Here is a 57671-nt window from a genome sequence, read left to right as displayed (position 1 = left end):
CGCATTTTCAGATCGTGCATCGTTTGCAGACTATTGATTTGAAAACTTCAAAAGGAAGCACAACAATTGCTTTGCCTAAGAATTACAATACTCAGGATTTTGAAGTGGTTGGCTTTGTTCAGGATAGTCGAACTGGAGCTATTTTGGGAGTAAATCGAGTGTAGTTTTTGTTTCCCGCAGATTTGGCAGATTAAGGAGATTTTTTTGTTTCACGCAGATTTGAATAGATTCACGCAGATGTTTGTTTAAATCACTAAACACCAATACACTACGTTCTGATTGTCATTTCGACGAAGGAGAAATCTCTACAAGTAGCTCCGTACAGGATGTCGCCAATCTTTGTAGAGTTTCTAGCGAAGATTTCTCCTTCGTCGAAATGACAAACTATACTTATACGTTTCTGTTATTAAAAATAAAATAAATCTGCTCGATCTGCACAATCTGCGGGAGAAAAATCATTTTTTTGTTTCTGGGAATGACAAAAAACACAAACTAATCTATGTGAATTAATACAAGTGAAACGCCTTTATGCGCAAAGAAAAACTATGTTTCTATGTGTTAAAATTATTTTCAAAATAAACCTATCTTTGGCAGAGCAAGATCAAAAAACAACCTTAAATTATGGAAAAAGTTAAACGCTTTCAGGTTTCTCAAAAAGTCATTTGGGGAAGTTCTATCGCGCTGGCGGTTATGGCTTCGATACCCAAGCTATTTGATGCCGATTCTACGCTTCATGATCTTGTTATAAATTCTTCGATCACCCTGCTGTTTTCTCTTTTTATATGGTATTACAATATTTATAGTTTGCCCAAATTTTCGTCGCAACGTGCTAATAGAAGTCTGTTTAACTGGAAACTTTTGCTGAGTGTTGTAATGGGGATTCTGTTGATGGTAATTCTCGTAATTGCACATCAGGAACTTTTTCAGGTGTCAAAGATGGACGCACCGATTATGTTCGAACTTCGTGGAGTTTTGATCAACCTTATTGTTTATATGTTTTTGCATTTGCTTTTTCAAAATTACCAAACGCAGCAAATGGGAGTCGAATTAGAACGTACAAAAGCAGTAAATCTAGGCGCTCAATACGAATTGCTGAAACAACAGGTTAATCCGCATTTTTTGTTTAATAGTTTGAATACGCTGAAGTCGATGGTCGATATTCAAGATCCGCAGAGTTCAGATTTTATTTTGAAATTATCTGATTTTTATCGCTTTACTTTAGAAAGCCGAAAAATGGATTTGATTCCGCTTAGCGAAGAACTTCAGATTTTAGATTCGTATGTCTATCTGCTAAAAGCGCGTTTTGAAGACGGATTTGCGGTAGAAAAAGAAATCGATCCCAAACAATACGACTCGGCTATTCCGCCTTTTTCGCTGCAGTTATTAATTGAAAATTGTATCAAACACAATATCGTTTCTTTAGATAAACCTTTGATAATAAAGCTGTACACCGAAAATGAATTTCTGGTTGTTGAAAATAAAATTCAGCTGAAAAGAGGCGCTATTTCTACAGGTGTCGGTTTAGATAATATCAACCAGCGTTTTATGCACCTGATTCATAAGGAAATTGAAATTGACAAAGACGAAACCACTTTTAAAGTAAAAATACCACTCCTTTATGAATATCATAATAATTGAAGATGAAGTAAAAACGGCCAAAGCGCTTGGCCAGCTAATTCTGAGCATCAGACCTGATGTTCAGATTTTGTCGTATATACAAAGCATTGATGGAGCGGTTGATTATCTTTTAGAAAACGATCAGCCCGATCTTATTTTTATGGATATTCAGCTCGCAGACGGCCAGTGTTTTGAGATTTTCAAAAATGTTGAGGTTCTGTCACCTGTGATTTTCTGTACTGCTTTTGACGATTATGCGATCGAAGCTTTCAAGTCAAACGGAATTGATTATGTTCTAAAACCTTTTTCAAGAGATAGTATTTCTCAAGCTTTGAAAAAAGCAGGAGAACTGAAAAACTTCTTTCAGCGAAATAAAAAAGCGATGCCCGATTTTGAATATTTGCTTACGCGAAATGGAGAAAACAAAGGGAAAAGCAGTTTTTTGGTTTTCAAAAACAACAAATATCAGACGGTCTTAACGGAGAATATAGCGTTTTTCTTTATCAAAAATGAAACGCCTACGATTATGACTTTAGATAAAAATGAATATCCATTAACACAATCATTAGACGAAATTCATAAGCTTTTATCGCCAATTCAGTTCTTTAGAATAAACCGACAGTATTTGGTTAATTTTTCAGCTATAAGAGAAGCAGAACATTATTTCTCGCGTAAAATAATCGTGAAATTAAGTGTTCCGACAGAAGAAAAAATATTGGTAGGAAAAGAAAAAGCAACAGTATTTTTAAGCTGGTTAGAAAACAGATAATCCAATTAATTTATCGTTTTCTATAAATTAATTGGATACTTTTTTAGAGCCATAAATCGACTCCAGGAAACATAAAACAACTCAAAAAGAAAAGAGCTGATAATATAAAGCAGATAATTAAAATGATTTTTTTCATTAGAAAGAATTAAACTGAAATAAAAAAGAGAGTTTTTTTAGTCTCTATAGTAAGCTTCGGAGAAGCGAAATATTTATAGCAAAGAATAAACGTTTACAATATAAAGCTCCGGAGGAGTGACATATTTTTTATCACAATCTTTAATATATGCCGCTCCGCTGGAGCTTTTATTCACTTGTGGCATTTCCAATTCTATAAATATTTTGCTCCTCTGGAGCCGCTTTTGTAAAATGATTTACCTTCCTTAAAAGTTTTCAGAAGAAGGCGTGTAAGTCGCAGTATATAATTTTCTATACATTGCATACGTTACGCTTACCATTACAAAAGCAATTATCGCATCGGTTGCTGCACCAAAACCTAAAACGGCAATTTTTGAAAAGAAAGCAAAGATGATATCGAAAAAGATTCCTGCGAAAACCCATTCTTTCAATCTCAATAATTTGTTCGGAATTAAAAGTGTGATTACTCCAGCTACTTTAAAAACGCCGAGAATGTAAATAAAATGCGCTGGATAACCCAATTGCTGTGTTATTCCCCAAACTATTGGATTGTTTGTTAATTCGAAGAAACCGCTTGCGCCAAACCATAAAGAAGTTAATACTGCGCCTGTCCAATAGATAATTTTTGTTGTTTTTGAGTTCATGATTTTGATATTTAAAGTTATTTAACGGTACAAATGTGCGTTGAAAGCCTTAAAAACGAAATCGAAATCTTGGTGAAACGGACAAACTTCGGGGCGAACTGGACAGGAGCTGAGGTGTTTTTTTACCGCAAATGTTTTTTTACCGCAAAGTGCGCTAAGGTTTTTTCTATATATCTTTGCGCATATTTTAAGTTCGCAAAGCTTTGTGGTTATTTTTTTAACGCAGAGAACGCGGAGGGTTTCGCAAAGTGCGCTGAGTTTTTTTTATATACTATAAGTGTATTTAAGGTAGCAAAGCTTTGTGTTTATTTTTTGACCAGAGTGCGCTGAGTTTTTAATCGCGCAAAGTCGCGAAGGCGCAAAGATTTTTTAGGAAGCTTAAATATATTTCACGCAGATTTAAAAAGATCTAAGCAGATGCGCGCAGATTAATTTATAAAAAGCCTTTTAGATCTGACTTAATCTGCAAAATCTGCGTGAAACAAACTTCGTGCCTTCGCGCCTTTGTGAGCATTTCAGCCAGCTTTATTCACAAAGCTTTGCGAACTTAAAATATGCGCAAAGATATATAGAAAAAACCTTAGTGCTCTTTACGTTAAAACACACAACGTAAGCTACAGCCCAGCAATTAAGGCCTGCATTAGTTCATCAGCTTTATGATGTTGTAAAGTGCTTGTATTTTGTCCCGACCAGAAACTAATCATGTCGGTTCTGCCTTGTGCAAGAGCGGCGACTTTTAAAGGTGCTATTAATTTGGTTTGAAGCGGAAAAGGTAATACTTCCGTTTCAAAAGGAACAGCGTCAGATATTTTGTTGGAGATCATTCGGCCCATTCTTCCTGTAAGCGATTTTGAAACCGTTGTTGGAACATTCGGATTGTCAAAAAGCATTTTTTTATGAACAGGAGCGGCACCAGATTCGTCGGTAACCATAAAAGCCGTTCCCAATTGTACAGCGTCGGCACCGAGAGCCATGGCTGCTGCGATTCCTTTTGAGTCAATAATTCCGCCCGCAGCGATGATCGGCGTTTTGGTCTTTGCTTTTAATTGCTGTACCAATGTAAATAATCCTGTGAAAGAATCTTGTGCAGGTTTTAGAAACGACGGTCTGTGTCCGCCTGCTTCAAATCCTGCGGCGATAATAGCGTCAACTTCAGCATCTTCTAGAGCGAGTGCTTCTTCGAGAGTTGTGGCAGCGCCAATGGTTTTGATGCCTAGTTTTCGGCTTTCTTGCAGAATTTCTTTAGACGGAATTCCGAAAATGAAACTAAAAACGGCGGGTTTAAGTTCGAATATAACTTCAACCTGCTTTTCAAATTTCGAAGGAATATCAGAAGATAAATCTGGAAGCGGAATCCCTAATTCGTCAAAATACGGTTTAAAAAGCTGTTTGATTTTTTCTAGTTTTTCAGCAGGATAATTTACAAGACTTTTATCGACATCATTCACCCATAAATTGATATTGTAAGGTTTAGAAGTTGCCAATTTAATTTCTTTTCCTGCTTCTCGAATTTCGTCTGGAGTTAGCGTATAAGCACCGTAACTGCCTAATCCGCCTGCGTTGCTTACGGCAGCCAAAAGAGCGGGAGTCGAAAAACCGCCGCCCATCGGACCTTGTAATATTGGATACTCAATACCTAGTAATTGTGTTATTTTGGTTGAATTCCACATTGTGTTTTATTTTACGTTTGTTAGTAATTTATTCACAATAACCCATTTGCCATCAACTACTACAAGACTTAATTGATCGTAATAGTTGTATTCAAATATCGGAACTTGAACTTTCGCGACAGCGGTATTATTGATAATTTCTAAAGATAGGATTTTCATCTTAAAATCTTCGCCCAATTCCTTTGGACTTTTACGATTTTTTACGCCTTCTAAATATTGTTCTACCGTTTTAAAATACGGCTGACCGTTAATATCTCCCGAAACAATTGCTTGCGGATGAAAAGCGCTTTGTAGCGTAGTAACGTCACCATTGTAAATTCCGTTAAAATAATTCATTAAAACAGCCGTAATCAAAGCTGCATTTGTGCCAAAACTTTCCATAATTTTTTGATTTAAAATTGATGTTTAATTGATTGTCAGGCTGAGCGGAGTCGAAGCCATTTATGAAACCTAAACTTTCAAGTCCACTCAAACTAACAATGCTTTAAAAGGAATTAAATGCTGTGTCCAGCGACGTGACCGCCATCTAAATTAATGATTTCTCCATTCACAAAATTGCTTTCGGCCAGATAAAGCGCCAATTGAGCCACATCGTTGGTTTCTCCAATGCGTTTCAATAAATGCAGTCCTGCTAAACTATCGGCATTGTCAACTCCCGTTTTTGCTTGCAGCGGACTTCTAATGATTCCAGGAGCAATCGCATTTACGCGAATATTATTTTTTCCGAATTCTGCTGCGAGCTGTCTTGTAAAGGCATGAATACCGCCTTTACTTGAAATAGGTGCAGTAGCTGGAAATCCGTCGATGGCGTGATCGACCAAAACAGTTCCGATATTAATGATTGATCCTTCGCCTTGCTTAAGCATTTGTTTTACTGCTGCTTGACTGGTAAAAAAAGTTCCCTTTAAATTAATGTTTAAAAAACGATCCAAGTCTTTTTCTTCAACATCTAAGAAAGATTGCGGCTGAAAAATTCCGGCATTGTTGATTAAAACATCAACGCTTCCAAAACGGTCTAAAGCAGTTTGAACCAGTTTTTTTCCAGTTTCTATTAAACTTACGTCGCCATGAACCATTGCGAGTTGATTAGAATGACCTAATTCGTTAAATGTATTTTCAAGATTCTGAAGGTTTGCCGAGTTGATTACGACATTAAATCCTTTTTCTAAAAATAACTGTGCTATCGATTTACCGATGCCAGTAGAAGCACCGGTTACTAGTATTGTTTTCATTTTTTTCTGATTTAAAAATTTATTTCTTTTGAGCAGTAATGCCTTTTTCGCGAAGTGCCGAAACCTGTTCACCTGCAAATCCCCAATCGTCCAATTCGATTTCCTGAATTACGATATGTGTAAGGCTGGGATCTTTGTCTAAGACATCTGTAATAAGTTGTGTGATGCCTGAAATTAACTGCTGTTTTTGTTCTCTCGTAACGCCTTCACGTGTTACTTCAATTTTTACGTATGGCATGATTTCTAATTAATTATGAATTATTAATTATGAGTTATGAATTATTTTAGACTTGCTGTTATATCTACGTCCAATTCAAATTCATTGTAGATTAAAGTGTCTCCCAAATTGGTGAAGAAATTTCCGGAACGGAATTTCATATCATATTTAGTGCGGTCAATAATGATTTTGCCAGAAGCTTTCAGATCATTTTCGTTCCTTTTTACTTCCAAATTAAAACCAATCGGATGAGTAATCGCTTTAATCGTTAGTTTTCCTTCAACAAAATAATCAGAAGAAGATTGTTTAGAAACTGCGGTAATGTCTAAAAATGCTGTTTTGAATTTGTCTGTAGAAAAGAAATCATCAGAAGCTAAATGCCCTGCAAATTGTTGGTTTGTCGCAGGATCTGTAACGTCAAGAATTACGATAGAAGTAGTGTCGATAACGACATTTCCGCCAGAAAGTTCTCCATTAGAAAAAGTAAAATTACCTTCTTCAATATTGATTGTTCCATTGTGTTGTCCAGTAACTTTTTTACCAATCCAGTTTACTTGACTTTGCGTGTTCGAAATTTTAAAATTTTGAGTTTCCATTATTTGTGTTTTTAAATTGTTATTAATTTATAGTACAAAGTAATGGCGGTATTCAAAATTGATTACGTGATGTAGATCACATTCGTCAATGCGGTTTAGAGGCGTTGTACAATCGACTTAAAGTTTCTCTGGAAACACCGAGATAAGCGGCGATTAAATGTTTTGGAACCATATTGTATAAAGCAGGATAAAGCGCCAGAAGCTCTTCGTATCTTGTTTTGGTATCATTATTCATAAAAGAAAGCAGTCTTTTTTGAGAAGCCACATAACCGCGATTGGTTCTCCATCTAAAAAAATGTTCTACTTCATGAATTTCGCTGCAGATTTTTTCTCGATCATTATTAGAAAGAGAAAGAATTTCAACATCCGAAACACAATCCACATTTATGGTTGCTTTGGTTTTGTTGTAAAGCGCCGCATAATCAGATGCCCACCAAGTTGGCATGGCAAACTGCAGAATGTACATTTTCACTTCATCATTCACATAAAAAGATTTTAAACAGCCCGAAACCACAAAGTATTCCTTGTCAACATCTTGCCCTTCACTTATAATAGTTTGCCCTTTTTGGAAAGTTTCGGTTTTAAAATGCGAAAAGAAATAGTCAAATTGTTCGTCTGTTAATGTGACAATTTTGGCAACATGTTCTTTTAAAAGTGTTTTGGCATCCATTAGTGAAGTTTTGCAAAGAGTAAAAGTACTAAATATTAAAACGGTCGATGCCGATTATTTTTGTTGTTTTTTAAAGTAAGAAACAAAAAAGGAAAGCCAGTTTTTTCAGGAATGAAATTTTACGGTTGAGTCGTGAAAAATGATTATTCGGTTATATAAAAAAAGATTGAAGCCTTTATTTGAGGAATTTTGCCAGAAAGCTTAATTACTATTTTATGAATTCACCCCTTACTATAATCGCCGCGACTAATTTTTCTGCCATTGCCACTAATGCTGTTGCTTATGCTGCTGGACTTGCAAAAGCTACAGGTGCAAAATTGGTTTTATTTAATTCATTTTCGTTGAGTGTACACAGCGCCAACTCTCATATTACTGCAGATGCGATGCAGAAACAAATTGATAGGGCAATTTCCAGACTGGAAGATTTAGCCAAAGAAACAGCCAATTCATTTCAAATTGAAACTTCAGCAATCTGTACGTATTCTTTTTTGGAAGACGAACTTCCGAGAATTATTAAGGAAACAAATGCAGATGTTGTGGTTATGGGAATGGCTGAACGTTCTTTCGAACAGGAATTATTAGGAAATTCGACTACATCGGCCATTAAGAATCTTCAGATTCCAGTTTTAGCGGTTCCAGAAAATGCTCGTTTTATAAATATAAAAAAGGTGCTGTATGCTTGCGATAGCTTAAGTTTTTCGGCTATTAAGAAATTCAGTTGGATTAAAAATGCATTAGGAGATTTTGGTGCAGAAATTGAATTTTTTAGCGTAGACGAAAAATTAGATGATTTGAAAGAAGAACAGCACAGAGTTTTAATGAATTCGAATATCGAAAAAGAATTTGAAGACGTAAAATATCTATATAAAACCGTAAGATCGAATGCCGTAATTAACGAAATTAAGAAAGAAATTAAGAATTACGAGGCTGATTTGCTGATTATGGTGCCTCAAAAGTATGGTTTTTGGGATTCTTTAGTCCACAGAAGCAAAACTAGGATTCTGGCAGCCGGACTTGATATTCCGTTATTGTCGTTTCCAAATTATTAAAGATTAATTTGATTTAAAAATAATGATATAAAAATTACAAGGTTTTTTTGAAGAAATTTTATCAAAATAAATTTTAACAGATTTTTTTTGATTTTAGGGATTCTATAATTTTTGGAGCTTGTTGGCCAATATCGAAATTATATTTTAACATTTGAGGCAGTTTTGTTAATTATTCTTAATTACCTGCTCGATTAAGATTTTTTTAAATTAATTTTGTGGCACTCTAAAAACGTAATGCAAATAGGTTTTTTATCAGTATGGCAACAGCTATAAATGGGAACTATCTACAAACTGAAACAGCATTGTATGATTTTAAAAATAAGATAAATTAAAGATTGTATACCAAGCAATGCCGAGAAAACACTTGGTGTAGATTTTTAATTTATTTTAATTGGATTTTGTATAGTGTTTTTAGTTTGTTCCGTTTTTCTAAAAACAATATTTCTCAGAAAAGTTATTGCCAATAGATTTAATCGGCTTTTTGGGATAATGATTATTTGGAATGTCAAAAAGAAGAAAAAAGTAGTAAGCATTGGTTTTAAGGGTACAAAGCTTAAAAAAACAAAAACAAATGGGCGCAGTAATTACAGCTATAGGTGGTTTCGTACCATCATCAATCTTGACCAACAAAAAGATTTCAGAAACGGTTGATACATCGGAGGAATGGATCATTAAGAGAACTGGAATTAGAGAACGTAGAATTGCAGACGACGATACGGCAACATCTGATCTTGCCGCAGCTGCGATTGAAAATCTTATCGAAAATTATAATGTAGATCGTGGCGAAATCGAAGCTTTGCTTGTAGCAACAGCAACTCCAGATCACATTTTAGCGCCAACAGCAAGTATTGTCTGCGATAAAAGCGGACTTACAAATGCTTTTGGAATTGACATGAATGCAGCTTGCAGCGGATTTTTGTACGCCTTGGAAATGGGGGCAAACATGATCGAAAGCGGACGCTATAAAAAATTAATCATCGTTGGAGCCGATAAAATGAGCTCTATCGTAGATTATGAAGACCGAAATACTTGTATTCTTTTCGGAGATGGAGCAGGAGCGGTTTTGTTAGAAAAAACAGAATCGGATTACGGTTTAATGAAAACGATTCTGAAAACAGACGGAAGCGGTGTTTCTTCTCTAGCTGTGCCAGCAGGAGGTTCTAGAAATCCTACGTCTATGCAGAGTCTTTTGCACAGAACACATTATTTAAAACAAGACGGAGCGTTTGTATTTAAAAGAGCCGTTGCTGCAATGAGCCAGGTTTCGCAAGATGCTTTGGTGAAGAACGATATAGAAGCAAGCGAAATTGACTGGGTTGTGCCACATCAGGCTAACTTAAGAATTATTAACGCTGTAGGCGAAAGTTTAAATATTGATTCTGAAAAAGTTAAAGTAAATATTGACCGTTACGGAAATACAACTTCTGCAACTGTTCCGTTATGTTTATGGGACTTTGCAGCCGATTTCAAAGAAGGTCAGAATGTATTGATTACAACTTTTGGTGCAGGATTTTCTTGGGGTGCAACATGCTTGAAATGGGGCGTGATGCGTGAGAAAAAAACAGTTGAAAAAAATGTGGTAAAAGCTGAAGCAGAAAATGTTTTGGTAGCACATTAATTTTCAAAAAATAAAAAAGTGAATGGGGTTATTCAACCAAAATAAAAAATCGGGCAAGAATTTTTTCTATAAATATTACAGGGTTATAGTAATTCCGGCCGTTTTTTTGGTTTATCTCTCTTCGTATTATTGGCTTAATCCGTATCGAAGTTTTGATGAAAAAGGGTTGCTAGATATCGATCAGACCTTCGATATTTTCATAATTTTAGTGTATTGCGCCATTCTAACAGAGCTTACACTTTTTATAGGCAGAAAACTTAATTATTATATTAGTTGGGAACAAAATCCGGCATTTAGAGCGATAGCACAGTTTATCTGTTTAATTGCCGGAAACAGTCTCTTAAACCTTATTTTTTCTAGTATCTGGGATTATCTGTATCCTTGTACAGCACTAGAAGAAAACGATTTGGTTACCATTTGGCAGTCAAAAATTATGGCTGCAATTATTTCGCTTTTAATGAGCGCCATTCATACTGGAATATTTTTATTAAACAGATGGCGAATTAATGCAGAAGAAACAGCAGAATTAAAAATAAAAGCTTCGGAACTTCAGGAAGCAGTTACACGATCAAAATTAGAATCGCTAAAAATGCAGTTAGATCCGCATTTTGTATTCAATAATTTCAGTACGCTAACAGAATTGATTTATGAAGACCAGAAAGAAGCAGCTTCGTTTCTAGAAAATATAACGAGAGTATATCGTTATATGATTTCAAATTCTAATAAAGATACGATTACGGTAAAAGAAGAAATCGAATTCCTAAACGCGTATTTTTATTTATTGAAGAAAAGATTGGGCGATAAAATCGATTTGAAAATTGAGATCGATTCTCCTTCTTTAGCGCTTCATTTACCGCCATTAACGTTGCAGTTATTGGTCGAAAATGCAGTAAAGCACAATATGGCAACTTTAGCCAATCCGCTTACGATTTCTGTTTTTTCAGATTCTGGAGATATTATTGTTCGAAATAACTTGCAGCGAACAGCTGGAAAAAGTCTGGTTTCTACCGGAATTGGAAATAAAAACATTGAATTCCGTTATAAAATTTTATCAGAAAGAATGCCGATTTTTAACGAATCAAACGGCTATTATGAAGTGCGTCTGCCATTAATTTAAAAGTTATGAAAATTTTAATTGTAGAAGATGAAAGCATTAATGCCAGCCGATTAAAAAGGTTGTTAGAAGAGCTAGAACCCGATTGTGAAATCGTAGGGATTATTGATACGGTTGTAGATACAGTCGCTTGGCTGAATTCAAATCCGTGTCCTGATTTAATTACAATGGATATCCGTTTAGCCGACGGACTGAGTTTTGCTATTTTTGATGAAATAAACATTACTTGTCCTGTAATTTTTACTACTGCTTACGACGAATATGCTATTCGCGCCTTTAAGGTAAACAGCATCGATTATTTGATGAAACCCATCGAAAAAACCGAATTGGAATTTGCCTTATCAAAATTCAAATCTCTAAATAAAAACGAAACCAACGTTACAGATATCGCTGGCATTCTAAAAGAATTGATCCAAAAACCAGTATTTAGAATGCGCTTTTTAGTAACGTATCGCGACGGCTATAAAAGTGTAGACGTTTCAGATATAGACTTCATCTATTCTGAATTTAAAACCAGTAATTTATTTCTAAAATCGGGTGTAATTATCTCGATTCCACAAACCATGGAAGAACTGGAACAAGAACTGGATCCAAATATCTTTTTCCGTGCCAACCGCCAGTTTTTCATTCGTGCAGAAAGCATCAAATCTATTGCGAACTACTTCAACGCAAAACTAAAAATCCAATTAAAACTAGATCCCGAACGCGAGGTAATCATCAGCAGAGAAAAAACGCCTTTTTTCAAGCAATGGATGGATCGCTAGGGAAGGTGCTGAGTTTTTTTCGCCACGAATTCACGAATTTTTTTTAAAGTTGCTAAGCTGTGTGTTTTTTCTGCCACGAATTTCACGAATTGCACTAATTTTTATACTGCAGATATATTTCTCGAATTTTTATTTTTTGAAATTATTTGCCACTCCCGATAGCTATCGGGATAAAGGATTAAAAAGGATTTTATTATAATCTCATTTTTGGTCATCCTGAGTGATAAAAATTCGAGAAATTATTCGTCAGCAATTTAACGCAAAGCATTAATTAGCGAAAATTCGTGAATTCGTGGCAAAAAAAACACACACCTTAGCAACTCCAAAAAAAATCTTCGTGCCTTTGCGTCTTTGTGGCAAAAGCAAAAAAACTCAGAAGCTTAGCGACTCACCATCTTAGAAACTTTAAAGAAATCTTCCAGTCTTAGCGCCTTCGTGGCATAACAAACCCCGTCCGTTTCGGTGCCAAAAAATGTCGTTTGGGTAAATTTCTCCAATAAAAAAGTCCTTTTCTGCTGTTATTTTGCGCCCAAATTTGAGGTAATTCATTTAAAAATGAAAAGTAAAATGACAAAACAATTTTTTAGAAATAATAAAGCAATTGGCAGAATTGCAATTTTATTGATCACAATTTCTCTTTCTTCATGCGGAAAAAGTGGAGAAGGACAAATGGCTCCTCCAAAGCCAGAAGTGGACTTCTTACAGACGAGTTCTGTAACGGGAGAAGTAGAAAAAAAATATCCAGGAACAGTAGAAGGTACCGTAAATGTTGATATAAAAGCACAAGTATCTGGCTATCTAGAGGCTATTTATGTAAAAGAAGGAGATTATGTCACCAAAGGACAATCCCTTTTTAAAATTAAAGGCGATGTTTACGCCGAACAAGTAAACAACAGCCGTGCAGCTTACAAAAGCGCTTTGGCGAATCAGGCAAATGCGAAACTGGAAGTAGAAAAAATCAAGCCTTTGGTGGAAGGAAAAGTTTTCTCAGACATGCAGCTAAAAACCGCACAAGCCAATTACGAAGCAGCAACTGCACAAGTAGCACAGGCTAAGGCCGCTTTGGGATCATCTCAGATTAATGCCGATTTCTCTTTAATTAAAGCTCCTGTAAGCGGCTATATTAGCCGTATTCCAAACCGCGTTGGGAATTTAGTGACCCCAGCAGATACAGTTCCGTTAACGGTTTTATCTGAAATCAATAATGTGTTTGTTTATTTTTCTCTAACAGAAGCAGACTATCTAGCTTTTTCTAAAGATGCAAAAAACAATCAGACTGTAAGCTTAATTATGGCCGATGACAGCGAGTACGAACACAAAGGAAAACTGGAAGTTGCCAGTGGAAACATTGATCGCGCTACAGGGACAATTGCTTTAAAAGCCATTTTCCCAAATCCGAAAAAGCAATTGCGTGCGGGAGGTTCTGCGCGAATTGTATTGAATAAAAGTTTATCGTCTGTTATTACCGTTCCGATGGCGAGCGTAAAAGACATTCAAGACAAATTCTTTGTTTTTATTCTAAAAGACGGCAACAAAGTAGCTATGGTTCCAATCGAAATCGCAGGTAGCGCTGGAGTAGATTATTTTGTAAAATCTGGACTAAAAGCTGGAGATAAAGTAGCGCTAAATTCTATCGATGTGCTATTTGACGGAATGGAAGTCGTTCCAAAAACCGCTGCTAAAAATACAAGCAGTAAATAATTTTTCATTTAATAAAATAACATTTCCATGTTAAAGAAAATAATAGACAGGCCAGTATTGGCCACAGTTATCTCTATTGTACTAGTGATACTGGGGATTATAGGTCTTACCCGATTATCTGTAACACGATTCCCAGATATTTCGCCGCCAACAGTTATGGTAAGCGGATCGTATCCTGGAGGAAACAGTGAAACCGTAATTCGTTCGGTAGTAACGCCTTTAGAAGAGCAGATTAACGGAGTAGAGAACATGCAGTACATCAAATCGACTGCGAGTAATGATGGAACATTTTCAATCAACGTCATTTTTAAACAAGGGGTAGATCCCGATCAGGCTGCCGTAAACGTTCAAAATAGAGTGCAGCAAGCAACTCCAAAACTGCCTCAAGAAGTGATCCGAATGGGATTAACGACTTCTAAGCAGCAAAACAGTATGATTGTTATTTTCAACTTGTATACAGATGATAATAGCAAATACGATGAGTTGTTCTTGCAGAATTACGCGAATATCAACTTAGTGCCTCAAATGAAACGTGTTCCTGGTGTTGGACAGGTTCAGATTTTCGGGCAGAAAGATTATTCGATGCGTATTTGGTTAGATCCGCGCAAAATGGCCAATGCAGGCCTAGTACCTTCAGATGTAACTCAGGCCATTGCGGAGCAGAGTTTAGAATCGGCTCCAGGGAAACTGGGAGAAGAATCTACTGCCGCTTTAGAATATGTAATTCGATACAAAGGAAAAAAGAACAAACCAGAGCAATATGAAAATATTGTAGTTAAAAACGTTGGAAGCAATGTTTTAAGATTGAAAGACGTTGCACGAGTAGAATTTGGTTCTATTTCGTACAGTGGAGATAACAAATCGAATAGTAAAAATGCCGTTACAATGGCGATTTTACAAACTTCGGGTTCTAACGCCAACGACATCGAAATCGGAATCAATAAAGAAGTAGAACGATTGTCTAAATCTTTTCCTCCAGGTATTAAATACGTAAACGTAATGAGTACCAAAGAAAGATTGGACGAAGCGACAGGACAGGTAAAATCGACTTTGTTTGAGGCTTTTATTCTGGTATTTATTGTAGTATTTATTTTCCTTCAGGACATTCGCTCGACGATTATTCCGGCTATTGCAGTGCCTGTAGCGATTGTGGGAACGTTTTTCTTCCTTTTGGTTTTCGGATTTACGATTAATATCCTAACGCTTTTTGCTTTGGTATTAGCGATTGGAATTGTGGTCGATGATGCGATTGTCGTTGTCGAAGCTGTTCACAGTAAAATGGAAGAAGATTCAGAAATTTCAGCAAAAGACGCTACACACGGCGCGATGGCAGAAATCACAGGAGCGGTAATTTCGATTACTTTGGTCATGTCGGCGGTATTTATTCCAATCGGATTCATGACAGGATCTTCTGGAATTTTCTATAAACAATTTGCTTATACATTGGCAATTGCGATTATCATTTCGGCTGTAAACGCCTTGACGCTTACGCCAGCTTTATGTGCGCTTTTGCTAAAAAATCACGGAGAAAAACATGGCGATCATGAACACAAAACGAGTTTTAAAGACCGCTTTTTCGTAGGTTTTAATTCAAGTTTCGACAACTTAACAGGAAGATATATCAAAGGCGTTCGTTTCTTAATTGGAAGAAAATGGATTGCTGCTGGATTAGTTGCTGGAATTACGGCAATTGCGGTTTATATGATGATGTCTACGCCAAAAAGTTTTGTGCCTCTAGAAGATGACGGTTTCATGGTGTACAGTTTGTCTATGCCGCCTGGAACAGCTCTTGATAGAACTACTGCGGTTATTTCGAAATTGGAAAAAGAATTGGCTCCAATAGAAGCGATCGATGTGAATACGAGTATTACAGGATTCAACATCTTGAGTAACAGTGCCAGTCCTGCTTACGGTTTAGGTTTTATAAAACTGAAACCGAAGAAGGACAGAGGAGCTGTGAAGGATATTGAGGAAATTATGAACATCGTAAACGGTAAACTGGCTAAAATTAAAGAAGGTCAGATTATGGTTTTCAGAATGCCTCCAGTTGAAGGATTTGGTGTGACGAGTGGTGCTGAAATTGTATTGCAAGATAGAATGGCGAGAAGTCCAGAAACGCTAAAAGCAATGTCTGATAAAGTAATTGGGCAGATTATGCAGCAGCCGGGTGTTCAATATGCTTACACGACTTTTAGAGCTGATTATCCACAATTGGAATTGGAAGTTGATGAAGACAAAGCGCGCCAAATGGGTGTAAACATCAAAGAACTTTTAGGAAATATCCAGACGTATTTTGCAGGAGATCAATCGGCTGACTTTTCACGATTTGGAAAGTTTTATAGAGTAAACGTAAAAGCGGATGGTATTTTTAGAATGGATGAAGATGCATTTAACGAAATTTTCGTGAGAAATGCCGATATGCAGATGGTTCCAGTAAAATCAATCGTGAAATTCCACAAAGTTTACGGTCCAGAATCGGTAAATCGTTATAACCTATATAATTCGGTAAGTATTACGGCGATGGCGAAGCCAGGTTACAGTAACGGTGAGATTATGAGTAATCTGGAGCAAGTTTTAGATAAACTTCCGTCTGATTACAGTTACGAATGGACAGGTTTAAGTTTAGAAGAAAAAGCAGGAGGAAGCCAAACGGTTGCCATTTTCGGATTGTGTTTATTGTTTGTATTCTTCTTATTGGCAGCACAATACGAAAGTTATTTACTGCCGCTTGCCGTATTGCTTTCTATCCCGACAGGTATTTTGGGAGCCTTCGCCGGAATCAAAGCGGTTGGTTTAGACAACAACATTTATGTTCAGGTCGGATTAATCATGCTGGTCGGACTTTTGGCTAAAAATGCCATTTTGATTGTAGAATTTGCTTTACAGAGACGTCTTGCCGGATTAAGCATAATCGAAGCGGCAATTGAAGGTTCAAGATCAAGGTTACGACCAATTATCATGACTTCGCTGGCTTTTATTGTAGGTATGATTCCGCTAATGTTTGCTTCTGGAGGAACAGCCGTTGGAAACCGATCTATCAGTGTGAGTGCCGCAGTAGGAATGTTTAGCGGTGTTATTCTAGGAATTTTTGTGATTCCGTTGCTTTTCATTGTATTCCAATATTTACAAGAAAAAGTATCCAGAAAAAAGATCGCAACTCAAGTTCAAACGATAAAAGAATAAGAATGAAAAGTATATATAAAATCGGAATGGTTTTACTTACGGGCGCGATTATGACATCGTGCGTGGTAGGGAAAAAATATTCTCGTGAAGATTTAAATGCTCCAGAAAAATACCGCGAAGAAGTCGCGGTTACTGGAGACACGGTTTTGCTTCCGTGGAAAAACTATTACAAAGATCCTTTGCTGGTTGCTTTGATAGAAAAAGCTTTAGTCAAAAACAATGAAGTGATCATTGCCATGAAAAGCATGGAACAGCTCGATCTCAGCTATAAACAAGCCAAATTATCGTTATTACCCACACTAGATTTCGATGCTGGAGCGAGCCGTTCTTATCCATCTAAAAATTCCCTAAACGGATCTTTGAGCCAGCAGTTTATTGGTAAAGATTATATGGACGATTACAGTGCCAATCTTCGACTTTCTTGGGAAGTGGATATTTGGGGAAAAGCAGCGATGCAGAAAAGAGATGCTAAAGCAACTTATTTTGCTCAAAAAGAGAATCTTTCAGCTTTAAAAACCAGAATTATTGTGCAAGTGGCGCAAGCGTATTACAATCTTTTAGGTTTAGACGAACAGTTGAAAATTGCAGAGAAAAACATCGAATTGAGTACGAATACTTTGAGTATGATGCAATTGCAGTACAATTCGGGTTCGATTAGTTCTTTGGCTGTAAACCAGACAGAAGCGCAGAAAAAAACGGCTGAATTGCTAGTGCCTTTAGCGAAAGCGAATATTGCAGTTCAAGAAAATGCTTTGCAGATTTTATGCGGAGAATATCCAGATAAGATTGAAAGAGCAGGAAATATAGATGCAGCAGAAGTTTCAGTTGTTTTCCCATCTGGAATTCCAGTTTCACTTTTAAGCCGAAGACCAGATGTAAAAGCAAGCGAATATGCCGTTATGTCTGCTGCTGCGAAAACAGGATTGGCAAAAGCAACCATGTATCCAACTTTAAGTTTGAGTCCGTCAATTGGGGTGAACTCTTTTGAATTTGACAACTGGTTTGATTTTCCAGGTTCTTTAACTAAAACTATTGCAGCCAATTTAGCGCAGCCGATTTTTAGAAAAAAAGCGTTGCGAACTGCTTATGAAGTCGCTGTTTTAGAACAGGAAAAAGCGGCTGTACAATTTAAACAGTCTTTTATAGTAGCAGTTGGAGAAGTAAACGACGCCATGTCTCGACTAAAATATGCTGACGAACGTATCATTTTAGCAAAAGATAAAGCAGCATCGTTAGACAAAGCCACTTCAGACGCTGGTTTGCTTTACAAAAGCGGAATGGCCAATTATCTGGAAGTAATTGCAGCTCAGAACAGTTCGCTGCAAAACGAATTGGATCTGGTAACTATAAAACTCGAAAAACTGAATGCAGCAATTAACCTGTACCGTGCTTTAGGAGGCGGAGTAGAGTAGTTCTTTATTTTTTTTACAATTCACCGTTTCTGTAAGCAATTATGGAGATGGTGAATTTTCTTTTGAATTGATTTTACTGATTTATGGACAAAATTATTTTTACCCGATCAGAACTTTATAACTTGGTTTGGAAATTTCCAATTCCGCAGATTGCCAAACATTACGAAGTTTCCAGTATGGGAATCAAAAATGCTTGCGAAAAAATGAATATTCCGCTTCCTAAAAGCCGACATTGGATTGCTCCAGCTTATAAAAGAAAAAGTATTCCTCGACTTCCTTCAGATTTTAAAGGGAATCCTGAAACTGCCATTTTGAAAAAGACTTACGAAATGCAGCTTCGAGTTCCAGCTCAATCTACACCTTTATTAGATTTGGCACAAAAGATAAAAAATGATACTAATGCGCCTTTAATTGTGAGCGAAAAGCTTGAAAATCCGCTTGCTATTATTGCTGAAACAAAGAAATATTGGGACAATAAAATTTCAAATAAAAATACAGAAACCGACAAATTTCAGATTTTGGATTTAAATGTTTCTAAAGAAAACTTAAATCGTGCTTTGCGGTTTATGAATGCTTTTATTCAGCTGATTGAATATCGCGGACATGAATTTAAAAAAGGCCTTGACGGTTTAGATACAGTTATTTGTAAAAACGGAATCGAAATCAAGGTTGATTTGAGAGAAGCGCAGAAGCGACTGACTAAAAACGGTTTAAGAGAAACTTATGGCTACGTTTTTACAGGAGATTTTATTTTTAGAATTTCAAGCGGATCGAATAAAAAAGAATGGCGAGACGGAAAGGTTATTCTAGAAAATAATCTTGCGTTAATTATGGCGAAAATAGAATTAATGGCAGCAGAAGATTAATTAGTGAATGAAATTATTAATAGAAGCCGTAGCAGGATAATCCACAAAAGGAGCCCAAATTATAAATTAAAATTTTGGGTTCATTATAACGAATCCGAAGGATTCAAATGTCTGTAGCGTATAATTTGAAGTTTGCTATAAAGAATCCGGAGGATTCAAATATTTATAGCACATAATTCTTGCCGCCTATATGTGACCCCGAAGGGGTCATACCCACGCTCTAGAATGAAATTCTATAAACATTTGAATCCTTCAGATTCCTATCGAAAGTCTTTTTTAAAGGTCAACTGAAAATGTACGCCATTTTGGTTTGTAATCGACAAATCTCCTTCAAGCGTATTGCTTAAACCATTTATAAGCGTCATTCCAAACGAATCGCTATTTTGCAATGCTTCGATATCCTGTATTCCAATTCCGTTATCAGAAATATGAAGCCTGTAATAGTCTTCTGAAATCTCCGTTAACGCTAGACTGATTCTGCAGTTTTCAACATCTTTAAAAGCGTATTTTATCGAATTGGTAATGACTTCGTTAATAATTAATCCGATAGCAATTGCCTGAGAAATATCCAATTCTATCGGGTCAATTTTAACTTCAAAATGAATATATTCTGCGTTAAAAGATTCTTTGAGATAATCAACCAATTCATTGCAATATTCTGGCATATCGATCATCGAAACATTATCTTCCCGATACAATCTCTGATGAATCAACGACATCGCATAAATTCTATTTTGGCTGTTTTTGATGGTAGAAATCGCCAAATCATCCTTTAAATAAGACGACTGCGAATTGAGCAAACTAATTACAGTTTGAAGATTGTTTTTTACGCGATGATGAATTTCTTTCAAAAGCCATTCTTTTTCTTCTACCAAACGTTCGAGTTTTATATTCTTCAGCTTAATTTCCTTTTCTTTTACTTGCAAACGGCTCGTATTGCGCTGTTTTATTTTGGCTCTGTTGTATAATAAAATAATGATAATCAGGAGTAAAAATAAACTGCTGACAGAAATCGTATTAAGAAGTCTAGACGATTGCAATTGACTTTTCTGAAGATTCGTCTGCTGTTTTAAAGATTTAATGTTTTGTATTTTGGCAGAAGTTTCAAACTTAAATTTTAAATTTTCATAATCCCGATGCTTGGCAATATCATCAATCGAATCCTGAATTCGAGTATAATTTTTCATGTGGTCGATTGCGGAAAGATAATTTCCGTTGATCGAATCGATTTTAAATAAAGAAAGCTCCAATAGCTGCGGATTAAATCCTTCTGTTTTTGGTGTCGTAATAGAGAGAATTCGATCTGTAATCTCTTTTGCTTTCTGTGGCTTATTGATTTTAATGTAAAATAAAGCCATGATCGAAGAACAAGTTGCTACATCTTTGACAGCTTCTTTGTTTTTCAATTTCTTGGCATAAAAATCGAGTTTTTCATAACTAGCTTCAGCTTCTTTCAGTCTTCCTAATTCTTCATAACAGCGCCCTTTAAGCTGGTATAAAATCATGTTGTCAAGGTCATTTTTCGGCGGATATTTTTTAGCGTTTGTTTTCAAATATTTTAGCGCTTCGGCATATTTAGAATTGTCCATTAGAGATCGTAAAGCTCCAAAAAAGCTTTTGTACCAAGTTCCTGCGTTTAATTCTCTCTGGTTGTACTCAATTCCTTTCTGATAAAATTTAAGAGCATCTTCATAGTAGCCCGTGCTAGTGTAAATGTTGCCTAAACGTATATAGAAACTGTCTGCAAAAGCGTAGTCTTTTGTTTTTTCCATTGAGCTAACGCTTTTCAAAGCATAATACAGCGAATTTCGTAAATTGTTATTCAGCAATTCGATATACGAAATGGTAGTCTCCGTATATTGCGTATGTAGAAAACCTATTTTTTTCTGAAGATTAAGACTGGTAAAGAGTTCTTGTTTGGCCAATTCCATTTTTCCAGTCCAAAAATGCACTGGAATTATTTTCATTAAGGTTTCAATTTCCTTTTCTTTATTTTCTGTTTTTTTGTAAATATCAAGAGCTTCGGCTAAAACAACTGCTTTTTCAGGATTATCATCTGGCATATAAGTGCCTTGATTGTTTATCGCTTCGGCTAATAATTTATCATTTTTCGTTTTTCTTGCTACGTTGACCAGATGCGAAAAAATCTTGTTGCTTAGTTGCGTGTTTCCTGCTTGATAATAGTATTTGGCAAGGAGAAATTGAGATTGGAAAATCCATTTTTGAATGTGTGTTTTTTCCGCTAGTTTTTGAGCCTTATGAATATACAAAAGCGCATTTTTCAAATCATTTTTTTTAGCGCCAGTTTTAAACAGATAAAAACTCCCAATCTGCAATGCCAGCTTGATCTGGTTAATGCTGCTCAGTCTTGGCAACAGCATTTCTGCACCACGAACATAATTGTTGGTGATTAAATTATTTCCAGGAAAATCAGATCCGTCATTAAAACCTTCATCATTGGCAAGTGTGTAGGGTAAATTATGCGCTTTGCAGGCCAAAATCATGGCGCTGTCAATATCTATAGAACCTTGATTAACGTTACGAAGATAAATCGCAACATTATGAAGCATCAATCTATCTTTCTGAAGCTTAAGTTTATCGGTTTTGTTTTGGCAAAAAGAGGGTGTGGTAAAGAAAGTTAGTAAAAGTAAGAAAATTACTTTTTTCATGTTTAGGAGTGTTTGGAAACGTAAAACTAAGCGTTTTAAAAGTGTTTAGAAAACATTTTTAGCCATATTTTTTGCTTGAAAAAAGAATTTATGTGATGAAACAATATCAAAAAAAGCTGTCTAAAATCTAGACAGCTTTTTTAAAATGTTATGTATTCGCGATAAGTGAATTTCAGTTTTTTACTGCTCTGAAATTTCTTTTAATTTGTCCATAGCTTTTGGATACGTACTGTTGAAATAATCCAGATATTCATCAATAGTATCCATTTCGACAGTTACCGTTGTAATACCGTTATTTTCCTCAAAAGTATAATTTTCATGTCCGCCGGCCCATTTTTCAACTTGTTCGCCAGTCGTTACTTCGTTATCTCCATCCAAAAAACCGTAATGGCGAATGGAAACAAAATCAGCAGGTTTGTTTTCCTCAATTTCCGAAACCATTCCGGCTTTTTTACCGTTTTCATCCGTTCCAACAAAACGGATTTTACTTCCTTTGTCCCAACTGCCTTCATAAGTAGAAGTAGGGTTAAAAGTTTTGACCCAATATTCGTAAGTGGCTTTGTCCTTTAAGCCGAGCATCGTTTCATATACCTTTTGAGCAGATGCATTTATTTCTTTTTTAAATTGTAATTTTTGCATGGCTTCTTTGTTTTTATATAATCTTAAAGGTATATATTATTTTGATCAAAAACACCAAAACTCTTTGACAATGATGTTGATAGCGTGTTGATAGCGCGGATTTGCAATCCGTGCCCGCAACAGTAAGACACAATGCAAATTATCAAATACAAACTCAACACTAAATATGTAGTTTTTGTATTTGTAGAAAATAGATAATCTTTATGGGCACAGATTGCAAATCCGCGCTATCGGGTTCGAGTAATGAAGAAAATGTTCAAAGAATGGAAGCACGTTTCTTGTTAATTTCATCAGTAAGTGTACGAGTTTCTGAAGTACTCTTTTCACCTAAAATGTATGCTAATTCCGAATAATCAATTTTACCAAGTATATGATAATCAATTAGTGTTTCTCTTTCTTTTTGAAAGTCGTCTGAATTAATTAATTCAAAATCATATCTTTTGGATCTACCTGGTTCAAAATAGATTATTATAAAATTATTAGTTCCATTTGAAAGTGCGGGCCCTAAATTTCCACTTGAAATATGAGCCAATCTACCAACATAATCATCATTAGAGATTTTAATTTTTCTTATTTCTGTAATGGGATAAATTTCATTGCCAATAGTAATTGATTCTTTTTCAAATAACAAGTAACCGTCAAGTTTTCCTCGAATCGGTGCAATTTCATTTAAGTTATATAATTTTAAAATCACACCAAACATAAAGGTACTGACGGCAAGCCAAGCAAAAATTTCATCAATAAAGTTAGGCTGTAGATCAAGAACCTCTTGTTTAAAAAGCATTACACCACAAATAAAAAACAAAATAGAATATGTAATTCTTTCTGTACTCCAATAAAATTTATTTGACTTTATATAAATTGAAAATTTTGGCATTTTTTTTCTGTTATAATAAAAAGTTAGAAGACTTTTGAAGTGCGTGTGATTTATTAGACATTCAAGGAATTAAACAATGGCAGAGACATTTGCGTAGAGACTTAGAAGTAATTCCTTGTGGAGCATTGGTGATTTATCTCCCCCTTTGTGTATCCAAAGATTTTTTTGCAACTTCCATAATTGCATATGGTTTTACTTGCATTAAATCTTCTTTATATTCAACTTTTCCACCAACTAATTTACAATAATCGTCTTTCATTTTTTTTAAAACTATTTCCACACCATTTAATACTTGATTAATTTCGTCTTTTTGCTTTTCCAAAAATTCTATTTCAAAATATTGATAATAGTCTACGGCTATAGTTGATTTATTTTCATTAATAAATTTGTCATCGATTCTGAAAAATTCTCTTTTATGATTAAATATTGAATCAGGAATATGCAAAGACCAATTTCTTAATTTATGAAACTCATCAATTATAAATTCTTCTTCACTTGTTAAAGCATCAAGATCAATATTTAGTAGTCTTTTATTTTTATGTAAAATTTTTCTGAATTTTCTGTATGAAAACGCTTGTTTAGTTTCATCACCAATTAAATTAAAAATGTACTGAAATAGTCGACTAGTTTTGTCGCTAAATGATTCATAAAATTCCGCTTCAATGAATTTTTTTCCTGGATTATTCTTTAACAAAAAGACAATTTCATTTTCATATTTTTTTAGTCTTTTACTTTTTTGAGTTGTATCTATTATTAATTCTGATAAATAATAGATGTAATCTTCTTTGACTTTAAACATAAAAATTTTAGAAGTGTTGTCTTTCATTTTGTGATGTTGAAGTTGTTAGTATTCGTTTTTTTTAGCGTTTGCGTTTAACTTATTATATCGTTATTTATGACTTGTATGTAAATGTAAGTAGTTTTATTACAAATCAAAAAAACTTTTCAATTCGAGAACCAAACAAAAAAAAGCCGTCCTAAAATAAGGACAGCTTTTCTAAAAAATCTAGTTGTGTAGTTCTGGCGAACCAGTTTAGTAAGCAATTAATTAATTTTAACCAAATGTTTTTCAATAGCTTCTCTTTGAGACTCGTATTGAGCTGGAAGTTTCAAGTTTAGACCTAATTCTTCTAAGCTTTCGTCTACAGTAAATCCAGGATTATCTGTTGCGATTTCGAATAAAACGCCTCCTGGTTCTCTGAAATATAGAGAGTGGAAATACTGTCTGTCAATTTGCGGCGTAATCTGTAATCCGTATTCTTCGATTTTTTCTCTGAATTTCATTAAAACTTCGTCATTCGGCACGCGGAAAGCCACGTGGTGAACAGTTCCGTTAGCGTTTAAACCGCGTTTTTCTTCTGGTAATTCTACCAAGTCAACAATTGCAGCATTTTCTACAGCATCTGTTGCATAACGGTAACGGTTTACATCCTGATCGATCAATTTATAGCCAAATATTTCAGTTAAGATCGCAGCCGTTGGTTTGATGTCGTTTAAAGTCAAAGTGATGTTATGAAAACCTTTTGTAGCCACATCTGCTTTTACTTCGTCAGTTTCCCAAGCTTTTCTATTATCGTCTGTTTTAGATTCGATTAACTCCAATTTTAATCCGTCTGGGTCTAAGAAAGTCAAATATTTTTCACCAAACTTTTCAGCTGGTTTATTGTAAATTACATTATACTGTTCAAAACGTTTTTGCCAGAAATCTAAGCTTCCTTTTGGAACAGAATATCCAATTTCTGTTGCCATTCCAGAACCTTTTCTTCCTTGTTGGATTCCTGCTCCCCAAGGGAAAAAAGTTAAGATTGTTCCTGCGCTTCCTACTTCGTCACCAAAGTAAAAATGGTAAGTTCCCGGATCGTCAAAGTTTACTGTTTTTTTGATAAATCTTAATCCTAAAACTTTTGAATAAAAGTCAAAATTGCGTTTAGCGTCACCTGCAATTGCAGTAATATGGTGTAAGCCTAAAATTTTATTTTCCATGGTATTTGTTATATTAAATTGTTATTGATTTTCTTTTACAAATTTACGGCGGTTATGCATGTTGATCGATTAACCTAGATTAAGAAATGAAAAGGCATTCTTTTTTGAAATGGCAATTACCAACCAAATAACATTCCGATTTTTAAAAGGCTTTGAAATACAAGACGTTTAAATCAATAACAAGTTTTAATAGATACGATATATCGTAATTTTATGAAATTGAAAAGGCATATTTAGAAAATGTTAGTTGCAGAGATGATTTTAACACATAGAAACATAGTTATTGTAAATGTAAAAAGGCGTTTCACTTATTTAAATGCACATAGCAAACTATGTGTGAGAAATGAATTTCTCTTTTGTCTCCTCTTATAGACAAAAAAAATCTATGTTTCTATGTGTTAAAATTACATCTCGTTCAATTTAGCGCAATCGATTAGCTATTTACTAAAGCCTATTTCTTAAATTTACGCTCTCACCGCCAAAATACCACAATAAATACCGTTTATGGAAAAGCCAACAGATAAAACTGCGATCACAATAAGCCGATTGCAGGAAAGAGAAAGAGAACAAATGCTGATTATGGATATTTGTACAGCGCTTTCTCAGGCTTTAAGTAAAAATGAATTTGGTGCTATTGTAAATGGATTGGTAAAAGAAAACCTTCAGTTTGATGATTTTGTTGTAGTTTCTTCTTATGACAGCAAAGCCGAATATCGGATTTTCTATTCAACAGATAAAAATACAAATTCAAAAAGTTATCCTCAAAATGATTCTTTTTTTGATTGCTGTACAGAATCTGCTGATATTGTTTTTTTTGATTTAAAATCAAATCAGAAAAATCCAGATTACATTCAGAACATTAGTGAAAAAGGTTTTAGAAACGGAATCGGAATTGGGCTTCCATATATAAAAGGAAATCGAAATGTGCTTTTTCTTTTCTTTAAAAATGTCAAAACTTTTAGCAGAGAATCTCATCGCATTTTGAGAGGAATTGCCATGCAGCTTTCTATAACACTGAGAAATATCGAATTGACACTTCAAAGTGAAATTGTTCTAGCCGAATTGGAAATCTTGAAAAATAATATTTTAGAAAAAAGAGAAAGAAAAAATACGCAGCAAAACCAAGATTTTCATGGAATTATTGGAAGCAGTAATGCTATGAAAGAAGTTTACGAATTGATTTCTCAAGTGGCCTCTTCCAATTCTACTGTTCTAATTTTGGGCGAAACAGGAACAGGAAAAGAACTCGTAGCCAACGCCATTCACAGTTTGTCTGAGTTTTCGAATCAAAAAATGATTAAAGTAAATTGTGCTTCTATCCCTGAAAATCTTATTGAAAGCGAATTGTTCGGACATGAAAAAGGCGCTTTTACTGGCGCAACAGAACAGCGAATCGGGAAGTTTGAACAAGCAGAAAATAGCACAATTTTTTTGGATGAAATAGGGGAGCTGCCTTTAGAATTGCAAGGAAAACTGCTTCGGGTTTTGCAGGAAAAAGAAATTGAAAGAGTTGGCGGAAATAAAAGCATAAAAGTAAACGCTAGAGTGATCGCCGCAACCAATAAAATTCTAGAAAAAGAAGTTTACGCCGACCGTTTTAGAAGCGATTTGTATTTTAGATTAAATGTTTATCCGATTAAGCTTCCCGCTTTACGAGAACGCAAAGACGATATTCCTGTTTTGGGCTATTTTTTCTTAGAAAAACATGCTTCAAAGATGGGCAGAAATGTAAAACGTTTTTCTAAAAAAGTACTCAACAGCATGATGGCTAATGCTTGGCCGGGCAATGTGCGCGAACTGGAAAATATGGTAGAAAGAAGCATTTTATTTGCCAAAGAAGAAAAGATCAAAGAAATGATTTTTCCAGAAATTGCAATTGCAAGTCCAGATAATTTAGTAAATGAATTTTATACCAAAACACTTCAAGAAGTCGAAAAAGAACACATTCTAAAAGTTCTAAAAAAATGCAACGGACGAATTTCTGGTCCGCAGGGCGCGGCTGTTTTGCTTGGTTTGCCTTCTACAACATTGACTTCTAGAATGCGAAAGCTGGGAATTAAAAAAGAACACTTTTTGGATTGATGTGATATTGCAAGCTTAAATTATTCTAACACATAGAAACATAGTTTTGGATAATGTCAAAAAGACGTTTCACTTGCATAAATGCACATAGCCCTGCTTGCCAACTTTGTCAAAGTTTTAAACTTTGACAAAGTTCTCGCAAAGAACTACACATAGAGCTATGTGTTAGAAACTAGTTTCTTTCTTTATCCTTTTAGAAGCAAAGAAAATCTATGTTTCTATGTGTTTAAAACATTTTTCAACTTTGTGAAAGTTCAAAACTTTGACAAAGTTCGAGCAGAAACTTGAAACTTGAAACTTGAAACTTGAAACTTGAAACAACGTCTTTAAACCAACTTTATAAATATCGATTTTCTCAGTTTAGGTTCAAGATTTTTAGTTTTATGACCTTTTCCTGTGGTGTCTTCTACCAATAAAATAGAACCTGTTGGGAACGTTCTTTTTTCTCCTAGAGAAGTTTCGATTTCTACGCCTCCTTCCAGTAAAACAATGTATTGGCGGTCTGGCGCATTGTGAAAATCGTAATCATAAGACGGACTCACTTCTCTAAAAACAATAGATTTCACCGGTTCATCGTCAGATAAAAAACCGATGTCGCCATTGTTTTTCAAAGGAACTTCAAAGTCTTCAAAATGACTTTCTCCATTGGCATCGCTGTAAACACGTGTAATCGTAATCATTATTTTTTATTAAAGATCAATGCATTAGCACAATTTATTTCATCTTGACTGATGGTATGTCCCATGTTCGGGTAGATTTTTTTAGTAACATCAGCACCCATTTTTTCCATAAGTGTTTCAGTATCATTGACTCTTTCTACAGGAACGTGAAAATCTGGATCGCTTGTTCCTATAAAAACAGGCGTATTTTCGAAATTTCCACTATAATGATTTTCATATACTTTATCGCCAATCAATCCGCCTGTGAACGCTACGATTCCGCCGTATTTTGCAGCATTTCTTGTCGTGAATTCCAAAGCAAGACAAGCCCCTTGAGAAAACCCTAAGAAATAGATATTTTCTTTTTCGATTCCGTTTTGCTGAATAGCGACCACAACTTGATGAATCGCTTCTAAAGATTTAGAAAACGAAGGTTCATTTTCGTCCAACGGAGCTAAAAACGAATACGGATACCAAGTTCTGTTTTCTGCCTGAGGCGCCACCAAAGCAAAATCATCAACTTTAAGATGTCTCGCAAGCGAAAGAATATCATGAGCACTGGCACCGCGTCCGTGTATCATAACCAACGCTTTTTTTGCTTCGTTTAAAGGAATACCGTCTGTTAAAATTTCTGTATTCATAGTATATTTTTTTTAGTGAATTAGGTTTGACGCAGATTTTAATCTTTGTGTATAAATTTGTTTCATGCAGATTTTTAAAGATTCTAGCAGATTAGAATAGATTTTATTTTAAGAAATCTGCGCAAATCTTTTAGACAATCAAAATCTGCATTATCTGCTAAATCTGCGTGAAAAAAAACTTTGCGCATAGATTTGTTTCACGCAGATTTTAAAAGATTCTAGCAGATTAAAATAGATTTTATTTTAAGAAATCTGCTAGATCTTTTTTCGATAAAAAGATCTGCATTATCTGCTAAATCTGCGAGAAATAAACTTTGCGTATAAATTCGTTTCACGCAGATTTTAAAAGATTCTAGCAGATTAAAATAGATTTTATTTTAGGAAATCTGCGCAAATCTTTTATCGATAAAGGAAATCCAAATTATCTGCTAAAATCTGCGTGAAATAAACTGCCAATCTTTGTCGATTTACTAGTGTGATCCTTCCTTCGTCAGGATGACAAACTATGAAGTTCCTTATTAAAAACTAATTATTTTTTCCAAATATCCTCGTATTCGTCTGGATGTCTTTTAAATTGCGCGTGAACGTAAGGACAAAGCGGTAAAACCTTCAAATTATTGGCGCGTACATAAGAAACCATTTCTTCTAAAAGTTTTTTAGCGTAACCTTTTCCTTCTGCTTCTGGTTCAACGCCAGTGTGATAAATCGTCAATAGATCAGGTTTGATGCTTACGGTCATTTCTCCCAGTTTTTTATCGTCAACATAAAGATTAAAAGCTCCATGTTTTTTCTCGTCCAATTCTAGTTTTATTGTTTCCATTTTTTTGGCTTTAGTTGTTTTATAAGGACAAAGTTCGTTAAGTAGTCGGTTAAGTCCTCTTAATGTAGATTAATTTCTTTTGGTTGCTTTTGCTCGTGCAGAATTTACGCAAAGCTCGCTAAGATTTTTTATAAAAAGCTCAAGCGGAATCTAGATATTAAGTTCGCAAAGCTTTATATTAGGTAAAGCTTTGCGAACTTTTAATCTTAATTAAATCCTTAAAAAAACTTTGCGTTCTTTGCGAAAATCCTTTGCGCACTTTGCGTAAACCTTTGCGTTCCTTGCGGTTAAATCAATAAAGCAATTTAATTATATCCCTGCTTAATTCCTAATTTTTTCATTTTAGAATATAAAGTCTGCGGTTGCATTTTTAAAAGTTCGGCAGCACCGCCATTACCCGAAACTTTGCCGTTGCAGATTTGGAGCGCATTCATAATATGCTCTTTCTCCATTTCTTCCATTGACTTTATTTTGTCTGGGCCAGTTTCTAAAGAGAGAATGGCAACGCTCGATGGCAAGTCAAATTTTTCAATTTCGTTTGTTTTGGCGAGAAGCACATTTCGTTCCATTAAATGTTCTAATTCGCGCACGTTTCCTGGCCAATTGTACTTTTTTAATTGTTCTAAAGCTTTTGCGCTGATACTGTTTACATTTTTTTTAGAACTCGCTGCATACTTTTTTAGAAAGTAATGCGACAATATTTCAATATCTTCTTTTCGTTCTTTTAAAGTTGGCAACTGTATTGGAAAGACATTTAATCGATAATACAAATCAAGTCTGAAACGCCCTTCGGCAACTTCTTTTTCCAGCGATCTGTTGGTAGCCGCTACAATACGAACATTGATTTTTATCGTTTTATTTCCTCCCAAACGCTGAATTTCTTTTTCTTGTAGCACGCGCAATAATTTCACTTGAGAATCGAGTGGCAATTCGCCAATTTCATCCAGAAAAATAGTTCCATTATTAGCTTGTTCAAACTTTCCGATTCGTAATGCATTGGCACCTGTAAAAGCACCTTTTTCATGGCCGAAAAGTTCAGATTCTATTAAAGACTGCGGTAAAGCGGCGCAATTTACCACCACAATCGGGTTTGATTTATGAGCTGAAAGTTCATGTATAGCGTGTGCGACTCTTTCTTTTCCTGTGCCGCTTTCGCCTAAAATAAGCACAGAAGTTTCGGCTGGAGCTACAATTTTTATTTTTTCTATAACTTCATTCAAAAGTGGACTCTCGCCAATAATTCCTTTAATTTCTTGGTTTTCTGTATTGAATTGGCTTCCTGCCAAATCTTCCTTTTCTTGATCGAATCGGTATCTTGCAATATCCAGCATTACTATAAGATCTTTTTCTCGAAAAGGTTTTACCATAAAACCATACGGATGTGTCGCTTTTACGGCTTCTAACGTGCTTTGATTGGTATTGGCAGAAATGTACAGAAAAGGCAGATTTTTTTCGCGAAGTTCGTTTGCGAGATCAATTCCAGTCAATTCACCTTTTAATATGATATCCAGTAAAATCCAATCCGGACTTTTATCTTCGATTAATTTTCTAGCTTGAGCCACAGAAGCAGCAATTCCAACCACTTGATAACCTGCTTTGTGCAGCATGATTTTCAAATCATTTGCAACTATAAATTCATCTTCAACAATTAATATTTTCTCCTTCATCTATAATGATGTCATTTAAGAGTTCTCGGCCGTTTCGTCAAACTCGGTTTTTCCTGTAAAGGTAATTGTGATTTTTAATCCATTATCATTTTTCATATTAAAAGTGCCATCAATCTGGTCAGTTAATCCGATTATTAAATTCATGCCGAGTGAATTTCGTTCGATATTTTCAAGTTTTTGAGAAAGCCCAATTCCGTTATCAGAAATCTGAAGCCTGTAATTTTTTTCGCCAATGTTTTGGAAGATAATGCCTATTTTTCCTTTTCGATCGTCGGGGAAAGCATATTTAATGGCATTGCTGACGGCTTCATTTATAATCAAGCCGATGGGAACAGCTTGGGCAACATCGAGATAGGTTTTTTCTACTTCTAAAATAAAATTAATTTTTTCGGCTGTGCGAAAACAATCTTTCATGCAATTGATTAATTCGTGAACATACCAATCCATATTAATATTCGCCAGATTATCAGATTGATATAATTTCTGATGAATGAGCGACATGGCATGCATTCTATGTTGGCTGTTTTTGATAGCCATTAAAGCATCTTCGTTATGCAAATAAGCCGATTGTGCATTTAGTAAACTTATGACAATCTGAAGGTTGTTTTTTACCCGATGGTGAATTTCTCTTAAAAGCCATTCTTTTTCGGTCAGCAGTTTTTTGTTGAGCTCGTTGAGTTCAGCAATCTGCTGGCGCTGTATTTCTATTTCTTCGTTTTTCTTCTTTTTTAATCTAAAAGCGCTGTACAAAAGCAATAGAAAGAGAAATCCAACTAAAATATTTTTGTACAGCGCTGTTTGTTGAGCATCAATTTCTGAAGTCGTTAATTTTGGAGACAGCAAATTTTGATTTTCTTGACCCATACCCGTATTTCCAAACAAAAGCAAACCCATTATGCATAAGGCAAGAAAGTGTTTTTTGATGGATAGAATAGGGGAGAAAATCATTTTTTCAGCTATTAGAGTATCATAAATCTGCAATCCAAAAAATGTATATTTACCTAGTCTCGATGGTATAAGTAGCAAATAATCATCGCAACTCCAGGCACGATTAAAGTTCCTAATCCGAAGAACTTTCCGGCAACAGCTCCAAGAAAACAGCCTGCCAAAAATCCGATTAAGGTAACCAGCTGTTTTTTAAAACTTAAAAATACTTCCGCATCTTTAAGTCCGTTTTTCAGCAAATTGCCCAGATCTAGAGAAGCCTGAGTTACATTTCCTGTCATCATAGTTGTCGGACCGTGGGTTTCTTTAGCGTAAAGCTTTCCAAAAGCATTCTGAAGTCCCATAGCAAAAACGGTTGTCATGGCAACGGTGTACATTGTCCATTCTTCGAAGTTTTGCAAATAGCCAAAAACGTACGATGCGATACCGCTTAAAACCAATAACACGCCTTCCCAAAACAAAATGGTATAACGATTAGTAGCTTTTTGCGCAATTCTTCCTCCTGTAATTACCGCGATGATAAAAATGGGAAAAGTAAGCAGTTTTACCCACGCATGTATATCTGAACCTTTTACAATTTGATAAGCAAAGACGATAAAGTTACCCGTTACGTGAGCCGAAAATATCGAATCGGCAGCGACAAAAGTGACGGTATCGCAATACCCTGCTATCATGGTTAGAAGCAGGGTTACGTACCAAATATTTTTTTGTTGAATTTCCATAATTTGTTTTTAGTTTAAATGTGCGCGAAGCATCCACGCCATTTTTTCATGATTTTCTACTAATCCTGTAATAAAATCGCTTGTTCCTGCATCTTGCAAGTCATTGGCAATATGATTAATGTTTTCTCTTAAATAAATAATAATGCTTTCGTGATCTACAAGCAATTCTTTGATAAAACCATTGCTGTCGTTTTTCTCTTGTAATTCTTCTGTAAGATGCGTCAAGGCAAGAAAATCTTTTAATGTAGCTGGCGTATAATGTCCTAAAGATCTAATTCTTTCTGCAACAGTATCTACAATCTCGTCGATGGCGTCGTATTGCTGTTCAAAGAAAAGGTGTTTGTTATAAAAATCTGGACCTTCAACGTTCCAATGTGCTCTTTTTGTTTTGGTATAAAGTACAAATTCGTCTGCAAGAACTTTGGCTAAAATAGCTGCGATTTTTGAGATGTTTTCTTGTTTGATTCCGATGTTTGTTTTCATTTTTAATTTGGGTTTAATTATGTTAATTGTGAATAAATGAAACACATAGAAACATAGATTTTTCTTTTGATTTTGAAAAGAATAAAGAAAGAAACTAGTTTCTCACACATAGTTGTGTGTGTAACTCTTTGCGAGAACTTTGTCAAAGTTTTAAACTTTGACAAAGTTGGCAGAACAGCTCTATGTGTATTTATGCAAGTGAAACGCCTTTTTTACATTCCAAAAGCTATGTTTTTATGTGTTTTAAAAAATTAATTGTTTAATAAGTCTAGTAAATAATAATCTAGAGAATATGTTCCCGCGCCAAGCGCAAGAAGCAATAACAGCGATAAAGTGTACATATAAGGTACGTCGCGCACTTCGAGTGAATCATTTCTATGGACCACAAAATAACCAACTGCCGTTACACCGATTGTTGGGAGAACAGCAAGTCTTGTCCCGAGTCCAAGAATAATGAAAAACGGAATTACAGTATCTGAAAATGTTGCCACCAGACCGTTTAGTTTTTCAGGCAGATGCAACGGATTCGGAACGTGTTCTTTCTGTCCTTTTTCGACTCTGAATTTTTTCATTCCGTGGACTCTGAAAAGTTCTACAGCCAGTAGCACTCTAAAAACTAAAAGCGCTGCATTGTTGAATGCTGTTCCTAAATCAGAATGGAGGATTTGTTTTATAATTTCGATCATTTTTTTGAAATTTAGAAAGCAAAACAAGAACAGCCTAAAGCGCCCCAGAATGCATTATAATTGTTTACGGGAACATTGCTCATTCGCGCCGCGTCGTGATTGTGTAAGTGAACATCACAGCTTCCGCTGCAACTGTGAATCTGCGAAGTCAGTTTTGGTTTTACATTTGCTTTTGCATTTTTTTCAATCGCACTCTGCAAACCGCTTCTTACTGGATATCCGTTGTAAATATTCGTTGGCGACCAATCTGGTAAAATCGGAATATGAGGCGGAGAAAATGAAGAAAAATCACCATTAGCATACACAATTTTTCCGTCTACAATTGTTAAATCGGCTTCGATTTTTTTGATGTCTTCATCGTCAATTGAAAAATAATCGCGATCTAAAACTACTAAATCAGCAAACATTCCCACTTTAATATCTCCTTTTTTAGTCTGCTCTTGCGAAAACCAAGCACTTCCTCTTGTATACAATTCTAAAGCAGTTTGTCTGTTCAGTCTCGTCTCATTATACAATTGCAAGCCTCCAACTGTTTTTCCAGCGGTCATCCAATACATAGAAACCCACGGATTGTAACTGCTCACACGTGTAGCATCTGAACCCGCGCCAACTGGAACTTCCATTTCAAGCATTTTTTTGATTGGCGGTGTATTTTCAGCTGCTTTTGCTCCGTAACGATCTGTGAAATATTCACCTTGATACGCCATTCTGCTTTGTACAGCGATTCCGCCGCCTAGCGCTTTTACACGTTCGATATTTCTTTCGTCAATCGTTTCGGCGTGATCAAAAATCCACGGCAATCCGTTGAAAGGAACGTCTTGATTGATCTTTTCGAAAACATTCAAAAATCTTGTAATGCTTTCGTTATAAGTGGCATGAAGTCTGAAAGGCCAACGATTTTCTACTAAAAGACGAACTACTTTTTCTAGTTCAGCTTCCATATTTTCAGGAAGATCTGGTCTTGGCTGAAGGAAATCTTCAAAATCGGCAGCAGAGAAAACGAGCATTTCACCCGCTCCGTTATGACGATACATATCATTTCCTTGATATAATTTTACCGTATCAATCCAATCGGAGAAATCTTCAAACTCGTGTTTTGGTTTCTGGGTAAAAAGATTGTACGCAATTCTTACGGTCAATTGGTTCTTTTCATTCAATTCATTAACCACTTTATAATCGTCTGGAAAGTTTTGAAATCCGCCTCCCGCATCAATAACACTCGTGATTCCAAAACGGTTCAATTCTTTCATAAAATGGCGAGTCGAATTGATTTGGTGCTCGTAAGAAAGGGTAGGACCTTTCGCTAAAGTCGAATACAAAATCATCGCATTTGGAGTCGCAATAATAAGTCCTGTAGGTTCTCCATTAGAATCGCGTTGAATATGTCCTCCTGGAGGCGCGGGCGTATTTTTATTGTAGCCAACCGCTCTTAAAGCTGCTCTGTTCATAAGTGCTCTGTCATACAAATGCAAAATAAAAACAGGAGTATCGGGTGCAATAGCATTGATTTCTTCTAAAGTTGGCATTCTGCGTTCTGCAAACTGAAATTCAGTCCAGCCGCCAACCACACGAACCCATTGCGGATTTGGAGTGCGATCTACTTGCTCTTTCAGCATTCGAAGTGCATCTGCCAAAGAAGGAACGCCATCCCAACGCAATTCTAAATTATAGTTTAATCCGCCGCGAATCAGGTGAATGTGCGAATCGTTGATTCCCGGAACGACTCTTTTGTTTTGAAGATCAATGATTTTGGTTTCTTCAGCAGCAAAAGCCATAATATCGCTGTCGTTTCCAACTGCAATAAATTTTCCGTCTTTAATTGCAACTGCTGTCACATTTGGCGTTTCTGTATTGAAACTATGGATTTTTCCATTAAATAAAATTAAATCTGCTTTCATAACTTTTATTTAGTGTTCAACTTTGCAATTGCTTGCTTAATTCCTTCTCCTGCAACCGTGTAATAAGCAGGGCCAGCCAATAAGATTATTTTCTTTAAAGGTTTGTGTGTGGCTAATTTTTTATCTTGTAAATAGGTTTCTGTTCTATACGCTTCAAAAGCACCTAAAACCACATTTTCGGCAACCAAAGCTGTCGGAGAATCAATTCCAGCATCTTTAATATCGCTTGCAAAAGAATAGTTTGAAACGCCTAAACGTAAAGCTTCACGCATGGCAGTGCTTCCAACACTAATCATTAAATCAGGAGAAAATTTGTTGCGATCTCCTAAACCGATTAATAATAATTTTTTGGAGGCTAAAGTGCCTTTTGGAGGCGTAATCAATAAAGTTTCAAGCGAATGGCCTGTAAATTTGCCAGTTTTACGCAGTTCGGTAATAATGCCTTTTAGCGCATCGTCTAAATGCACCATTCCGTTAAGGTTGGCAGGCAGGGCAGGAGGGTTGGTAATATCACTTTCTGTATATTCAAAAACGCAGGCAACTTGTAAGTCCGCTTGAGCTGCAGATGGTCCCTGAACCAATCCGTTTACTGCAACGCCGTCTACTTTCCCCCAAGTTGTAGTCGAACCAATTGAAGCTGTTTGTGCAAAAGCATTGTTACTAAGCGAGCCTGCAAATGTTATAAGTAAAAGCATCAGATACGAATATCTCAATCTGTTTTTTGCTGTGTTTGTTTTCATTGCTAAGGGTTTAGTTTTATTATTTTGATTTGTTTTTTAAACACATAGAGACATAGATTTTTCTTGTTTTGAAAAAAGGATAAAGAAAGAAACTAGTTTCTAACACATAGTTCTATCTGAAAAGTTTTGGGAGAACTTTGTCAAAGTTTAAAACTTTGACAAAGTTGATTATTGTTGATACTATGTGTATTATTACAAGAGAAACGCCTTTTATTCACTCCTAAAAGCTATGTTTCTATGTGTTAAAAATTTAATTTTGTTGTTTTAAAATTTGAATCCGAGTTGCACATTAAAGAAAATACCGTCTTTAGCATTCGGAGTAATATCGTTGATAAAGGCGCCAGTTTTGAAATACTGAAACCCGTTTGAAATTGATATATATTTATTGATATTATAGGATAAACTAGCCAAATAAGCTGTTCCAATATATCGTTTGTCTGACATGCTTCCTAAGCGATTTAAACTTCCGCCTGGTCTGTAAACACCGTCTTCTAGTGAATATCGCCAGTTGAAAACTACATCAAGCTGGAACTGTAAGTTTGAAAGCAGATCCATCGTGGCATAAGGATGAATATCAATCAAGTTGACTGGCCCAATTTGTGGATTAAATCCGAAATAGCCTCCTTTTGGAAAAAGCGGATTAAAGGTCTGCAAATCACCGTCGCCTTGAATTTTATCTCCCGAGATATAATCGTTTCTAAGATTTATCGTAGGTTTAAATTTGGTGTTTTCAAACATATATCCAACGTCAATAGAGCCTGTCCAAGCATTTATATTTCCCGAACCAAAAGTGCCAAATTGGTAGGCTGCTTCTAGATTGTAAATAAAACCGCCTCCATATTTCCAGAATCTTGTGCCAATGGTATGTCTTCTTTCTGGAGCAATTCCTTCTTCAAAAACCGATCGATCTCTTCGTATTCCGAGATAATACAAATCAAGATTTCCTGCTTTTGGAATGATTATTTTAGAATAAGCTCCCCAGAGATTCAGCTGTTTAGATATTTTATTATCGAAAACACCCGAATTCACAGCATCCTGCATCATGGCAAAAGCATCGATGTAAAGCCTTTCAGAGGCATACATTATTTTCCCTCCAGTAAAATACAATCGGTCGTTTCGCCCTTCCTGTACAGAAATTAATCTTCCAGAACCGTAGTCAAGTTCTTGTCGTCCTGCTCTGATGATTATTTTTTTATCTTCTTTTTGATATACATTCACATCCAAAAAAAGATTTTGCACATTCAGCTGATCTTGATCTGTACCTATCGTTCCGTTGAATATTCCATCTTGTAAAGCGCTTCTAAGCTGTGCAAAAACTCTGAAATTTTTTCCTAGATGAATATCAGCATGAAGATCATAGCGCTGGAGTATAAAATTGTTGCTGCCGGTATCAAATCTCCCCCAGTCTTCATTATTGAAATAAACATATTCATATCGGGCTTCGCCGCCAATTGACATATAAAAGTCTTTTTCTTGATTTAACGGAATGAATTTTAATCGTTCGTAAAAATTTCTGTTCGAGTCTTTTAAGAATTCATAATTTTCATCATAACGCATCAGCTTAAAATTTTGAGCCGACGCAAAGCTTCCAAAAAGGAGAAAAAGAAAAAGTAATTTGGCGTTTGATATGGATTTTGCTGATTCCAAAATAATGAAGGCTTAGAGAGTTTGTTTTTATGGGTTTCAAATTTCAAGTTTCAAGTTTGACATTAAAATTGAAATTGAAATTTGGGATTGAATTTTGATTTAGTGTTTCAACATGTTGTGTGCGTAGTGAATTCCTAAACCGTAAGAACCACCGTATTTTTTCATTAAAGAAGTCACAGGACCGTAAGTTGCTTCGCGTGCCCAGTCTCTTTGCAATTCTAATAAATATTGGATAGAAGTAATTGGAATTGCTCCAGCCTGAATCATTCTTTGTACAGAACGTTCGTGCGCTTCAACGCTTACATCACCGCATGCATCTGTAATAATGTAAACTTCGTAACCTTCTTCGATTGCCGATAAAGCTGGACCAACAATACATACACCAGTCCAAAGTCCAGCAAGAACAATTTTTTTCTTGTTTTTAGCCACAATTGCTTTATAAGCATTTTCATCTTCCCAAGTATTCATTGAAGTTCTGTCAATATATCCAGAAGTAGCAATTGGGTAAAACTCTTCAACTTCAGGAAAAACAGGTCCAGAGAAGCTTTCTTCGGCCACAGTAGTTACAACTGTTGCTACATCAAATATTTTTGATGCTCCAGCTACAATTGCCACATTTGTACGTAGTTCGCTTAATGGAATATTGTGTGTTGCAAAGGCCATTTGTCCTTCAAAATCGATTAATACTAATGCGTGATTGTCTGGTGATAATAAGTTAACTGATGGTTTCATATTATTTGTTTTAAAATTTATTAATTGGTTTTTGGCTAATAAAATGCCATATTTTTAATTTGCTACAGAACACTGTTTTAAGTTTCGAGCAGTGAAAGATTAGTAACGATATTTCGTAATTTTATTAAGGAGTTTTGATATTAATGCGTAGAAAGTTTCTTAATCATTTCGGCAGAAACTGCATCGGCATAAATTCCAAAAGCGCTGGTTAAAACACCTTTTAGATTGTAGATTTCAGATTTAATTCCATAAACAATATCTTCATCTCCAGGATTAGTATCGCCTTCAAATCGGAATAAATATTCAATCTTGAATTCTTCTGGCGACATGCTCTGCGTGTTGTTGTTGTAACGAATGCAGTTGCTGTCTAGATTAAAGTTTTCTGTAAAACCTTGTGTGCTCAGCCATTGCAAAGCTTCTACAACGGTATCAAAAGAGGGCTGCTGAAAATAACTCATAATTGAAGAGGATTAAAACTGCCTGTAAACAACCTTTACAGGCAGTGATTATTGATTATTTGATGAAATCTAAAATATCGTTGTTGATCGTTTCAGCTTCTGTAGTTGGCATTCCGTGAGGGAATCCTGGGTACGAAATCAATTTTCCGTTTTTAAGTAATGCAGCTGACTTTGGCGCTTGATTGTAAGGAACAATTTGGTCGTCTTCTCCGTGTAAAACCAAAACGGGAATATCTAAACTCTTTAAATCTTCTCTAAAATCGGTTTCAGAAAATGCTTTAATTCCTTCATAGTGCGATAATACAGAACCCATCATTCCTTGACGCCACCAATTTTGTTTGATTCCTTCTTGGACTTCTTGTCCTTCACGGTTCCATCCGTAGAATGCAATAGGGAAGTCGTAAAAAAATTGTGCTCTGTTAGCGGCAGTTCCTTTTCTGATTTCGTCAAAAACTGACAACGGCACCCCTTCAGGATTAGATTCGTTTTGAACCATTATTGGCGGTACAGCGCTAATGATAACCGCTTTTGCTACGCGTCCTTTTCCGTATTTTGCAGCGTAACGAATTACTTCACCGCCACCAGTTGAGTGCCCTACGTGAATAGCATTTTTTAAATCTAAAGCTTCTGCTAATTCAGCAATATCAGATGCGTAAGTTTCCATATTGTTTCCTTCAGAAGCTTGGCTAGAACGTCCATGTCCGCGACGGTCGTGTGCAATAACTCGGTACCCTTTTTGAAGGAAGAACATCATTTGTGCATCCCAATCGTCACTAGATAAAGGCCATCCGTGGTGAAAAACAATTGGCTGTCCAGTTCCCCAGTCTTTGTAATAAATTTGTGTTCCGTCTTTTACTGTAAATGTGCTCATGATTTTTTGATTTTAGGATTAATTTTATTTTTAAATATTTGAATAATTTGTAATTATGTTTGAACTTTTAACAAATAGATTATAGTTTGTTTATTGTTGTTAGGTTTCTGATGCAAACTTATCACGGAAATAAACGCCTATCGATTAATCTATGTTAAGAAGTGAAAAATCGACTTAATTTTTTTTGTTTATCGAAGTCTTTTCTGTGGAAGTTTGATTTTTCCTCGAACGAAATTGCGGGATCCCGACCTGAAAATGGCAGTCTAATTGTTTTCATATTTTTTAGCATTCTAAAGTGGTTTATTTGAATGCCATAACTATTGCCAATTAACATGCCTTATTTGCAGTGTCTTTATTTTAAAGGCTTTGATTAAAAACGAGTATTTTTTTATTTACGATATTTCGTTAATTTATGAGTAATTCGCTTTTTTGCTCATAAAATTGGAATTGCCTTTTATAAAATAAAAATGAAGATTAGTTAAAATAAATACAAAATAGTATGTACTTTTGCCACCAAACTATTTGAACAAGCATTGAAAAGGTTAATCATTATAGCACTTTCTATTTTAATACTGTCGCCATCTTTTGGCAGCTTGTTCGTTTATGCTTCTTTTAAAATCAATCAGAAAGAAATTGCCCAAACGATTTGCGTTCAGCGTAAACAGGCTTTTAACAGCTGTAACGGGCGATGCGAACTTCAAAAAAGCATTAAGAAATATTCTGATAACGAAAGAAAAATGCAGGACAGCTTAAAAGACAAACTAGAGCTTGTTTATGTTCAAAACACTGCAGAAATTAATCTTAACGTAATTCCAGTTATCGAATCAAAAGATAACGCTTCTATTTTGTTCGAAAAGAAACCAATCGGGGCTTCTTCTCTTACTTTTCATCCTCCTCTCTATACTGTTTAGGATCAACATTAGTTTTTAAATTCCAAAAATTAAATTCCAATTTTTTAAATTCCAAATTCCAATTTGGAATCTGAATTCGAATTGTTTTACTTTTTCGCTTAGCGCGGATTTAAAATCTTGGCTTATCGATATTAAGTAATTATTTTTTGGAACTGATTTTGATCTTCTTTTTGTAAGTGAAGAAAATAGCTTTATGCAATCTTCATTTGCGTTGCCATTTCTTGGCTTATTTTAACAGCATTTGGCCTTTTTGCTATTCAAAAAATTATGGCTTAATGTTATATTGTAAACGTTTTTTTTATAACATTCATCAAATGAAATCTTTTAATTTTTGGATAATCGCACTGTTATTCGCGGTTACTTCCTGTACAATTGATAAAACAGATTACGAAGCAGAAACGGGTTCTGAAGTTCCTGAAAGTTACGAATTTAAAGAAGCTACTTCGCTTACAAGCGGGAACTATAAAATTAGTATTGAAGCTTTAAACGGAGCATTCTATAAAGGCTATAATGAGCTTCATCTGAAAATTACCAATACTCAAAACAACCAAGAGCTAACAACTGCTACAGTGACTTTTCTGCCAATACTGAGCAATGCAGACGGAAGCAAAAGTTCATGTCCGCATGAGTACAATGTTGCTTATGATGCTACAAATAAATACTACAGCGGTTATTCTGTTTTTACAGGAGAAAGCACTACGACAGCAAGTTGGAAATTGTACATCAGTTTTACAGCCGATAATCAAAAATATGAGATCAATAAAGATGTTACTGTTGAAAAACAAAGCAATAAAAACCTCAATATGACTGCTTTTGCAGGAAACGATGGAGAACAATATGTAATTGCATTGGTTGCGCCTCAAAAACCTACCGTTTCAGAAAATGCGTTGGTTGCAGGTATTTATAAATACAATAAACCAACAACTCCTGCTGGAACTTTTCCAGATCCGTCTCAGTTTTCTTATTCAGAAGTTGCGGGTTATACTTTAAAGTTAGATCCGAGAATGCCTGAACCTTCAATGGGAAATCATTCTTCTCCAAACAATAAAGATCTAACACAAGAAAACGATGGATTGTATCATGGTGTAGTGAATTATACGATGACAGGAAACTGGACATTGAACTTTATTATGATGAACCAAAACGGATTGATCGTAAAAGGAACGATAGTTCCGACGGATCATACGCCTGGTGTAGAAGGCGTGAAAAGTGAACTCTATATAGATACTTTATTCTAAAAACATGAAATATATTATAATGCTGCTTTTTTTGGGAATTTCAGTTACAGCTCAAAATCAGCATGCACATCACGATAGCATAAAAAAATTAGAAGAAGTAACGGTAAAAAGTGCGACTAAAAAGAAAATTGAAACAGAGATGAAAATGGCTGTTTCGGTAGATGAATTTTTGTCTTCGTCAGATAATATCAGTTTTATAAAACGTGGGGCTTATGCTTGGGAGCCTTTATTGAACAATATGAGTACCGAACGTTCGACAGTTACAATTGACGGAATGCACGTTTTTGGCGCTTGTACCGATAAAATGGATCCGATTACGTCTTATGTGGAAAGCAATAATTTGGCTTCAATTGATATTAAATCAGGTCAGGAGGGAAGTTTGCACGGGTCAACGATTGCAGGAAGCATCGATTTAAAAAGAAAAAGCACACAGTTCGGACTTCAGAAAAAATGGAATGGTGCTTACCAAACGGGATTTGAGTTTAATAATAAGCAGTTTTTCAATTTAGGAAATGTGTCTTATTCAGGAACTAAATTTGTTGCCGATGGAAGCATTTCATACCGAACGGCAGATAATTATTCTGATGGAAACAACGACGAAGTAAAACATTCGCAATACAATAAATTCAATACTTCGTTGGGATTGGCATATAAAACCAGCGAATTATCTTCGCTACGATTAGATGCGATTTTTGATATGGCAAAAAATGTAGGTTATCCTGCCTTACCAATGGATTTGTGGCTTTCGCGTGCGTTAATTACTTCGGCTGCTTACAAGCAATTGTTTGAAGAAGGATTGGTAAGAGTGGTCGATACAAAAGTGTATTTCAATACCATTGAGCATTATATGGACGATACGACGCGACCAGAAAACTTGGTTCACATGGATATGCCGGGTTGGAGTACAACCTATGGATTGGTTTCGAAAGCGAATTTGAAAAAGAACAATTACTCTTCTGAAATTCAGTTGAATGCTTATGATAATCTTTCTATTGCAGAAATGCGCATGTATCCGCAAGATCGAAGCGAAAGAACCATGTTTGCCTACAGTTGGCCTTGGGTTACGACACGTTTTGCCGGACTTTCTATGAATAATTCTTGGGATCTTTCAGAAAGAAGTCAGGTGAATTTGGGCGGTTCTTTGGGAGTGAATTACAATTATTCGAAGTATATAGAATTCAACTGGATTTTTCATCCAGGAGCGCCTCAAGAAAAAACGAGATTTCTGCCAAGTTTAAATGCGGGATATCATTTAAACATAGATCAATTTAATTTTTCTGTCGGAACAGGTTACGGCCATAGAGCGCCTTCTGTTTCTGAGGGTTATGGTTATTACATCTATAATAGTTTTGACCGTTACGATTATATCGGAGATCCGAATTTGAAAAATGAAATTTCGTACGAAGGAAATGCAAGCGCAGGTTTTAAAAACGAAAGATTAAGCATTCAAGGAAAAATAAACTATTTCTACATTCAGAATTATATTATTGGTAAAATCTTAAGTCTCGGAAGTCCGATGAATTATCAGTCGGTTGGAGTAAAAGGATATACATCTTTAGATTATGCCACGCTTTTAAATATGTCTGCCAATGTGAGTTACGATATCTTGGAGCATCTGCACTGGAAAGGAACGCTAACGTATGCTCGCGGAATGGATGATAAAGGAGGAAATTTGCCTTTTATCCGTCCGTTGAGTTATCTGACGTCATTACATTATATGTATAAAAATTTCGGAATTCAGACCTCTGTTAGTGGCGATTTTGAGCAGATTAATTACAGTCCGGAATATGGTGAAGATTTAACTGGTGCTTACACCATTTGGAATATTTCTGCTGATTATTCTTTTAAAATCAATAAAGTAAAGAGCACGATTCAAGTTGGGGCTGAGAATTTATTAAACGCATATTACAGCACTTATGCCGATTGGGGAAATATCCCGAGAATGGGACGTAATATTTTCACGTCTTTAAAAGTGAATTTTTAATTAGAATATAGAGAAAAGAATATAGAAAACAGAAAGAAACTGTTTCTAAGACATTGCCTCTGTGTTTTATTATAAGTGAAACGCCTTTTTTAGATTCCTAAAAATCTATGTTTCTATGTGTTAAAAACAGTCAACCCAAAGAGTAAAAAAATGAAAAAAGTTTTTAGTATCACAATGACGATTTTGTTCCTGCTGGTTTCTTTCCAGCAGGCGCTTATCATTGTGCACTTTAAACTGAATCAGAATGCCATAGAAAAAGAATTTTGTGAAAACAAAGCAAAACCAGAACTGCAATGTCATGGTAAATGCCATTTAAAGAAAGAACTTCAGGACACAGAAAAAAACACCGATCTAGAATTGAGAAGCATCAGTAAACAGATTGATATCGCTTTAATTTCTAATATTGAATTTGCTGTTTTAATTCCGAAAGACATAAACGCTAAAAAGGTTTTTCTTTACAAAGAATATGGTCAGACAGAACCTTGCCTTGAAATTTTTGTACCGCCGCCTATTTTATAATTGAGTTTTTTTCTCCTGCAAGGTTTCCAAAACCTTGTAGGTGTTATTTAAAGCCATTCAAATACCTACAAGGTTTTATAAATCTTGCAGGACATGAAACTTTTTTTAATTAATAAAATACAGTACAAAAATTAAAATCATAAAAATGCAAAATTTTAAAAAATACCTTTTATTATCTGCTGCCGCTTTGGCATTTGTTTCTTGTTCAAGCGATGACGATGCGCCAGCTGCAAACAATGTAACGCTAGAATTTAACAATACGTTTAAAGACAAAACCATTGTTTTAGGCGATGCAACTTCGACTTCAGCAACGACAAATACTTCAGCCGCTGGACAAATTCATCATTTTTCTGAGGTGAAATATGTAATCAGTAATATTCGTCTAATAAAAGACGACGGAAGCGAAGTGCCGTACAATGTAAATGATTTGGATAAAGGAGCAACGGTAATCGATCAGGCAAAAACAGCTTCTTTAAGCTATGTTTTGAGCAATGTGCCATCTGCAAATTACAAGCAGATTAAATTCGGTTTGGGAATCAAGACAGAACAAAACACTTTGGATCAGACAAGATTTCCTAAATTTTACGCAGCGGCTGGAGCTAACGATACAGAAATGATGTGGGAATGGGGAACAGGATACCGTTTTACAAAAGTGGAAGGTTTTTACGATACCGAAAATAAAGTAATGTCTATACATACCGGAAGTACGATAGCAGGAGCTGAAGGTGCTTATAAACAAGGCGTAAATGCTTATAGAGATGTTACTTTAAACTTAACTGTTAATGCTATTGTCGGGCAAAACGCTCCGAAAATCAAAATTAAAGCTGATTTCGACAAATTATTGAGCGGAAAAATCAACACTATAACATTATCGACAGGAGAAGGAGCAAACGATAACGCAACTCCAAACATTCATACAGCAGCTCAAATGGTAAAATTTGTAGATAATCTTGGAGGAAACGGAACAAGCGATATTTCAGGAATGTTTTCTGTGACTAGCGTAGAAAACTAAATTAACGCATTGCTTCAAGATTTCGAATAGGTTTTAAAAATGAATTGCCTCCATCTTTAGATGGAGGTATATTAGTTGGCAAAAGCCTGGATTATTTGCTATTTCTAAAAATCCCCTAGTTAAAACTAGGGGCTATAGAAAAAACTTTAACAACTTATCTTAATCAATATGGTTTCAACAAATCAAATCAAATTTGATCTGCTGAAATCTTCATAAATCTGCGTGAAACTTTTTAATCTGCAGGTTTAAAAAATCTATTGTGAACCGTCTGAATTTTAAAGACGGCTCTATTTTAAATTCATTAAAAAATGAAAAAAATATTTGGCTTCATAATAATTGCATCCTTTTTCGCTTCTTGTAACAGCGAGGATTCGGATATGATTTCTTATGATAATCCTGAACTTTCATTGCAAATTCCGGCCGACTTCCCAGAAGTAAATGCTTATGTGAGTTTAAATAAACCCACAAAATATGGTGTCGAATTGGGCGAAAAATTGTTCTCAGACAAAAGGTTAAGCGCAGACAATACGATTTCGTGCTCAAGCTGTCATATTCAGGCGAGTGCTTTTGCCGACCACAATCCGAGAGCTATTGGAATCGAAGGCAGAATCGGACTTAGAAATGCGCCTCCAATTCAAAATCTGATGTTTTTAAAGTTTTTTAATTGGGATGGAAGCAGATTGCAGTTAGAAACGCAACCTTTGGTTCCGATTATTACGCATGAAGAAATGGATTCTTCGATTTTGGAAGTTATCGGAAAAATTAAAGATGACGCTTCTTATAAAGATTTGTTTAGAAAAGCATTTGGAGATCAGGAAATTACTCCTGATCGAATTTACCAGAGTATTGCACAGTTTGAATACACTTTAATTTCTGCGAATAGTAAATACGATAAAGTAAAACGCAAAGAAGGCCAGTCGTTTACAGAAAATGAAGCGGCAGGTTATGCTACTTTTCAGCTGAAATGTGCCAGCTGTCATAGCACCGAATTGTTTACCGACCAGAGTTTCAGAAATATAGGTTTTCCGTTAAATACAGATTCTAACGAAGCAGGACGCGGCAGGGTTACGGGTATTCCAGCCGATTTTATGAGTTTCAGGGTTCCGACTTTAAGAAACATAGAATATACGGCACCTTACGGAAGTTTTGGCCAGTTTGAAACTTTAAAATCGGTTTTGGATTATTTTGATAATGGTGTTTTAGAAGCTGATAATCTGGATCCTATTTTTAAGAATAATGGGAATAGAATTCCGCTTACAGAAGTGGAAAAAGAGAATCTTATTGCGTTTATGAAAACGCTGAGTGATCAAGAATTTATTGGGAATTAGTCAGTTGGTTTATTGTTTATTGTTTGTTTTGAAATTATCATTCAAGTGTCACGCTGAAGAAGGAAATTATTTAGATCACATACAAGAATCCAGAGGATTCAAATATTTATAGAATGTATGTTGGACCGTGGTATGACCCCGTAGGGGGCAAATATCATCGGCGTTAATTATGTTCTATAAATATTTGAATCCTCTGGATTCTTTTGCTTTAACATATAAAAAAGGGATTTTTATTTATTCGTTTTTACACGCGCTTTCGCGAAAGAGCGACAATGAATTTGATTCTAAGTTTATATCTAAGAATCCGGATTCAAATATTTATAGAAAATTTATGCTGTAGCGTGAGTATGACCCCTTCAGGGTCAAATATCAGCGGTGTTAATTATGTTCTATAAATATTTGAATCCTCTGGATTCTTTTGCTTTGATATGTAGAAAAAACGGATTTCATTTATTTGTTTTTATACGTGCTTTCGCGAAAGAACGAAAAAGAATTTATAGGGAAATAGGCTGTTGTTTGTTGTTTTGGAATTATCATTCAAGTTACCTTGAGAAAGGAAATAATTTTTAGATTCACATTAAAAGAATCCGAAGGATTCAAATGTTTATAGCATAAAATTTTCAACGTAGATATGTGACCCCGAAGGGGTCATACCCACGGTCCAGCATAAATTCTATAAATATTTGAATTCTTCGGATTCTTTTACTTTATAAAAAAATCGAATTTTTTCCCCTCCGTTTCTATCCTCGCTTTCTCGAAAGCAAACCCGTTGTAATTTGAAAACACTTGATTTTACTAGTATTCCCATTTTTTTTAGAATAAAATGAGAAATGTTTATAATATGTTGATAAATAATACGTTCCCGACAGTGTTAAATTCTGATTTCGATAGATTAAATGTTTTAAATTTAGTAACTGAATGATAGTTAATTATTTAAAAGTATTTGAATATGGAAAGAGCTATAAAATTACAGGTTCGTAAGGAACTTGATGGAAAACAAGAAGTAAATATAATTAAGCTGAAAGGCAGTTTGATAACTAAAGGCTACACAGAAATTATTCATATTAGTGATAAGGACGATGAATTTTACATTAATTCATTTGCCACCACAACTGCCAGCAATGAAGTGAAAGAATTTATTTTGGATTTTATAAACAAAGAAAATTTAAGCAATACAATTAGCGTTCTAGCTTAATAGTGTAGAACAGCATAATTGCATTGCTTAATGTTATTTTTTGTTAGTATTACACTGCACTTGTAAAACTTGTACTTTGATCCAGATAAAGAGGCTCTTTTGGCAGATCTTCTGGTTTCTCGTCCCAATCTCCCCAATCTCCTACATAAGTTTTACGAAAGATTAATTCGTTATTATCGCCATTACAAACCAAAGTTCGGTCTGTACAGGTTTTGGTGTTTGGACTGAAATTAATTTGTAAATTTTCCATGACGTGATAATTTAATTGTTTTATGAGATTATAAAATTAGAAATATCGTCTTGGACTTTGTTATAAAATAATATTAAATTATTGTTTAATTTTAATGTATGAGTCTGAAATATAGAGTGGTATAAAAAAAAGCTAAACAGGATTTGTTTAGCTTTTTGTGTTATTTTTTGCATCTTCCTCGAGGTTCATCGCCTTCGCGAAGTATAATTTCAGAATGTAAAAATTGTGCGGCATCGGCAGAGCCTTTTACTTTTTCTGCACTGCGTTCCAGCATTTCGGCTTCAAATTCGTTTAAAACACTTTTTCGAAGTCCGTTTTTTCTCCATTGCGATTTTGGATTGCAGCATTTGGTAATTTTTTTAGCCAATTTTAAAGCGTCCAACAAAGCTTGATTCGCGCCTTGACCTTTAAATGGACTCATCGGGTGCGCGGCATCGCCAATTAAAGTACTGTTTTTATTTTTTTCTAATAATTGGGAACTCAGCAATTCGCGGTCATAAACAGGATATCCAGAAATTAAACTTGATTGTGTAGCCTCTAAAATCTGCGGAATAGGAGCATGCCATTGCGTTCTGCGAATCGCTTCTTCTTTAAGAGCTTCAGGTCCTTTTGCACTTAGTTCTTTGGCTTCTTCTTCAGACATTGGAAAACTCAACTGCCACATCACAGAATCGGCTGTGTAAGGCATTACATAAATGCGTTCATTGCCATTGGCTGTCTGAAAAACGGTTGCCGAATCTAATAACGGACTCGAAATATCTTCAAGCGAACTTAGTGGACAAATTCCCAATATTACAATACAGCCCAAATAACGGAGCGGAGTTGCATCTTCGCCAATTATTAGTTTTCGCACTGCACTTCGAATACCGTCAGCACCCACAACAAGATCGGCTTTAGCTTTTTTAAATTCTCCATTTACCTGAAAATTCAATTCAACACCATTTTCATTTTCTTGAAAATCTATCAATTGATATCCCCAGTTAATGGCCTTTTCGCCAAGCTGTTCTAGTAAAGCCAACCGAAGCGATTGTCTAGCGATATGGATGTTGGTGCGTTTTATAGGTGTTTTAATTTCAGTTTCCAGCCATTTTCGCGTTCCCCATTCGCCTAAAACTTTTCCTTCTGTATTATGAACAATATGTTTTGTCGAAATAACTCCGTCTAAAGAAGTAATTCCTAAGCCTTTCATGGCTTTGCTGGCTTGTTGGAGCGTTAGTCCGTAGCCTTGAGATCTGGCGTCAAAGTTACTGTCTCTTTCATAGATACTAAAAGGTATTCCACGATGCAGACAGGCGACAGCCAAAGCAACGCCTCCAATACCGGCACCAATTATAGCAACATGTGGAAAATCGGTATTAACTGGTGTAAAATGATCGGATTGAATTAATCCAGAACCAGAACAGTTAGTGCATAAATGTAGATGAGCTTTAGGTTTAACAGGAGGAGAATCGGTGCTTTTTGTTCTCTCATATTCAGCCAATTCTGCCTTATAAATGCGCTGTGCCTTCTTAGTGAGCCCACGATTTATTTTGCCCTGTCCTTGGCATTCCTGACATATAATCCACATAATCTGCTAACTTACTTTAGTATGAAGTTGCAAAGTTACATCAACTATTGTATTTAAACTACTGATTTTCAAAACTGGAACATATTCAATATAAGAATTTTAGTATTTTGAAAATCAGTCAGTTGTATTTATTGGTTTGCTTTTTTAGTTTGATTCTATAAAGTTGTCAATATAACGGGCAATCATATCAGGATATTGGTGCTGCGGGCCATGTCCTGTCTGAGCAATCGTGATCAGCGTTGCGGTTGGCAATTTTTGGTTGAGCTCGAACCAGTTTTCTGGAGGAAAGCAAACTTCATGATTAGCAGAAATAATTAAGATTGGAACATTGGTCTTCATTAATTTTTCTCTAGTATTATAAGGGTCATTGATATAATCATCATGAGATTTACTGTAATATTCCCAAAGTTCTGGTCTCACTTTTGGATCTTTATTTTCTCTTTCCTGTATTCTTTTATGACTTTCTACCGCTGCATTTCGGCTTATTTCAGAAGTTGGCTCAAAGAATAATATAGTTTCATGTTCGAGTGTATAATCTGGAATATAGGCTGTTTTAATAAAAATTTCTTCTAGGTTATGATTTACTTTTCCTGGAGGTTTGGTTCCAATTAAAATGGTGTGCGTAATTCGGTTCGGAAATTCAGTTGTTATTACTTGTGCTGCCCAGCCGCCTAACGACCATCCGCCTAGTATAAATTTGTCAATTTTTAAAGCATCGGCCAGATCAATAGCATCTTTTCCAAAACCTAAAATCGTTTCATGCGGTGTTCCTGTAGAAGAAGCAAGTCCTTTATGATTAAAAGTGATCACTCTGTATTTTTTTGCCAATGCATCCAAAAATGCGGGATCCCAATCGTCTAGATTCCCTCGAAACCTATTGCAGAGAATAATGGGTAATCCTTCGCCAATTGAGCGATACGCTATTTTATAATCTTGAACAGTGGCAAATTTAGTTTCTGACTGGCTTGCCTTACTTAAAGTTTTTTCTTTTTCCATGGTACTAAAAATTTATGTTTTAAGAGTTAATATTATTGATGAATTCTTCTGTAGTAGAAAGCACATGTCCATAATGAGGGAAATTAGTTTCGACTGTTGCTTTTATTTCTTCCCAATTAAAAGCGCCAATTCCGTCTTTGATTAAGGTAACATGATAACCCAGCTCGACACCAAATCTTGCAGTAGAATCGATACAGGTATTGGCTCTCATGCCTGCGAGAACAATTTGGTCGATATTATGCTGACGCAAAAGAAAATCTAAATCGGTATTAGCAAAACCACTCGCTGTCCAATGATTTTGAGCAATAAGATCGCCTTCTTGCATACTAAGCTCTGGGTGAAATTCGGCTCCCCACGAATCTTTTTCAAATAGCGTAATGCTTTTGCTTCCTAAATGCGAAGGCGCCATAAATTTCCAGTTGAGATAATCCCTAATTTGGGTATTCCGATGGGGTGCATAAATAATTTGGATTTTCTTTTCTCTTGCAGCAGTTAATAGCTTTTTGATGTTATTAACCACTCCATTTCCTTCCACGGTTTCCTTTGTTACCGAATATAATTTCCCGCCTTCAGAAAGAAAATCATTAAAAGGATCGATAATGACAATGGCGGTTTTTTGAAGTTGATACAAGCTCATAATTTCTAGTTTTTTAATTTAAGTTGTTGTAAACTAATAATATGCCATTTGCTTTCTAGTACAGTTTAGTTGCTGTTGCGTGAATTTTCAGAAAAGGAAAACTGCGATATTTAACTAATTTTCGAAATATGGTCAATTGATCTAGAGCGAACTAAGCAGTTTTATTTTATAATTTTTGAAAAGGATTATATAAGTAGTGAAGGCTGGATTTGGTTTAATTTTATTAATCATTATAAAAAGAAGAATTATGGACAAGAATAATCAAACCCAGAAAAACCCGAACCCAAAACAGGGCGGAGAAGATCATCGAACTGATACTAGAAAACATCAATATAAAGAACACGATGAAGTTTTGACTAACGATGAAAATTATGATGCTGATACCAAAAAGTTTAAAGGCGAAGCGCCAGAACTCGATGATAAGTTGAATAATGAAGAAAAAAAATAATTCAAAAACGTCTCAATTTTGTTTGAGACGTTTTTTTATGGACTTTTTTTAACAGATCGAACTGAAGATGTAAAAATATGAGTTGATTTTTATAGATTTGTAAAAATCTAATACAATCTCTCAAAATACTATTTGAGAAACCATATATAATACAAGGCATGAAATCGATTACTTCAGTTTTTTTTCTTTTAATGTTTGTTTGTTCCAATTCATACTCGCAGTTGAGTTCTGAAAAAATATTCGAAAGTTTTAAACAAGGTGAGCGTACCAATTGTTCTTCTATAGCTTTTATAAAAGCTTCATTAAATGTGTACGGACTAGATAATCTTTTTGTTAGCGAAAAATTAGCGAATGATTCTTATAAGATTACACTAAAAAATAACGCAACCTTTCATTTGGATAGCAGCGAAGTAAATAAAGCGACAAAATCTGCGGGTTTTGTTTATATCAAAGATAATTGTGACAGCGAAAAAATAAGAGATTATGCTATTTTGACTTATGCCGTAATGGCAAAATACATGCAAATTATCGATAATGAACCCACTTTTGAGAAAGCTTTGGAAGAATTGGAAGAAGGAACGGTTTATACTCCAACCATTTATAAATATTTAGGATTCAAATTAGGCAAGCAGATTCAGAAATTAAAAAGACAATCTGGAAGCGAATATTGCGGTGTTGTCGCATGGTCAAAAGCGCATGCTGTGTTTGTTTGCGAAGATTTTATGGATTATTACGGCAACAAAAAAAGCATTTGGATCAAATATCCGGGTCGTTTTAGAATTATTAAGTCTTAAACAATACGTAGTTATACTGCCGAAAAATCCTTAATTTCTGGGGTTTTGGTGTACTATTTTACTTATCCCAACGTAACAAATGTAATTTTATTGTGAAAAAGGAAATATAAAAGTTGCTTTTTAACATAATTTATATATTTTTGTTTTTATTCAAGAACCAAATCTATTATGAAAATGAAGAGTAAGATTATTTTATTATGTGTCCTTTTCTTCTTGACAACTGCTGCTGTTTCTGCGCAGGCAAAAAATGCACCAAGAAGTATCATTAGTACAACAGCTTTAATTCGTAAATACCATGATCAAAAAGAATTAAGTGGTATGCAAAAAGGAGAACTTTTAGAATTGTACATTGAGCGTATTAAAGTTTTGGTAAAAACACTTCCTTACATTGCTTTGGTTACTAAACCAGGTGTTACAATGGCAGATTTGGGCATTCCTGATACAGCAGACAACAAAAAAATATTAGACGGACAAGCAGAAGGCACAACTACTTTCTTAGATACGACAGTAGAATTTCAAAGAAAAATGATGCCTTACTCAGATAAAGGAAATCTTATCGCTGCAATTTTATTTTATGAAACTACATTAAAATCTTTACACGAGTTTAACGAAATGTAAATCATTTTAAAAAACAAAATACAAACTCCAAGGTCTTACGATCTTGGAGTTTTTTTTTGCTTTTACTTTATTAAAATGGAATTTAAAAGAATTAAAACGACTTTTAATTTTTCTCTTTTACTATAATTCTTATAAAAACACAAAATCAACAGTATTTTGTAACTATTTTGTTTTTAGTGTTTTATAATATCTGCAACGATTTCGTTAACAATTTTTTTGCAAAAAGTTTATTTAAAATTTGGGAAATCGTATTTTTAATTTACTTTTGTTCTATCAAATTAGTAGAGTTTAAAAATAACTAAGAAAACGCAGTGATTAAAATCCACACACTTCCATTTCAAATAAGCAAAACCATTTGGCAATTCGGCCGAATGCGTTACTGCAGTTAAAATTCCTCTTTTTTAATTCATTATCAATTAATACCAAAACCCTAAATGGGTTTAAAATTTTATAGGCCAATTTTAAATAATAGTAATCCAAAAAAAAAGTAAAAATGAAAAAACGAATGTGCTGCAGCTAAAAGAGAAAACCATTTTTGCAGTTGCAGAAATGGCAGAAGCTTAAAAGAAATAGTCATCTCTAAAAGGAAAGCAGGAAGATAAAATTATCCTTGGCTTACCTTATTTTAAACTAAAATAAAGTAATGAAAATAAAATTAAAAAGATATGCTTACTTATGTGTGTTGTTAATTTCAATTGGAGTTAAAGCACAAGATAACAAGCCATTAATTCAGTCTAAACTAGAAGGAAAAGTAATTGATGCCGTTACAAAAGAGCCTATTATTGGGGCTTCTATCACTATTAAAGGAACTACGCACGGAGTTCAAACCGATTTTGATGGAAAGTTTTTCTTTCAAACAGGACAAAAATTGCCTTACACTTTATTAGTAAGTTATCTAGGATATAAAAAAGCTGAAGTTGTGGTAAATGAAAATCCAGTAACGATAAGCCTTACAGAAGAACAAAATCAATTATCAGAAGTTGTAGTTACGGCTTTGGGTATTTCTAAAGAAAAGAAATCTTTAGGATATAGTACACAAGCACTTAAGACTAAAGATATTGCTGAAACAAAAGAAACTAACTTCTTGAATAGTCTTAGCGGAAAATTAGCGGGTGTTCGTATTACAAATTCGCAAGGAGATATGGGATCATCTCGTATTATCATTCGTGGAGAAACTTCAATTGCAGGAAATAACCAGCCATTGTTTGTGGTAGATGGAGTTCCAGTAGATAACTCGCAGTTAGGAAGCGTTGGTGGGGCAACTCGTGACTTTAAAAATGCTATTGCCGATTTGAATCCTAATGATATTGAAACATTGACTGTATTGAAAGGGCCAAATGCTGCAGCACTTTACGGATCGCGTGCAGCGCATGGTGTTGTGTTGATTACTACAAAATCTGGAAAAAGTCAGAAAGGATTAGGAATTACGTTGAATTCTGGGATTACGATTTCTCAAGTGTCTACTTTACCAAGCTTTCAAAACTCTTATGGTCAAGGATCAAACGGAAGATTTAGTTTTGTAGACGGTAAAGGCGGAGGCGTAAATGATGGTGTTGACGAAAGCTGGGGGCCAAGAATGGACGGAAGACTTATTCCGCAATTTTACTCCAATGGAGCGGCTGTACCTTTTGTAGCACATCCTAATAACGTGAAAGACTTCTTTAATACTGGTATTACTTATGATAACAGTATTTCGGTAGCCAGATCAGATGAAAAATCGGATTTCCGTTTAGGGGTGAACAATCAAAAACAATTGGGAACAGTGCCTAATAGTGAAGTGAATAAAACCAACTTTACGCTTAATACGAATTACCAAATTTCAAAAGGTATCAAAGTAGGGGTAACGGCAAATTACATTACAACCAATTCTCCAGCTTTACCGGGAGGTCCTTCTGGAAACCGTGCTGCAGGTGTAATGTTACAGTTCCTTTGGTTCGGTCGTCAGGTTGATATTAACCAGCTTCAAAGCAATAGAGAAGTGAACTGGAATAACAGTTACTACAGCAATCCGTATTGGAATGCGTATTACAACACTACAAGCCAGCAGCGTAACCGTATAATTGGAGACGTGCATTTGGATGCTAAATTGGCTGAAGGACTTAATTTTAAATTCCGTACAGGAGTTGATTATTATAATGACAGAAGAAAATATGAGATCAGATATGGTACAAACGGAACTCCTTTCGGATCTTATGCTGAAGATGCTTACACAGTAAATGAGCAAAATACAGAAGGTATTTTTACTTATACTAAAAAAATAAACGACGATTTTACTGTAGACGCTCTTGCCGGATTTAATATTCGTAATCACAGCGATGCCAACAATTATCAGAAAGCACCGCGTTTGGCTGTACCAGATTTGTACACTTTAACCAATTCGCGTGATCCATTGACATCATCAAACAACTTATCAAGATTAAGAGTGTATAGTGCTTATGCTTCTGCGCAATTTGGTTATAAAAACTATGCTTTCTTAAACGTTACAGGGCGTAATGACTGGTCATCTACATTACCAAGCAGCAACCGTTCTTATTTTTATCCTTCTATTAATGGTAGTTTGGTTTTATCTGAAGCTTTCAATTTGAAAAGCAATACGCTTGATTTCTTAAAAATACGTGGTGGATGGTCTGAAGTGGGTAACGATGCAGATCCGTATCAATTGGCTACGGTTTATAATTTCCAGACAGCATTTGACGGAAATCCAATTCAAACTTCATCACAAAGAAAATTGAATGAAAACCTGAAACCAGAAACAACACGTTCTACCGAAGTAGGTTTAGAAGCTACTTTCTTTAAAAACAGACTTCATTTTGATGCTGCTTATTACAATACAAATAGTTTTGACCAGATTTTGGAGATTAAAACCACAACTTCAAGCGGTTATAACTCCCAGTTAATCAATGCTGGTAAAATAAACAATAGAGGTATAGAAATTCAATTGGACGGAACTCCTATTCAAACAGAAAACTTCAAATGGAATATTGGAGCAAATTATTCTAAAAACACTAGTGAAGTTGAAATTTTAGATTATGCCAAACAAATTCAAAACTATACAATTGGTACTTCTGGAGGTGTAGATGTATTGGCATCTGTAGGTCAAGCATACGGAGCACTTTACGGAACAGCTTATTTGCGTGATGCGAGCGGGAATATTGTAGTAGGAGCAAACGGACTTCCAAAAGCAGATCCAACGAAGAGAGTTTTAGGACATTACACCCCAGATTATTTGGCAGGTGTTACCAATACCTTGACCTATAAAAATCTTGAATTATCGTTCTTAGTTGATGCTAGCGTAGGAGGAGAAATTTTCTCAGGCACCAACAGAACAGGTACTTATACAGGAGTATTGGCTTCAACGCTTCCTGGGCGTGGTGCTGAAAACGGCGGTTTAAGTTATTATGTAGACGGAACTACAAAAACATTGGTAAACGGAACTGCCCCAGCGGGTGTAACCGTATATGACGATGGTATGATTTTTAACGGAGTATACGAAAACGGATCTCCAAATACAACCGTGTTAAGTGCACAGGAATATTATAAAGCATCTTATAACATCAGCGAAGCATACATTTACAGCTCAACTTTTGTAAAAATGAGAGAAATAAAATTGTCTTACAATGTCAATAAAGCATTTGCAAGAAGACTTGGATTAGAAGGGGCAAGTATTACTGCTGTTGGCCGTAACTTGTTCTTTATCT

52 protein-coding genes and 1 pseudogene (2 of these 53 cut by a window edge) are annotated in these 57671 nt (G+C 35.2%); 23 read left to right on the top strand and 30 right to left on the bottom strand.

The window, feature by feature from the left end:
• The 3 genes from ACWA1F_RS08595 to ACWA1F_RS08585 form a co-directional block, all read left to right on the top strand.
• Nucleotides 1–164: the 3' portion of a DUF1223 domain-containing protein gene (locus ACWA1F_RS08595; protein WP_456893292.1), read on the top strand. It extends 571 nt beyond the left edge of the window; the window shows 164 of its 735 coding nt (coding positions 572–735); the start codon falls outside the window, past its left edge; its stop codon occupies nucleotides 162–164.
• 457 nt (nucleotides 165–621) lie between these two features.
• Nucleotides 622–1638 carry a sensor histidine kinase gene (locus tag ACWA1F_RS08590; protein ID WP_456893290.1) on the top strand — a complete coding sequence of 339 codons (1017 nt, stop codon included), beginning with the start codon at nucleotides 622–624 and terminating at the stop codon, nucleotides 1636–1638.
• Nucleotides 1619–2386, top strand: coding sequence for a LytR/AlgR family response regulator transcription factor (locus ACWA1F_RS08585; protein ID WP_456893288.1), 768 nt, complete (start codon nucleotides 1619–1621; stop codon nucleotides 2384–2386). Before ACWA1F_RS08590 ends, ACWA1F_RS08585 begins: the two co-directional genes overlap by 20 nt.
• A gap of 380 nt (nucleotides 2387–2766) precedes the next feature.
• Here ACWA1F_RS08585 and ACWA1F_RS08580 read toward each other — a convergent pair whose 3' ends face one another.
• The 7 genes from ACWA1F_RS08580 to ACWA1F_RS08550 all read right to left on the bottom strand — a co-directional run bounded on the left by ACWA1F_RS08580 (nucleotide 2767) and on the right by ACWA1F_RS08550 (nucleotide 7550).
• Nucleotides 2767–3165, bottom strand: coding sequence for a DoxX family protein (locus tag ACWA1F_RS08580; protein WP_456893286.1), 399 nt, complete (start codon nucleotides 3163–3165; stop codon nucleotides 2767–2769).
• Nucleotides 3166–3779: 614 nt separating this feature from the next.
• Nucleotides 3780–4835 (bottom strand): NAD(P)H-dependent flavin oxidoreductase, encoded by a 1056-nt coding sequence (locus ACWA1F_RS08575; RefSeq protein ID WP_456893284.1) that lies wholly within the window; start codon nucleotides 4833–4835, stop codon nucleotides 3780–3782.
• Nucleotides 4836–4841: 6 nt separating this feature from the next.
• Nucleotides 4842–5216, bottom strand: a complete 375-nt coding sequence (locus tag ACWA1F_RS08570; RefSeq protein ID WP_456893282.1) for a nuclear transport factor 2 family protein — start codon at nucleotides 5214–5216, stop codon at nucleotides 4842–4844.
• Between the two features lie 113 nt (nucleotides 5217–5329).
• A complete protein-coding gene (locus ACWA1F_RS08565) occupies nucleotides 5330–6067 on the bottom strand; it encodes an SDR family NAD(P)-dependent oxidoreductase (protein WP_456893280.1) in 738 nt (245 codons plus the stop codon).
• 19 nt (nucleotides 6068–6086) lie between these two features.
• Nucleotides 6087–6305 carry a tautomerase family protein gene (locus tag ACWA1F_RS08560; RefSeq protein WP_456893278.1) on the bottom strand — a complete coding sequence of 73 codons (219 nt, stop codon included), beginning with the start codon at nucleotides 6303–6305 and terminating at the stop codon, nucleotides 6087–6089.
• 41 nt (nucleotides 6306–6346) lie between these two features.
• Nucleotides 6347–6880 (bottom strand): YceI family protein, encoded by a 534-nt coding sequence (locus ACWA1F_RS08555; RefSeq protein ID WP_456893276.1) that lies wholly within the window; start codon nucleotides 6878–6880, stop codon nucleotides 6347–6349.
• 85 nt (nucleotides 6881–6965) lie between these two features.
• Nucleotides 6966–7550: a Crp/Fnr family transcriptional regulator gene (locus tag ACWA1F_RS08550; RefSeq protein ID WP_456893274.1), complete on the bottom strand. Its 585-nt coding sequence runs from the start codon at nucleotides 7548–7550 to the stop codon at nucleotides 6966–6968.
• Nucleotides 7551–7765: 215 nt separating this feature from the next.
• Between ACWA1F_RS08550 and ACWA1F_RS08545 the strand changes: the two genes are divergently transcribed.
• The 8 genes from ACWA1F_RS08545 to ACWA1F_RS08510 all read left to right on the top strand — a co-directional run bounded on the left by ACWA1F_RS08545 (nucleotide 7766) and on the right by ACWA1F_RS08510 (nucleotide 19257).
• On the top strand, nucleotides 7766–8599 hold the full coding sequence (locus tag ACWA1F_RS08545; protein ID WP_456893272.1) for a universal stress protein: 834 nt from the start codon (nucleotides 7766–7768) through the stop codon (nucleotides 8597–8599).
• A 571-nt stretch (nucleotides 8600–9170) separates the two neighbouring features.
• Complete coding sequence (locus ACWA1F_RS08540; protein ID WP_456893270.1) at nucleotides 9171–10217, top strand: beta-ketoacyl-ACP synthase III; 1047 nt, start codon at nucleotides 9171–9173, stop codon at nucleotides 10215–10217.
• 22 nt (nucleotides 10218–10239) lie between these two features.
• Nucleotides 10240–11334: a sensor histidine kinase gene (locus ACWA1F_RS08535; protein ID WP_306161253.1), complete on the top strand. Its 1095-nt coding sequence runs from the start codon at nucleotides 10240–10242 to the stop codon at nucleotides 11332–11334.
• Nucleotides 11335–11339: 5 nt separating this feature from the next.
• On the top strand, nucleotides 11340–12095 hold the full coding sequence (locus ACWA1F_RS08530; protein ID WP_456893268.1) for a LytR/AlgR family response regulator transcription factor: 756 nt from the start codon (nucleotides 11340–11342) through the stop codon (nucleotides 12093–12095).
• Between the two features lie 567 nt (nucleotides 12096–12662).
• On the top strand, nucleotides 12663–13796 hold the full coding sequence (locus tag ACWA1F_RS08525) for an efflux RND transporter periplasmic adaptor subunit (protein ID WP_456893266.1): 1134 nt from the start codon (nucleotides 12663–12665) through the stop codon (nucleotides 13794–13796).
• A gap of 27 nt (nucleotides 13797–13823) precedes the next feature.
• A complete protein-coding gene (locus tag ACWA1F_RS08520) occupies nucleotides 13824–16979 on the top strand; it encodes an efflux RND transporter permease subunit (RefSeq protein ID WP_456893264.1) in 3156 nt (1051 codons plus the stop codon).
• Between the two features lie 2 nt (nucleotides 16980–16981).
• Nucleotides 16982–18391: an efflux transporter outer membrane subunit gene (locus tag ACWA1F_RS08515; protein WP_456893262.1), complete on the top strand. Its 1410-nt coding sequence runs from the start codon at nucleotides 16982–16984 to the stop codon at nucleotides 18389–18391.
• An 83-nt stretch (nucleotides 18392–18474) separates the two neighbouring features.
• Entirely contained in the window at nucleotides 18475–19257 is a 783-nt protein-coding gene (locus ACWA1F_RS08510; RefSeq protein WP_456893260.1) for a hypothetical protein, read from the top strand.
• A gap of 260 nt (nucleotides 19258–19517) precedes the next feature.
• On the opposite strand, the gene ACWA1F_RS08505 is transcribed toward ACWA1F_RS08510, so the two are convergent.
• From ACWA1F_RS08505 to ACWA1F_RS08485, 5 genes are all read right to left on the bottom strand, one after another.
• Nucleotides 19518–21926 (bottom strand): sensor histidine kinase, encoded by a 2409-nt coding sequence (locus tag ACWA1F_RS08505; protein ID WP_456893258.1) that lies wholly within the window; start codon nucleotides 21924–21926, stop codon nucleotides 19518–19520.
• 180 nt (nucleotides 21927–22106) lie between these two features.
• Nucleotides 22107–22565, bottom strand: coding sequence for an SRPBCC family protein (locus ACWA1F_RS08500; protein ID WP_456893256.1), 459 nt, complete (start codon nucleotides 22563–22565; stop codon nucleotides 22107–22109).
• Nucleotides 22566–22821: 256 nt separating this feature from the next.
• On the bottom strand, nucleotides 22822–23442 hold the full coding sequence (locus ACWA1F_RS08495) for a hypothetical protein (RefSeq protein WP_456893254.1): 621 nt from the start codon (nucleotides 23440–23442) through the stop codon (nucleotides 22822–22824).
• A gap of 133 nt (nucleotides 23443–23575) precedes the next feature.
• The gene (locus ACWA1F_RS08490) at nucleotides 23576–24268 is read right to left on the bottom strand and encodes a hypothetical protein (protein WP_456893252.1); all 693 of its coding nucleotides are present in this window, start codon (nucleotides 24266–24268) and stop codon (nucleotides 23576–23578) included.
• Between the two features lie 218 nt (nucleotides 24269–24486).
• Entirely contained in the window at nucleotides 24487–25425 is a 939-nt protein-coding gene (locus ACWA1F_RS08485; protein WP_306161272.1) for a ring-cleaving dioxygenase, read from the bottom strand.
• Between the two features lie 504 nt (nucleotides 25426–25929).
• On the opposite strand from ACWA1F_RS08485, the gene ACWA1F_RS08480 reads away from it, so the two are divergent.
• Nucleotides 25930–27507 carry a sigma-54 interaction domain-containing protein gene (locus ACWA1F_RS08480; protein WP_456893250.1) on the top strand — a complete coding sequence of 526 codons (1578 nt, stop codon included), beginning with the start codon at nucleotides 25930–25932 and terminating at the stop codon, nucleotides 27505–27507.
• A gap of 326 nt (nucleotides 27508–27833) precedes the next feature.
• Here ACWA1F_RS08480 and ACWA1F_RS08475 read toward each other — a convergent pair whose 3' ends face one another.
• From ACWA1F_RS08475 to ACWA1F_RS08410, 14 genes and pseudogenes are all read right to left on the bottom strand, one after another.
• A complete protein-coding gene (locus tag ACWA1F_RS08475) occupies nucleotides 27834–28187 on the bottom strand; it encodes a cupin domain-containing protein (RefSeq protein ID WP_456893248.1) in 354 nt (117 codons plus the stop codon).
• On the bottom strand, nucleotides 28187–28807 hold the full coding sequence (locus ACWA1F_RS08470; RefSeq protein WP_456893246.1) for an alpha/beta hydrolase: 621 nt from the start codon (nucleotides 28805–28807) through the stop codon (nucleotides 28187–28189). Before ACWA1F_RS08470 ends, ACWA1F_RS08475 begins: the two co-directional genes overlap by 1 nt.
• A gap of 529 nt (nucleotides 28808–29336) precedes the next feature.
• Nucleotides 29337–29645, bottom strand: a pseudogene (locus tag ACWA1F_RS08465) (GNAT family N-acetyltransferase); the annotation flags it as partial.
• Nucleotides 29646–29932: 287 nt separating this feature from the next.
• Nucleotides 29933–31294 (bottom strand): sigma-54-dependent transcriptional regulator, encoded by a 1362-nt coding sequence (locus tag ACWA1F_RS08460; RefSeq protein WP_456893244.1) that lies wholly within the window; start codon nucleotides 31292–31294, stop codon nucleotides 29933–29935.
• 15 nt (nucleotides 31295–31309) lie between these two features.
• Complete coding sequence (locus tag ACWA1F_RS08455) at nucleotides 31310–32242, bottom strand: sensor histidine kinase (RefSeq protein WP_456893242.1); 933 nt, start codon at nucleotides 32240–32242, stop codon at nucleotides 31310–31312.
• A gap of 53 nt (nucleotides 32243–32295) precedes the next feature.
• Complete coding sequence (locus tag ACWA1F_RS08450; protein ID WP_456893240.1) at nucleotides 32296–32961, bottom strand: YoaK family protein; 666 nt, start codon at nucleotides 32959–32961, stop codon at nucleotides 32296–32298.
• Between the two features lie 9 nt (nucleotides 32962–32970).
• Nucleotides 32971–33444 (bottom strand): Dps family protein, encoded by a 474-nt coding sequence (locus ACWA1F_RS08445; protein WP_456893238.1) that lies wholly within the window; start codon nucleotides 33442–33444, stop codon nucleotides 32971–32973.
• A gap of 251 nt (nucleotides 33445–33695) precedes the next feature.
• Nucleotides 33696–34130 (bottom strand): DoxX family protein, encoded by a 435-nt coding sequence (locus tag ACWA1F_RS08440; RefSeq protein ID WP_456893236.1) that lies wholly within the window; start codon nucleotides 34128–34130, stop codon nucleotides 33696–33698.
• Nucleotides 34131–34141: 11 nt separating this feature from the next.
• Complete coding sequence (locus tag ACWA1F_RS08435; protein WP_456893234.1) at nucleotides 34142–36028, bottom strand: amidohydrolase; 1887 nt, start codon at nucleotides 36026–36028, stop codon at nucleotides 34142–34144.
• A 5-nt stretch (nucleotides 36029–36033) separates the two neighbouring features.
• Complete coding sequence (locus ACWA1F_RS08430) at nucleotides 36034–36768, bottom strand: M17 family peptidase N-terminal domain-containing protein (protein WP_456893232.1); 735 nt, start codon at nucleotides 36766–36768, stop codon at nucleotides 36034–36036.
• Nucleotides 36769–37032: 264 nt separating this feature from the next.
• Nucleotides 37033–38325, bottom strand: coding sequence for an alginate export family protein (locus tag ACWA1F_RS08425; protein ID WP_456893230.1), 1293 nt, complete (start codon nucleotides 38323–38325; stop codon nucleotides 37033–37035).
• Between the two features lie 189 nt (nucleotides 38326–38514).
• Nucleotides 38515–39147 (bottom strand): hydrolase, encoded by a 633-nt coding sequence (locus ACWA1F_RS08420; protein ID WP_306160942.1) that lies wholly within the window; start codon nucleotides 39145–39147, stop codon nucleotides 38515–38517.
• A gap of 140 nt (nucleotides 39148–39287) precedes the next feature.
• Nucleotides 39288–39605 (bottom strand): phosphoribosylpyrophosphate synthetase, encoded by a 318-nt coding sequence (locus tag ACWA1F_RS08415; protein WP_456893227.1) that lies wholly within the window; start codon nucleotides 39603–39605, stop codon nucleotides 39288–39290.
• A gap of 55 nt (nucleotides 39606–39660) precedes the next feature.
• Nucleotides 39661–40476, bottom strand: coding sequence for an alpha/beta fold hydrolase (locus ACWA1F_RS08410; protein WP_456893226.1), 816 nt, complete (start codon nucleotides 40474–40476; stop codon nucleotides 39661–39663).
• Between the two features lie 533 nt (nucleotides 40477–41009).
• On the opposite strand from ACWA1F_RS08410, the gene ACWA1F_RS08405 reads away from it, so the two are divergent.
• From ACWA1F_RS08405 to ACWA1F_RS08375, 7 genes are all read left to right on the top strand, one after another.
• Nucleotides 41010–41387, top strand: a complete 378-nt coding sequence (locus ACWA1F_RS08405; RefSeq protein ID WP_456893224.1) for a hypothetical protein — start codon at nucleotides 41010–41012, stop codon at nucleotides 41385–41387.
• A gap of 314 nt (nucleotides 41388–41701) precedes the next feature.
• Nucleotides 41702–42625, top strand: coding sequence for a hypothetical protein (locus ACWA1F_RS08400; RefSeq protein WP_456893222.1), 924 nt, complete (start codon nucleotides 41702–41704; stop codon nucleotides 42623–42625).
• A 4-nt stretch (nucleotides 42626–42629) separates the two neighbouring features.
• Entirely contained in the window at nucleotides 42630–44609 is a 1980-nt protein-coding gene (locus tag ACWA1F_RS08395; RefSeq protein ID WP_456893220.1) for a TonB-dependent receptor plug domain-containing protein, read from the top strand.
• Nucleotides 44610–44759: 150 nt separating this feature from the next.
• Entirely contained in the window at nucleotides 44760–45128 is a 369-nt protein-coding gene (locus ACWA1F_RS08390) for a hypothetical protein (protein ID WP_456893218.1), read from the top strand.
• Between the two features lie 145 nt (nucleotides 45129–45273).
• Nucleotides 45274–46140 (top strand): MbnP family protein, encoded by an 867-nt coding sequence (locus ACWA1F_RS08385; protein ID WP_456893216.1) that lies wholly within the window; start codon nucleotides 45274–45276, stop codon nucleotides 46138–46140.
• Nucleotides 46141–46448: 308 nt separating this feature from the next.
• Entirely contained in the window at nucleotides 46449–47468 is a 1020-nt protein-coding gene (locus ACWA1F_RS08380; RefSeq protein WP_456893214.1) for a cytochrome-c peroxidase, read from the top strand.
• Nucleotides 47469–48417: 949 nt separating this feature from the next.
• On the top strand, nucleotides 48418–48663 hold the full coding sequence (locus tag ACWA1F_RS08375; RefSeq protein ID WP_125723558.1) for a hypothetical protein: 246 nt from the start codon (nucleotides 48418–48420) through the stop codon (nucleotides 48661–48663).
• A gap of 49 nt (nucleotides 48664–48712) precedes the next feature.
• Here the strand turns inward: ACWA1F_RS08375 and ACWA1F_RS08370 are convergent, their stop codons facing one another.
• The 4 genes from ACWA1F_RS08370 to ACWA1F_RS08355 form a co-directional block, all read right to left on the bottom strand.
• Nucleotides 48713–48913: a hypothetical protein gene (locus ACWA1F_RS08370; RefSeq protein ID WP_306160950.1), complete on the bottom strand. Its 201-nt coding sequence runs from the start codon at nucleotides 48911–48913 to the stop codon at nucleotides 48713–48715.
• 160 nt (nucleotides 48914–49073) lie between these two features.
• On the bottom strand, nucleotides 49074–50480 hold the full coding sequence (locus tag ACWA1F_RS08365) for an FAD-dependent oxidoreductase (protein ID WP_456893211.1): 1407 nt from the start codon (nucleotides 50478–50480) through the stop codon (nucleotides 49074–49076).
• Between the two features lie 144 nt (nucleotides 50481–50624).
• Nucleotides 50625–51476, bottom strand: coding sequence for an alpha/beta fold hydrolase (locus ACWA1F_RS08360; protein ID WP_306160952.1), 852 nt, complete (start codon nucleotides 51474–51476; stop codon nucleotides 50625–50627).
• Between the two features lie 19 nt (nucleotides 51477–51495).
• Entirely contained in the window at nucleotides 51496–52113 is a 618-nt protein-coding gene (locus ACWA1F_RS08355) for a cysteine hydrolase family protein (RefSeq protein WP_456893209.1), read from the bottom strand.
• Between the two features lie 247 nt (nucleotides 52114–52360).
• Here ACWA1F_RS08355 and ACWA1F_RS08350 point away from each other — a divergent pair, with 247 nt between their 5' ends.
• The 4 genes from ACWA1F_RS08350 to ACWA1F_RS08335 form a co-directional block, all read left to right on the top strand.
• Complete coding sequence (locus ACWA1F_RS08350) at nucleotides 52361–52561, top strand: hypothetical protein (RefSeq protein ID WP_456893207.1); 201 nt, start codon at nucleotides 52361–52363, stop codon at nucleotides 52559–52561.
• A gap of 158 nt (nucleotides 52562–52719) precedes the next feature.
• A complete protein-coding gene (locus ACWA1F_RS08345; RefSeq protein ID WP_456893205.1) occupies nucleotides 52720–53355 on the top strand; it encodes a hypothetical protein in 636 nt (211 codons plus the stop codon).
• 174 nt (nucleotides 53356–53529) lie between these two features.
• A complete protein-coding gene (locus tag ACWA1F_RS08340; protein WP_306160957.1) occupies nucleotides 53530–53973 on the top strand; it encodes a hypothetical protein in 444 nt (147 codons plus the stop codon).
• Between the two features lie 643 nt (nucleotides 53974–54616).
• A protein-coding gene (locus ACWA1F_RS08335) for a SusC/RagA family TonB-linked outer membrane protein (RefSeq protein ID WP_456893203.1) crosses the window boundary here: on the top strand, nucleotides 54617–57671 show its 5' portion. It continues 122 nt past the right edge of the window; only the first 3055 of its 3177 coding nucleotides appear in the window; the start codon lies at nucleotides 54617–54619; its stop codon lies off the right edge, out of view.

Source organism: Flavobacterium erigeronis, assembly GCF_054075165.1.
Note: the sequence above shows the minus strand (reverse complement) of the source record. Positions and strands in the feature narration are given on the sequence as shown.

Coding starts and splice junctions, on each gene's coding strand:
- ACWA1F_RS08485 (WP_306161272.1), bottom strand. CDS start 25,425: ATGGAAAATAAAATTTTAGGCTTACACCATATTACTGCAATTGCAGGT.
- ACWA1F_RS08550 (WP_456893274.1), bottom strand. CDS start 7,550: ATGGATGCCAAAACACTTTTAAAAGAACATGTTGCCAAAATTGTCACA.
- ACWA1F_RS08385 (WP_456893216.1), top strand. CDS start 45,274: ATGCAAAATTTTAAAAAATACCTTTTATTATCTGCTGCCGCTTTGGCA.
- ACWA1F_RS08375 (WP_125723558.1), top strand. CDS start 48,418: ATGGAAAGAGCTATAAAATTACAGGTTCGTAAGGAACTTGATGGAAAA.
- ACWA1F_RS08425 (WP_456893230.1), bottom strand. CDS start 38,325: ATGCGTTATGATGAAAATTATGAATTCTTAAAAGACTCGAACAGAAAT.
- ACWA1F_RS08445 (WP_456893238.1), bottom strand. CDS start 33,444: ATGAAAACAAACATCGGAATCAAACAAGAAAACATCTCAAAAATCGCA.
- ACWA1F_RS08435 (WP_456893234.1), bottom strand. CDS start 36,028: ATGAAAGCAGATTTAATTTTATTTAATGGAAAAATCCATAGTTTCAAT.
- ACWA1F_RS08500 (WP_456893256.1), bottom strand. CDS start 22,565: ATGCAAAAATTACAATTTAAAAAAGAAATAAATGCATCTGCTCAAAAG.
- ACWA1F_RS08390 (WP_456893218.1), top strand. CDS start 44,760: ATGAAAAAAGTTTTTAGTATCACAATGACGATTTTGTTCCTGCTGGTT.
- ACWA1F_RS08520 (WP_456893264.1), top strand. CDS start 13,824: ATGTTAAAGAAAATAATAGACAGGCCAGTATTGGCCACAGTTATCTCT.
- ACWA1F_RS08475 (WP_456893248.1), bottom strand. CDS start 28,187: ATGATTACGATTACACGTGTTTACAGCGATGCCAATGGAGAAAGTCAT.
- ACWA1F_RS08455 (WP_456893242.1), bottom strand. CDS start 32,242: ATGATTTTCTCCCCTATTCTATCCATCAAAAAACACTTTCTTGCCTTA.
- ACWA1F_RS08395 (WP_456893220.1), top strand. CDS start 42,630: ATGAAATATATTATAATGCTGCTTTTTTTGGGAATTTCAGTTACAGCT.
- ACWA1F_RS08430 (WP_456893232.1), bottom strand. CDS start 36,768: ATGAAAACAAACACAGCAAAAAACAGATTGAGATATTCGTATCTGATG.
- ACWA1F_RS08585 (WP_456893288.1), top strand. CDS start 1,619: ATGAATATCATAATAATTGAAGATGAAGTAAAAACGGCCAAAGCGCTT.
- ACWA1F_RS08590 (WP_456893290.1), top strand. CDS start 622: ATGGAAAAAGTTAAACGCTTTCAGGTTTCTCAAAAAGTCATTTGGGGA.
- ACWA1F_RS08565 (WP_456893280.1), bottom strand. CDS start 6,067: ATGAAAACAATACTAGTAACCGGTGCTTCTACTGGCATCGGTAAATCG.
- ACWA1F_RS08415 (WP_456893227.1), bottom strand. CDS start 39,605: ATGAGTTATTTTCAGCAGCCCTCTTTTGATACCGTTGTAGAAGCTTTG.
- ACWA1F_RS08515 (WP_456893262.1), top strand. CDS start 16,982: ATGAAAAGTATATATAAAATCGGAATGGTTTTACTTACGGGCGCGATT.
- ACWA1F_RS08545 (WP_456893272.1), top strand. CDS start 7,766: ATGAATTCACCCCTTACTATAATCGCCGCGACTAATTTTTCTGCCATT.
- ACWA1F_RS08370 (WP_306160950.1), bottom strand. CDS start 48,913: ATGGAAAATTTACAAATTAATTTCAGTCCAAACACCAAAACCTGTACA.
- ACWA1F_RS08360 (WP_306160952.1), bottom strand. CDS start 51,476: ATGGAAAAAGAAAAAACTTTAAGTAAGGCAAGCCAGTCAGAAACTAAA.
- ACWA1F_RS08505 (WP_456893258.1), bottom strand. CDS start 21,926: ATGAAAAAAGTAATTTTCTTACTTTTACTAACTTTCTTTACCACACCC.
- ACWA1F_RS08410 (WP_456893226.1), bottom strand. CDS start 40,476: ATGAGCACATTTACAGTAAAAGACGGAACACAAATTTATTACAAAGAC.
- ACWA1F_RS08440 (WP_456893236.1), bottom strand. CDS start 34,130: ATGATCGAAATTATAAAACAAATCCTCCATTCTGATTTAGGAACAGCA.
- ACWA1F_RS08510 (WP_456893260.1), top strand. CDS start 18,475: ATGGACAAAATTATTTTTACCCGATCAGAACTTTATAACTTGGTTTGG.
- ACWA1F_RS08560 (WP_456893278.1), bottom strand. CDS start 6,305: ATGCCATACGTAAAAATTGAAGTAACACGTGAAGGCGTTACGAGAGAA.
- ACWA1F_RS08400 (WP_456893222.1), top strand. CDS start 41,702: ATGAAATCTTTTAATTTTTGGATAATCGCACTGTTATTCGCGGTTACT.
- ACWA1F_RS08450 (WP_456893240.1), bottom strand. CDS start 32,961: ATGGAAATTCAACAAAAAAATATTTGGTACGTAACCCTGCTTCTAACC.
- ACWA1F_RS08535 (WP_306161253.1), top strand. CDS start 10,240: ATGGGGTTATTCAACCAAAATAAAAAATCGGGCAAGAATTTTTTCTAT.
- ACWA1F_RS08355 (WP_456893209.1), bottom strand. CDS start 52,113: ATGAGCTTGTATCAACTTCAAAAAACCGCCATTGTCATTATCGATCCT.
- ACWA1F_RS08470 (WP_456893246.1), bottom strand. CDS start 28,807: ATGAATACAGAAATTTTAACAGACGGTATTCCTTTAAACGAAGCAAAA.
- ACWA1F_RS08580 (WP_456893286.1), bottom strand. CDS start 3,165: ATGAACTCAAAAACAACAAAAATTATCTATTGGACAGGCGCAGTATTA.
- ACWA1F_RS08575 (WP_456893284.1), bottom strand. CDS start 4,835: ATGTGGAATTCAACCAAAATAACACAATTACTAGGTATTGAGTATCCA.
- ACWA1F_RS08495 (WP_456893254.1), bottom strand. CDS start 23,442: ATGCCAAAATTTTCAATTTATATAAAGTCAAATAAATTTTATTGGAGT.
- ACWA1F_RS08340 (WP_306160957.1), top strand. CDS start 53,530: ATGAAGAGTAAGATTATTTTATTATGTGTCCTTTTCTTCTTGACAACT.
- ACWA1F_RS08345 (WP_456893205.1), top strand. CDS start 52,720: ATGAAATCGATTACTTCAGTTTTTTTTCTTTTAATGTTTGTTTGTTCC.
- ACWA1F_RS08420 (WP_306160942.1), bottom strand. CDS start 39,147: ATGAAACCATCAGTTAACTTATTATCACCAGACAATCACGCATTAGTA.
- ACWA1F_RS08460 (WP_456893244.1), bottom strand. CDS start 31,294: ATGAAGGAGAAAATATTAATTGTTGAAGATGAATTTATAGTTGCAAAT.
- ACWA1F_RS08365 (WP_456893211.1), bottom strand. CDS start 50,480: ATGTGGATTATATGTCAGGAATGCCAAGGACAGGGCAAAATAAATCGT.
- ACWA1F_RS08480 (WP_456893250.1), top strand. CDS start 25,930: ATGGAAAAGCCAACAGATAAAACTGCGATCACAATAAGCCGATTGCAG.
- ACWA1F_RS08530 (WP_456893268.1), top strand. CDS start 11,340: ATGAAAATTTTAATTGTAGAAGATGAAAGCATTAATGCCAGCCGATTA.
- ACWA1F_RS08570 (WP_456893282.1), bottom strand. CDS start 5,216: ATGGAAAGTTTTGGCACAAATGCAGCTTTGATTACGGCTGTTTTAATG.
- ACWA1F_RS08555 (WP_456893276.1), bottom strand. CDS start 6,880: ATGGAAACTCAAAATTTTAAAATTTCGAACACGCAAAGTCAAGTAAAC.
- ACWA1F_RS08490 (WP_456893252.1), bottom strand. CDS start 24,268: ATGAAAGACAACACTTCTAAAATTTTTATGTTTAAAGTCAAAGAAGAT.
- ACWA1F_RS08350 (WP_456893207.1), top strand. CDS start 52,361: ATGGACAAGAATAATCAAACCCAGAAAAACCCGAACCCAAAACAGGGC.
- ACWA1F_RS08525 (WP_456893266.1), top strand. CDS start 12,663: ATGACAAAACAATTTTTTAGAAATAATAAAGCAATTGGCAGAATTGCA.
- ACWA1F_RS08380 (WP_456893214.1), top strand. CDS start 46,449: ATGAAAAAAATATTTGGCTTCATAATAATTGCATCCTTTTTCGCTTCT.
- ACWA1F_RS08540 (WP_456893270.1), top strand. CDS start 9,171: ATGGGCGCAGTAATTACAGCTATAGGTGGTTTCGTACCATCATCAATC.